Origin of the sequence: Streptomyces sp. PA03-6a (assembly GCF_033792765.1) — a bacterium.
In the GTDB taxonomy this organism is placed as follows: Bacteria; Actinomycetota; Actinomycetes; order Streptomycetales; family Streptomycetaceae; genus Actinacidiphila.
In genome coordinates this window covers 1-55,501 of the sequence record NZ_JARAVK010000027.1, presented here as the reverse complement: position 1 = coordinate 55,501, position 55,501 = coordinate 1, and the positions used below count along the sequence as shown (strand labels likewise).

Sequence of the window (55,501 nt, the reverse complement as noted above, 5' to 3'; positions counted from 1 at the left end):
GTGGGCACGCAAGGAACGGGCGGGGAGGTCAGCGACAGCGACCTCCTCGCCCGTCATGTCGCGGGGGACCCGAACGCCTTCGGGGAACTCGTCCGCCGGCACCGCGACCGGCTGTGGGCGGTGGCGCTGCGGACCCTGGGGGACCGCGAGGAAGCCGCGGACGCCGTGCAGGACGCGCTCGTCTCGGCCTTCCGCTCCGCCCACACCTTCCGCGGGCAGTCGGCCGTCACGACCTGGCTGCACCGCATCACCGTGAACGCGTGCCTGGACCGGGCGCGCAAGGCCGCCTCACGCCGCACCGCTCCGGTCACGGACGAGAAGCAGTTCGAGGAACTGCTCGAACCCCATGAGTCCGCCGCGGCCCCCGCCGAGCGTGGCGAGCTCCACCGGGAACTGCTGCGCGCGCTCGGGACGCTCCCCGTGGAGCAGCGGGCCGCCCTGGTCCTGGTCGACATGCAGGGCTACCCCGTGGCCGAGGCCGCCGCCGTCCTGGACGTGCCGACGGGGACGGTCAAGAGCAGATGCGCCCGCGGCAGGGCACGACTGCTGCCGCTCCTCTCCCATCTGCGGGAGGCCTCGGGGAGTAGCGGCGATCACCCAGGGGGAAGGAACCGGACGGAGAACGCATCCGTCCCAGAGACGGAGGCCCGGCCGGGCCACGGCTTCACGAAGGGCGGAGGTGGACACCCATGACGTCGACGACGGGTACGGACGAGCACCCCGAGGTCGCCGAGATCTCCGCGCTCAGCGAGGGCATCCTCCCGCCCGAGCGCTCGGCCGACGTCCGCGGGCACATCGACGGCTGTGCGCTCTGCGCCGACGTCCGCGCCTCGCTGGACGAGATCCGCGGACTGCTGGGCACCCTCCCCGGCCCGCCCCGGATGCCGGCCGACATCGCGGGCCGGATCGACGCCGCACTCGCCGCCGAGGCGCTGCTCGCCGCGAGCGGTGCCGATGTTTCACGTGAAACAGAGACCACCGAGCCGCCCCGTGTTTCACGTGAAACATCAGCCGCGGCCGACGGAAGGCCCACCGGTCGCGGCACCGGTCCCAGCGGCCCCGGCCGCCCGGGGACCCGGTCCCGTCGCCGCTGGGGGAAGGGGATCCTCATCACCGCCTCCATGGCCGCCGTGCTCGGTCTCGGGACCGTCCTCGCCCAGTCCGGCTGGAACGCCGGGGGGAGCTCCGACAGCCAGTCGTCGTCGGCCTCCGACGCGGGCGCCAAGGCTGACACCGACATGCTCGGCGTGCAGGTACACGATCTGCTGACAGACCGCACGGGCAAGGGCCCGGAGAGCAAGCCCGATGGGCAGTCCGAGGGGCAGTCCCCCATGGTCGGCATGGACAGCGCCGCGCCGTCCTGCGTCCTGGGAGCCGTCGACCGCCGGGAGGCCCCGATCGCCTTCCAGCGGGGCCGGTACGAGGGCATGGACTCCTACCTGGTCGTGATGCCGCACGAGGGCGACCCCGCGCTGGTCGACGCCTACGTCGTGGACGCCTCGTGCGCCACCGCGCAGCCCCCCGTCACGGGCACCCTCCTCCGTGAGGAGACATACCCTCGCTAGCGCCGCGCCGATGGGAATGCCCGGACCGTAGGATCCGTTAGGCGGGATGACAATGGTCCCGTCGCCGAGGCACCCGGCGAGTCGGCACAGCAGAGACGAGGAAGCACCCGTGAGCGACGTCCGAAACGTGATCATCATCGGTTCCGGTCCGGCGGGATACACAGCCGCGCTCTACACCGCCCGCGCCTCCCTCAAGCCCCTGGTCTTCGAAGGGGCGGTCACGGCCGGCGGTGCTCTGATGACCACGACCGATGTGGAGAACTTCCCCGGCTTCCGCGACGGCATCATGGGCCCCGACCTCATGGAGAACATGCGGGCCCAGGCCGAGCGGTTCGGTGCCGAGCTGATCCCGGACGACATCGTCGAGGTCGACCTCGAGGGCGACATCAAGACCGTCACCGACTCCGCGGGCACCGTCCACCGGGCGAAGGCCGTCATCATCGCCACCGGCTCCCAGCACCGCAAGCTGGGCCTGCCCAACGAGGACCAGCTCTCCGGTCGCGGCGTCTCGTGGTGCGCCACCTGTGACGGCTTCTTCTTCAAGGACCACGAGATCGCCGTCATCGGCGGTGGCGACACCGCCCTGGAGGAGGCGACCTTCCTGTCGCGCTTCGCCAAGAGCGTGAAGGTCGTCCACCGCCGGGACACCCTCCGCGCCTCCAAGGCCATGCAGGAGCGTGCCTTCGCCGACCCGAAGATCTCGTTCGTCTGGGACAACGAGGTCGCCGAGATCAACGGCGACGGCAAGCTCTCCGGCCTGGTCCTGCGGAACACCAAGTCCGGCGAGACCTCGGCGCTGCCGGTCACCGGACTCTTCATCGCGATCGGCCACGACCCGCGGACCGAGCTGTTCAAGGGCATCCTCGACCTGGACGAGGAGGGCTACCTCAAGGTCGAGTCCCCCAGCACCCGCACGAAGATCCCCGGTGTCTTCGCCGCCGGCGACGTCGTGGACCACACCTACCGCCAGGCGATCACCGCCGCGGGCACCGGTTGCTCCGCCGCCCTGGACGCCGAGCGCTACCTCGCCGCGCTGAGCGACGCGGGCAGCGAGCACACCCGCGAGCCCGAGCAGACCGCCGCCGCGGTCGTCTGACCGCACCGCACGAACAAGTACCCGTCCTACACACCGAGGAGACAGCCGTGGCCGGCAACACCAAGACCGTGACCGATGCGACCTTCGACGAGGAGGTCCTGTCCAGCGACAAGCCCGTGCTCGTCGACTTCTGGGCCGAGTGGTGCGGTCCGTGCCGCCAGATCGCCCCTTCCCTGGAGGCGATCGCCGCGGAGCACGGCGACCAGATCACCATCGTCAAGCTGAACATCGACGAGAACCCGGTCACCGCCGCCAAGTACGGCGTCATGTCGATCCCGACCCTCAACGTCTACAAGGGCGGTGAGGTCGTGAAGACCATCGTCGGCGCCAAGCCGAAGGCCGCCATCGAGCGCGACCTGTCCGACTTCATCGGCTGAGCACCGCAGACGGACACGAAAGGGCCCGCCCCCGTGAGGGGCGGGCCCTTCGTCCGTCACAGGGGCCGCAGCGCCGGTTCCTTCTGCACGGCGCCGAGCAGCCGGTCGATCGCCATCTCGACGTCCTCCTTCCAGGAGATCGTCGTCCGCAGTTCCAGCCTCAGCCGGGGGAACCGCGGGTGCGGCCGCACCGTCTTGAACCCGACCGCCAGCAGGTGCTCGGCGGGGAGCACGCACGCCGGCTCCTCCCAGCGCGCGTCACCGAAGGCCTCGATCGCCCGGAAGCCCCGCCGCACCAGGTCCTTGGCCACCGACTGCACCAGGACCCGGCCCAGTCCCTGTCCCTGGAAGCCCGGGAGGATGCGGGCGGTCATCAGCTGGACCGCGTCGGGGGAGACGGGACTCGTGGGGAAGGCCGTCGAGCGCGGCACGTAGGCCGGCGGGGCGTAGAGCACGAAGCCGGCCGGCACCTCGTCCACGTAGACGACACGGCCGCAGGAGCCCCATTCCAGGAGCACCGCGGAGATCCAGGCCTCCTTCTCCAGCTCGGGCTTGCCGGCCTGGACGGCGGCCTCACCGCTTACCGGATCGAGTTCCCAGAAGACGCACGCGCGGCAGCGGTTGGGGAGATCCGGGAGGTTGTCCAGCGTGAGCGGAACGAGCCGACGCCCCATGAGGTCTGACCCTCGTTTCTGTCGTGGACCCAACTGCCGACGAAGCCACCCACGGCGCCCAGCCCAAGCCCCGCTGCGAGGAGAGCGGCTTTCTGCCAATCGTGCTCCACTCCGACGCGCCGCACCGATCGCATGAGCCCCTCCTCGGAGGTAGTGCTCCATCCCGTACGCATCGTATCCGTGAGCGGACAAGTCCGACACCGGAGCAACGCGAACGGCCCAGCAAAAAGCGGGTCACATCCCTCTCGGGATGCGACCCGCCCGGAAGTTGCGGACCGTCACATGACGGGGAGGGGATCACTCCTCCTCGTCGGTCTCCTCCGTGAGCGACCGCTCGAGGACCTCGCCCTCACCCGGGGCCATCGAGCCGAGGATGCGCTCCAGGTCCTCTATCGAGGCGAACTCCACGACGATCTTCCCGCGCTTCTGCCCCAAGTCCACCTTCACCCGGGTCTCGAAGCGGTCCGAGAGCCGCAGCGCCAGATCGGTCAGCGCGGGGGACATCCGCTTGCCGGCCCGGGGGGACGGGGCCTTCCTCGTCGGCTGGGACTCGGAGTTCATCACATGCACGATCTCCTCGACCGCGCGCACCGAGAGCCCCTCGGCCACGATCCGGCTGGCGAGCCGGTCCTGGTCCTCCACGTCCTCCAGGGCGAGCAGGGACCGTGCGTGCCCGGCGGAGAGCACACCGGCCGCCACACGGCGCTGTACGGGCGCGGAGAGCTTCAGCAGGCGCAGGGTGTTGGAGACCTGGGAACGGGAGCGGCCGATGCGGTCGGCGAGCTGCTCGTGCGTGCAGGCGAAGTCCTTGAGGAGCTGGTCGTAGGCGGCCGCCTCCTCCAGCGGGTTCAGCTGGGCACGGTGCAGGTTCTCCAGCAGAGCGTCCAGGAGGAGCTTCTCGTCCTCGGTGGCCCGCACGATCGCCGGGATGGCTTCCAGGCCCGCCTCCCGGCTGGCCCGCCAACGGCGCTCGCCCATGATGAGCTCGTAGCGCTCCGGTCCGACCTGACGGACGACGACCGGCTGCAGGAGGCCGACCTCCTTGATGGAGGTGACCAGCTCGGCCAGCGCGTCCTCGTCGAAGACCTCACGCGGCTGACGCGGGTTGGGGATGATCGCGTCCAGCGGCAGCTCGGCGAAGTACGCCCCCGCCACCATCGGCGGCTCCTGGGCCGCGATGGCCTCAGAGGTTTCACGTGAAACCGGGATCGCAGCGGTGCCCTCGCGGCCCTGCTGTTCCACCAGGGCCGCCACCTTGGCGACGGCGACCCCTCGTTCCGGCGCCAGGACCGGTGCGGCGTTCGCCGCCGTCGCCACCGCGGTCGCGGCCGCCGCGTCCGCACCGTTCGGTGCGGCGGGAATCAGCGCGCCGAGACCACGGCCGAGTCCTCTGCGTCGCTCACTCACTGGATCCCCTCCGACGTGTTCTGCTCATTGACTTCTTGGGTGCGTCCCAGCCCGCGCAGGGCCATCTCGCGTGCCGCCTCGAGGTACGACAGCGCTCCGCTCGAACCCGGATCGTAGGTCAGCACCGTCTGGCCGTAGCTGGGGGCCTCCGAGATGCGTACCGAGCGCGGGATGCTCGTGCTCAGCACCTCCTTGCCGAAGTGGGTGCGCACTTCTTCGGCGACCTGCGAGGCGAGCCGGGTCCGGCCGTCGTACATGGTCAACAGGATGGTGGAGACGTGGAGCTTCGGGTTGAGGTGGCCCCGGACCAGTTCCACGTTGCGGAGCAGTTGGCCCAGTCCTTCCAGGGCGTAGTACTCGCACTGGATGGGGATGAGGACCTCGGCACCGGCCACCATGGCGTTGACGGTCAGCAGACCGAGCGAGGGCGGGCAGTCGATGAGGATGTAGTCCAGCGGCTGCTCGTAGGACTCGATGGCCCGCTGCAGCCGGCTCTCCCGGGCCACCAGCGAGACCAGCTCGATCTCGGCACCGGCCAGGTCGATGGTGGCGGGGGCACAGAACAGGCCCTCCACGTCCGGCACCGGCTGGACGACGTCGGAGAGCGGCTTGCTCTCGACCAGGACGTCGTAGATGGAGGGGACTTCGGAGTGGTGGTCGATCCCGAGGGCGGTGGATGCGTTGCCCTGGGGGTCGAGGTCGACGACCAGCACCCGGGCCCCGTGCAGGGCCAGGGAGGCGGCCATGTTGACCGTGGTGGTGGTCTTGCCGACCCCGCCCTTCTGGTTGGCGACCACGACCACCCGGGTCTGGGGTGGGCGGGGGAGTCCTTCACCGGCCCGCCCCAGTGCCTCCACGGCCAGTTGGGCTGCACGGCCGATGGGGGTGTCGTCCATCGGGGGCGGTGTTTCACGTGAAACATCATCCCCGTACGACTCGGTGCGGGGACCGGGGACCGGATCGGCCATCGGTCCCGCGATGTTGGCGTCGGACCGCAAGGATTCACTCTCCTCGACTACAAGCTCGCAATGAACAGAGCCTGCCATGCTTTCGGGGTCACGAACCAGTGAGGGCCGTTCTCCTGTGGATGAATCCACCGGTTGGGTCGCTGAATGGGTCATCTCGACGGCCCGATGAGAGAGCGATTCGGCCGCGGCGCGGGCGCGGCCGAGGATTCCTGGAAGCAGAGAGCGCCGTTTCACGTGAAACACGATGCGCAGCGCGGCGACCGTTTCCTACACGACACTCCGGATCATGTACGTATGGCCGTTTTATGGAGCACACGGACCCGTCCGCGATCAGCGCTGCCGCCGCCGGCTCTCCCGGGCCGCCTTGGCCCTCCGGGTCGCCGCACGGACACCACCGGGGCTCTCCCCCGCGAGCACCCGCACCACGGTCGACAGCGGATCCACGATGCCCTCGCCGACCTGGACCACGGAGGTCTCCACGGCACCGAGACGGCTCAGCGCGGCACGCGCCGCCTTCAGCTCCTCCTCGGCCGTGTCGCCCTTGAGCACGGTCATCTCCCCGTGCGGACGGAGCAGGGGAAGTCCCCAGCCGGCGAGCCGGTCCAGCGGGGCCACGGCGCGCGCGGTCACCACGTCCACCGGAGGCACCTTGCCCACCATCTCCTCGGCCCGGCCACGCACCACCACGACGTTGGACAGCCCCAGCAGCCGCACGGCCTCCTCGAGGAAGGTGGTCCTGCGCAGCAGCGGCTCCAGCAGGGTGATGCTGAGGTCCGGCCGGGTCAGTGCCAGCGGAATGCCCGGCAGTCCCGCTCCCGAGCCCACGTCGCACACCGAGACGCCCTGGGGGATCACCTCGGCGAGCACCGCGCAGTTCAGCAGATGGCGTTCCCACAGCCGGGGCACCTCCCGCGGACCGATCAGCCCGCGACGCACGCCCGCGTCGGCCAGCAGTTCCGCGTACCGCACCGCGTCCGCGAAGCGCTCCCCGAACACCTCACGTGCCGCCTCCGGCGCCGGGGGAAGCTCCGCCGCTGCCTCCGTCACGAGAACCGTCCTTCCGTTGTTACGGGCCTTCTCCAGGCTGACAAGATTCGGCCCCGCCTGCGAACAGACGGGGCCGAGTGAGTACCGCTGAGACCGGGGGAGGTCAGGAGGCCGGAAGGACGACCACCCGGCGCTCGGGCTCCTCGCCCTCGGACTCGCTGCGCAGCCCCGCGGCGGCCACGGCGTCGTGCACGACCTTGCGCTCGAAGGGCGTCATCGGCTTCAGCTTGACCGGCTGGCCGGAGCCCTTGACCTCCTCGGCCGCCTTCTCGCCCAGCTCGGTCAGCTCGGCCCGCTTCTGCGCCCGGAAGCCGGCGATGTCCAGCATCAGCCGGCTGCGGTCGCCGGTCTCCCGGTGGACCGCGAGCCGGGTCAGCTCCTGGAGCGCCTCCAGCACCTCGCCGTCCCGGCCGACGAGCTTGTTGAGGTCACGGCTCGACGGGTCGCCGACGATGGAGACCGAGGCGCGGTCCCCTTCGACGTCCATGTCGATGTCACCGTCGAGGTCGGCGATGTCCAGCAGCCCCTCGAGGTAGTCGGCCGCGATCTCGCCCTCCTGCTCGAGGCGGGTGAGCGCGTCGGTGGTGTTGCCGTCCGTCACGGCAGGACTCCTCTACTACTTCTTCTTCGACAGGTTCGGCTTGTCCGCGCCGCTGCTCGGCTTGGGCTTGGTGCCCGCGGTCGTTCCGCCGCCCGGCTTGGGCTTCGGCTTGGTGCCGCCGGCAGCAGCACCCGGCTGCGCGGGACCGCCCGTCTGGCGCTGGGACTTGGTCTGGCGCTTGGGCTGGCTGCGCTTCACCGGCGCTGCGTCCTGCAGCTCCTTGTCGGCGGCGGGCTCGTCCTTGAGCTTGCCCTTGGCCTTCAGGCGCTCCTGGCGCTGCTGGAAGGCGAGGCTGCCGGGGGTCGGGTTCCGGCGGATGACGAACATCTGCTGCCCCATGGTCCACACGTTGGTGGTCAGCCAGTAGATGAGGACACCGACGGGGAAGTTGATGCCGAAGACGGCGAACATGATCGGGAAGACGTACATCAGCATCTTCTGCTGCTGCATGAACGGCGTCTTCACCGTCATGTCGACGTTCTTCGTCATCAGCTGGCGCTGCGTGTAGAACTGCGAGGCCGACATCAGGATGATCATGATGACGGTGACCACGCGGACGTCGGTGACCGAGGCGCCCAGCGAGGCGAGCTTGTCAGCGCTGTCGGTGAACTTCGCGGCGAGCGGGGCGCCGAAGATGTGGGCCTTCTGGGCGCTGTTGACCAGGTCCTGGCTCATCACGCCGACCTGCTTGCCCTGCGCGATGTAGCTCAGCACGTGGTAGAGCGAGAAGAAGAAGGGGGACTGCGCCAGGATCGGAAGGCACGAGGAGAGCGGGTTGGTGCCCGTCTCCTTGTACAGCTTCATCATCTCTTCGGACTGACGCTGCTTGTCGTTCTTGTAGCGCTCCTGGATCGCCTTCATCTTGGGCTGGAGCGCCTGCATGTTCCGGGTCGACTTGATCTGCTTCACGAAGAGCGGGATCAGGCAGATCCGGATCAGGACCACCAGAGAGACGATCGACAGACCCCAGGCCAGGCCGCCGTCCTTGTCAAAGACAAGGCCGTACAGCGAGTGGAACTGGACAATGATCCACGAAACGGCGGCGTAGAGGGGGTTCAAGATCCCCACGGTCAGGCTCCTTGGGCATGAGGCGTCTCGACGGGCTCGGGAGTAACGGACCCGCCCGGTGCGTCACCCCGGAGGGCTTCGCGCAGGCGAGCGTGCCACGGCGGTCGCTTGCGCGGGGGGACATGGTCCACACCGCCGAGCGACCACGGGTTGCAACGCAGGATCCGCCACGCGGTCAGGGCAGTGCCCTTGATCGCGCCGTGCCGATCGATCGCCGTATACCCGTAGTGGGAGCACGAGGGGTAGTACTTGCAGACCGGACCGAGCAACGGGCTGATGGTCCACTGGTAAATCTTGATCAAGGCCAGCAACGGGTACTTCATAGCGCCACCCCCAGGAGCCTCCCGAGGGCGGCATCCAGGTCTCGGGCCAGCTGTGAATGGTCTGCGTCACCCGCACCGGGCAGCGCTCGTACGACTACCAGGCTACCGGGGGGCAGCACGGACAGACGTTCGCGGACGAGGTGACGAAGCCGACGCTTGACCAGGTTCCGGGTCACGGCGTCACCGACGGCCTTGCTCACGACGAAACCCGCACGCGCCGGGGAAGCACACCCCCCCGCCGCGTGCGGGTCCCTTGTGTCACTGTCGGTGCGCAGGTGGACGACCAAGAGCGGCCGTCCGGCCCGGCGTCCTCGACGTACCGCCGTCGCGAAGTCCTGGCGCCGCCTCAGCCGATTACCGCTGGGCAGCACGACTCACACCTCGCGCTTCGGTGCGATCAGGCGGACAGACGGGCGCGGCCCTTGCTGCGGCGGGTCGCGAGGATGGCGCGGCCGGCACGCGTACGCATACGCAGCCGGAAGCCGTGGGTCTTGGCGCGACGACGGTTGTTCGGCTGGAAGGTGCGCTTGCTCACTCGGGGGCTCCAGGATGAATCGGGTGGTGGCGGGGCGTCGCCTGGCTGTCACCGTGCGCCCACGAGAAACTCGCGGAACATTCAGGTGTGCACCGCTTGACGATCACCTTGGTGATCCTCGCCCATCGGTAGGCAGGCGGCAGCAGCCATCGACAACTCGACCTGGTTACGGTACGCGGGGCCGCGGCGTCAGGTCAAACCCGCCGGGGCGCGGGCCGTCGGCACCGCCATCCGGACGTGGTTTTGCACACCCTGTGGACAACGACTTGAACCAGGTAGCCCGCGCTGACTACCGTGGCCAAACCCCGAAACATTCCCGTCCGTCCCAAGAACCACACCTTCGTGGGACCCATCGGCACCAACCAGCGACCGACGAGAGAGCGTGCACTGTGGCTGACGTAACTGCCGATCTTGCCTCAGTGTGGCCCAGGGTCCTGCAGAAATTGCTCGCCGAAAGCGACGACCTCAAGCCGAAGGACGCGGAGTGGCTGCAGCGGACGCAGCCGCTGGCGCTCGTCGCGGGCACGGCGGTGCTGTCCGCCCCCAACGAGTTCGCCAAGAGCGTGCTGGAGGGACGACTCCTCCCGCTGATCACCGATGTACTCAGCCGTGAGTTCGGGCACCCCGTGGGCATCGCCATCGCCGTGGCCTCGGGCGGCGAGCAGGAGGCGGCCCCCGCGCCGCCGGCCCCGGTCGCCCCCGAGCCGCAGTCGCAGGCCCAGCAGCAGCCCCCCGTGTACGGGGCGGAGCCCGCCCGGTACGGCGAGCAGCCGCACGGCTACGGCGAGGTCCCGCGGATGCGCCCGGCCTACCCCGACCACGCGGTCGGGCCCACCGGCGGTGCCGGCGGCTGGCCGCCCCACGAGCCCGTGGACCGCTGGCAGCAGCAGCACTTCGGCGACTACCAGGAGCGCGAGCCGTACCGGCCGCCCGCCTCCCGCTACGAGATCCCCCCGCCCCACCAGCCTCAGGGGCGTCCGGAGCCGGTGCCGCCGCAGCGGCCGGCCATGCCCACCATGCCGACGCCGCGCACCGGTGGCGGCGGTGGGGCCGGTTCCCCCACGGGCGCCGGGACGGGGGCGAGCGGTTCGGGTGGTTCCGTGGGCCCGGCCGAGCCCACGGCGCGGCTGAACCCCAAGTACCTCTTCGACACCTTCGTCATCGGCGCCTCCAACCGCTTCGCGCACGCCGCGGCGGTCGCCGTCGCGGAGGCACCGGCCAAGGCGTACAACCCGCTGTTCATCTACGGGGAGTCCGGCCTCGGCAAGACGCACCTGCTGCACGCGATCGGGCACTACGCCCGCAGCCTCTACCCGGGTACGCGGGTGCGCTACGTGAGCTCCGAGGAGTTCACCAACGAGTTCATCAACTCCATCCGCGACGGCAAGGCGGACGCGTTCCGCAAGCGCTACCGCGACATGGACATCCTGCTCGTCGACGACATCCAGTTCCTGGCGAGCAAGGAGTCGACGCAGGAGGAGTTCTTCCACACCTTCAACACCCTGCACAACGCCAACAAGCAGATCGTGCTCTCCTCGGACCGGCCGCCCAAGCAGCTGGTGACCCTGGAGGACCGGCTGCGCAACCGCTTCGAGTGGGGCCTGATCACCGACGTCCAGCCGCCCGAGCTGGAGACCCGGATCGCGATCCTCCGCAAGAAGGCCGTGCAGGAGCAGCTCAACGCCCCGCCGGAGGTGCTGGAGTTCATCGCCTCCCGGATCTCGCGGAACATCCGCGAGCTGGAGGGCGCGCTGATCCGCGTGACGGCCTTCGCCAGCCTCAACCGGCAGCCGGTGGACCTCCAGCTCACCGAGATCGTGCTGAAGGACCTGATCCCGGGCGGGGAGGACTCCGTCCCCGAGATCAGCGGGCAGGCGATCATGGCGGAGACGGCCTCGTACTTCGGTCTGGACGTGGAGGACCTCTCGGGCTCCTCCCGCAGCCGGGTGCTCGTCACGGCCCGGCAGATCGCCATGTACCTGTGCCGTGAGCTCACGGACCTGTCGCTGCCCAAGATCGGCGCCCTGTTCGGCGGCCGCGACCACACGACCGTCATGCACGCAGACCGCAAGATCCGCTCCCTGATGGCCGAGCGGCGGTCGATCTACAACCAGGTCACCGAGCTCACCAACCGCATCAAGAGCTGAGCGCAGCGCCCTCGGCGTCCACCGAGACCTCCACAGCGCCCCGGGCCAACTCCCGGGGCGCTTCTCGTTGTTCGATTGCGCCGGCCGCGTCTTGGGGACAGGAACGTCTCTCCACAGGCGGGGGCGGTTTTCCCCCGTCCACAGCCTGGGGATGCCCGGGTTGTCCCGAACGTGTCCACAGGCACGACTGCGGGATACTCATTCGGGCTGCTGGAGGCCGTGTGGATTTGTGGGCAACCCTGATCCACAGACTGTGGACGCTCCGGCCGCCCACAAGGCCACCCTCCCGGTTGTCCACCGGCCGCCCACAGGCAGGGGCCCGTTGTCCCCAGTCAGGGACCACTTCTCCACAGTCCTGTCCACTGTTCGGCAACGGAACACACCCGCTCACCGATCGGAGTGAACCGCATCACACCAACGTGGTGGGTTGGGCTGGGGAGAACCTGGGTATTCCTGGGGACAGCGCTGGGGAGAACCGGAGCCTCCCTGTGAATCGCGTGTGCACAACTTCCGGGCGTCCACAGATCGCCCGGGTTGTCCACGGGCCCCACCCACAGGCGCGGTGGATAAAAAACAGGGCCTGACCTGCACCGGAACCACTTATCCACGGTATCCACACCCCCTATTACTACGACCAGGGATAGTTACCGGGGAACCTGCTTCGAAGTGGGGCCTGTGCACAACCGAGCCGCGGGCCGTCCGCCTCCCCGCCCTCCGGCTTGACCGCAACCCGCACCGCATGTCCGTGGCGGCTGTCAGACTGTTCTCCGGCAAGAGGGCCAGCAGGGCCAAGAGACAGTCGGCCACAGACAGCCAGCAACAGCAGGAGGCGGTTCCGGTGAAGATCCGGGTGGAGCGCGATGTACTCGCGGAGGCAGTGGCCTGGGCGGCCCGCAGTCTCCCGGCCCGTCCCCCGGTGCCGGTCCTGGCGGGCCTGCTGCTGAAGGCCGAGGAAGGCCAGCTGAGCCTGTCCGGCTTCGACTACGAGGTCTCGGCCCGCGTCTCCGTGGAGGCGGACGTCGAGGAGGACGGCACCGTCCTGGTCTCCGGCCGGCTGCTCGCCGACATCTCGCGGGCGCTCCCCAACAGGCCTGTGGAGATCGCCACCGACGGCGTGCGCGTGAGCGTCGTCTGCGGCAGCTCGCGATTCACACTCCACACCCTGCCTGTGGACGAGTACCCGGCGCTGCCCGCGATGCCGACCGCCTCCGGCACCGTCCCCGGCGAGGTCTTCGCCGCGGCCGCCGCCCAGGTCGCGATCGCCGCCGGCCGTGACGACACCCTGCCGGTGCTCACCGGTGTGCGGATCGAGATCGAGGGCGACACGGTCACGCTGGCCGCCACCGACCGCTACCGCTTCGCGGTCCGCGAGTTCCTGTGGAAGCCGGAGACCCCGGACATCTCCGCGGTCGCCCTGGTGCCCGCCAAGACGCTGCTGGACACCGCCAAGTCCCTCACCAACGGCGACTCGGTCGCCATCGCCCTGGCCGGCTCCGGCGCGGGCGAGGGCCTGATCGGCTTCGAGGGTGCGGGCCGCCGCACCACCACCCGCCTGCTCGAGGGCGACCTGCCGAAGTACCGGACGCTCTTCCCGACCGAGTTCAACTCCGTCGCGGTGATCGAGACCGCTCCGTTCGTCGAGGCCGTCAAGCGCGTGGCCCTGGTGGCCGAGCGCAACACGCCGGTCCGGCTGAGCTTCGAGCAGGGCGTGCTGACCCTGGAGGCCGGTTCCAGCGACGACGCACAGGCGGTGGAGCGTGTGGACGCCAAGCTGGAGGGCGACGACATCTCGATCGCCTTCAACCCGACCTTCCTGCTGGACGGCCTGAGCGCGATCGATTCGCCGGTGGCGCAGCTGTCGTTCACCACGTCGACCAAGCCCGCGCTGCTCAGCGGCCGTCCGGCGGTCGACGCCGAGGCCGACGACGCGTACAAGTACCTGATCATGCCGGTCCGGCTGTCCGGCTGACGCGAGGCCTGTCCGGTCGCGTCGCCCTGCAGGTACCGACGTAGGCTCGACGTAGGTCAGGCAGGCTTCGAACGAAGGATCAACGATGGAGCTCGGTCTCATCGGTCTCGGCAAGATGGGCGGGAACATGCGCACGCGCATCCGCCAGGCCGGTCACACTGTCGTCGGCTACGACCGCAACCCGGACCTCGCCGATGTCCACAGCCTGCAGGAACTTGTGGACAAGCTCGCGGCCCCGCGGGTGGTGTGGGTGATGGTGCCGGCCGGCGCCGCGACCCAGGCGACGATCGACGAGCTCGGTGAGCTGCTCTCCCCCGGTGACGTGGTCGTCGACGGCGGCAACTCCCGTTGGACGGACGACGAGAAGCACGCCGAGGAACTGGCCGCCAAGGGGATCGGTTTCGTCGACTGCGGTGTCTCCGGCGGCGTCTGGGGCCTGGAGAACGGCTACGCGCTGATGTACGGCGGCGAGCCCGAGCACGTCGAGAGGGTGCAGCCGGTCTTCAACGCCCTCAAGCCGGTGGGGAACTTCGGTTCCGTCCACGCGGGCAAGGTCGGCGCCGGCCACTTCGCCAAGATGGTCCACAACGGCATCGAGTACGCCATGATGCAGGCCTACGCCGAGGGCTGGGAGCTGCTGGAGAAGGTCCACTCGGTCACCGACGTGCGCGAGGTGTTCCGCTCCTGGCAGGAGGGCACCGTCATCCGCTCCTGGCTGCTGGACCTGGCCGTCAACGCCCTCGACGAGGACGAGCACCTCGACAAGCTCAAGGGCTACGCGGAGGACTCCGGCGAGGGCCGCTGGACCGTCGAGGCGGCCATCGACAACGCCGTGCCGCTGCCCGCGATCACCGCGTCGCTCTTCGCGCGCTTCGCGTCCCGCCAGGACGACTCCCCGCAGATGAAGATGATCGCCGCGCTCCGCAACCAGTTCGGCGGCCACGCCGTCGAGAAGCACTAGTCACACCCACGGGAAGGAGGCGGCGCGCAGCCATGCACGTCGCGCATCTGTCGCTCGCCGACTTCCGTTCCTACGCCCGGGTCGAGGTCCCGCTCGACCCGGGCGTCACCGCTTTCGTCGGCCCCAACGGCCAGGGCAAGACCAACCTGGTCGAGGCGGTCGGTTACCTGGCGACCTTCGGCAGCCACCGGGTCGCGAGCGACGCCCCGCTGGTGCGGATGGGCGCGGACCGGGCGATCGTGCGGGCGTCCGTGGTGCAGGGCGAGCGGCAACAGCTGATCGAGCTGGAGATCAATCCGGGCCGCTCCAACCGGGCCCGGCTCAACCGTTCCTCCCAGGTCCGCCCGCGCGACCTGCTGGGGATAGTCAGGACGGTGCTCTTCGCCCCCGAGGACCTGGCCCTGGTCAAGGGCGACCCCGGGGAGCGCCGGCGCTTCCTCGACGAGCTGCTCACCGCCCGGGCGCCCCGGCTGGCGGGCGTCCGCAGCGACTACGAGCGGGTCCTCAAGCAGCGCAACACCCTGCTGAAGTCGGCCGCCATGGCCCGCCGCCACGGCGGCCGCGGGGCCGACCTGTCCACGCTCGACATCTGGGACCAGCACCTGGCCAGGGCCGGCGCCGAGCTGCTGGCCCAGCGCCTGGACCTCACCCAGGCCCTGCAGCCGCTGGCGGACAAGGCGTACGAGCAGCTGGCACCGGGCGGTGGCCCCGTCGTCCTGGAGTACCGCAGTTCGATCGGCGAACGGATCGCCGGGGCGTCGGGCCGCGAGCAGCTGTACGGACTGCTGCTGGAGGCCCTGGGCGAGGCCCGCAAGCAGGAGATCGAGCGCGGGGTGACCCTGGTCGGTCCGCACCGGGACGACCTCTCCCTCAAGCTGGGACAGCTCCCCGCCAAGGGGTACGCGAGCCACGGCGAGTCCTGGTCGTACGCGCTGGCGCTGCGCCTGGCCTCGTACGACCTGCTGCGCGCCGACGGCGGCGAACCGGTGCTGGTGCTCGACGACGTCTTCGCCGAGCTCGACGCCCGGCGCCGCACCCGGCTGGCGGAGCTGGTGGCCCCGGGTGAGCAGGTGCTGGTGACGGCGGCGGTGGACGACGACGTACCGGACGTGCTGGTCGGCGCCCGGTACGCGGTGGAGGACGGCGGCGTGGAGCGGGCATGACGGACCAGCAGCCACCGCAGCCGGCGCAGGAGCCGGGCGTCCAGGACAAGCCGGTGTCCGGCGTCGACCTGGCCAGGGTCGCGTTGCGCGCCGCCAAGGAGCAGGCCCGCGCGAGGGGCGCGGCCGCCCAGCAGAAGAAGCAGGCCCGGCGCGGAGGCCTGCGCAGTGGTGCGCGGGCGGACGGGCGGGACCCGCTGCCCCTGGGCGCCGCGATCAGCCGGCTGATCACCGAGCGCGGCTGGGAGGCCCCCGCGGCGGTGGGCGGCGTGATGGGCCGCTGGCCGGAACTGGTGGGCGACGACGTGGCCCTGCACTGCCAGCCGCAGCGGTACGACGAGGAGGACCGGGTCCTCACGGTGCAGTGCGACTCCACGGCCTGGGCGACCCAGCTGCGGCTGCTCGCCCCGACGCTCGTGGCCAGGCTGAACGCCGATCTCGGGCACGGCACCGTGAAGTTGATCAAGGTCCTGGGGCCGGGAGGACCGGTGCGTTCGTACGGCCGTCTGCGTGCTCCCGGGAGCCGTGGGCCGGGCGATACGTACGGATAGGCCGGGAACCTGCTGTGCGTAATCGGGTCGAAGCCCTGTGCGCCCGCGTGAGCCGTTTTGGGACCCGGTCCGCGTGTGGGGAGTCGGCTGGAGGTACTTCCGTCGGGTACACGGGAACTCAGGTACCGCCAAAGCCCCATCTATGTCGGCGCTACCGGTAGACTGGTAGCAGTACCGCCCGCCCCTGGCCTCCGGCACCGGGGGACCCCAGCGGGACCAGTCGAACGATGTCGAGTGATGCAGCCGGTTCCGCGCCGCGGGACCCCGCTCATGCTGTGCCAGAAAGGGCGCTTCGTGGCCGATTCCGGCAACCCCAACGAGATCAATACGTCCGCAGCTGACGGCTCCGCCGCGCCCGCCACCGGCGGGGCGTACGACGCCAGCGCGATCACCGTCCTTGAGGGCCTGGACGCGGTTCGCAAGCGCCCGGGCATGTACATCGGCTCGACGGGCGAGCGCGGCCTGCACCACCTGGTGTACGAGGTCGTCGACAACTCCGTCGACGAGGCACTGGCCGGTCACGCGGACACCATCAACGTCACGATCCTCCCCGACGGCGGCGTGCGCGTGGTCGACAACGGCCGCGGCATCCCTGTGGACATCGTCCCGTCCGAGGGAAAGCCCGCCGTCGAGGTCGTGCTCACGGTGCTGCACGCGGGCGGCAAGTTCGGCGGCGGCGGCTACGCCGTCTCCGGCGGTCTGCACGGCGTCGGCGTCTCGGTCGTGAACGCGCTGTCGAACAAGGTCGCTGTCGAGGTCAAGCGTGAGGGCTTCCGCTGGACCCAGGACTACAAGCTCGGTGTGCCCACCGCCCCGCTGCAGAAGAACGAGCCGGTCGCGGAGACCGGCACCACCGTGACCTTCTGGGCCGACGGTGACATCTTCGAGACCACCGAGTACTCCTTCGAGACGCTGTCGCGGCGCTTCCAGGAGATGGCCTTCCTCAACAAGGGCCTGACCATCTCGCTGACCGACGAGCGTCCCGAGCACGCGGACGTGGAGAACGAGGGCCAGCCGCGTTCGGTCGCGTACCACTACGAGGGCGGCATCGTCGACTTCGTGAAGTACCTGAACTCGCGCAAGGGCGAGCCGGTCCACCCGTCGGTGATCGACATCGACGCGGAGGACAAGGAGCGGATGCTCTCCGTCGAGGTCGCGATGCAGTGGAACACCCAGTACAGCGAGGGTGTCTACAGCTTCGCCAACACCATCCACACCCACGAGGGCGGCACCCACGAGGAGGGCTTCCGCGCCGCGCTGACCACGCTGGTCAACAAGTACGCGCGCGAGAAGAAGCTGCTCCGCGAGAAGGACGACAACCTCACCGGTGAGGACATCCGCGAGGGTCTGACCGCGATCATCTCGGTCAAGCTGGGCGAGCCGCAGTTCGAGGGCCAGACGAAGACCAAGCTCGGCAACACCGAGGCGAAGACCTTCGTCCAGAAGGTCGTGCACGAGCACCTGACGGACTGGCTGGACCGCAACCCCAACGAGGCCTCGGACATCATCCGCAAGTCCATCCAGGCGGCCACCGCCCGCGTCGCGGCCCGCAAGGCGCGCGACCTGACGCGTCGCAAGGGCCTGCTGGAGACGGCGTCGCTGCCGGGCAAGCTGAGCGACTGCCAGTCCAACGACCCCGCCAAGTGCGAGATCTTCATCGTCGAGGGTGACTCCGCCGGCGGCTCGGCCAAGTCCGGCCGCAACCCGCAGTACCAGGCGATCCTCCCGATCCGCGGCAAGATCCTGAACGTGGAGAAGGCGCGGATCGACAAGATCCTGCAGAACACCGAGATCCAGGCGCTGATCTCGGCCTTCGGCACCGGTGTGCACGAGGACTTCGACATCTCGAAGCTGCGCTATCACAAGATCATCCTGATGGCGGACGCCGACGTGGACGGCCAGCACATCAACACCCTGCTGCTGACCTTCCTCTTCCGCTTCATGCGGCCGCTGGTCGAGGCGGGCCACGTGTACCTCTCCCGTCCCCCGCTCTACAAGATCAAGTGGGGCCGGGACGACTTCGAGTACGCGTACTCCGACTCCGAGCGCGACGCCCTGATCGAGCTGGGCCGCCAGAACGGCAAGCGCGTGCGCGAGGACTCGATTCAGCGCTTCAAGGGCCTCGGCGAGATGAACGCCGAGGAACTGCGGGTCACCACGATGGACGTCGACCACCGTGTGCTCGGCCAGGTCACCCTGGACGACGCGGCCCTCGCCGACGACCTGTTCTCGGTGCTGATGGGCGAGGACGTCGAGGCCCGGCGCTCCTTCATCCAGCGCAACGCCAAGGATGTCCGCTTCCTCGACATCTGAGTCGGCCCCCATCAGCCGCCGCCCGAAAGGACTTTGACCAGCAATGGCCGACGAGAACACCCCTGTCACGCCCGGCACCCCGCAGGACGCCGCGGGCGCCGCCGAGGCGGACACCACGACGCGGATCGAGGCCGTGGGCCTCGAGACGGAGATGCAGCGCAGTTACCTCGACTACGCGATGTCCGTCATCGTGTCGCGCGCGCTGCCCGACGTCCGGGACGGCCTCAAGCCCGTCCACCGCCGCGTGCTGTACGCGATGTACGACGGCGGCTACCGCCCGGAGCGCGGCTTCTACAAGTGCGCCCGTGTCGTCGGCGACGTCATGGGTACCTACCACCCGCACGGCGACTCCTCGATCTACGACGCGCTGGTGCGCCTGGCCCAGCCGTGGTCGATGCGCATGCCGCTGGTCGACAGCAACGGCAACTTCGGTTCCCCGGGCAACGACCCGGCCGCCGCCATGCGGTACACCGAGTGCAAGATGGCGCCGCTGTCCATGGAGATGGTCCGGGACATCGACGAGGACACCGTCGACTTCCAGGACAACTACGACGGCCGCAACCAGGAGCCGACGGTCCTGCCGTCGCGCTTCCCCAACCTGCTGATCAACGGCTCCGCCGGCATCGCGGTCGGCATGGCGACCAACATCCCGCCGCACAACCTGCGCGAGGTCGCCGAGGGCGCCCAGTGGTACCTGGCCAACCCGGAGGCGTCCAACGAGGAGCTGCTCGAAGCCCTCATCGAGCGCATCAAGGGTCCCGACTTCCCGACCGGCGCCCTGGTGGTGGGCCGCAAGGGCATCGAGGAGGCGTACCGCACCGGCCGCGGCTCCATCACGATGCGCGCGGTCGTCGAGGTCGAGGAGATCCAGGGCCGGCAGTGCCTGGTCGTCACCGAGCTGCCGTACCAGGTCAACCCGGACAACCTGGCGCAGAAGATCGCCGACCTGGTGAAGGACGGCCGGGTGGGCGGCATCGCCGACGTCCGCGACGAGACCTCCTCGCGCACCGGACAGCGCCTGGTGATCGTGCTCAAGCGCGACGCCGTCGCCAAGGTGGTGCTGAACAACCTCTACAAGCACACCGACCTGCAGACGAACTTCGGCGCCAACATGCTGGCGCTGGTGGACGGCGTGCCGCGCACGCTCTCGCTGGACCAGTTCATCAAGCAGTGGGTGACCCACCAGATCGAGGTCATCGTCCGCCGGACGCGGTTCCGGCTGCGCAAGGCCGAGGAGCGCGCCCACATCCTGCGCGGTCTGCTGAAGGCCCTGGACGCGATCGACGAGGTCATCGCCCTGATCCGGCGCAGCGCGACCGTGGACGTGGCGCGTGAAGGCCTGATGGGCCTGCTGGAGATCGACGAGATCCAGGCCAACGCGATCCTGGAGATGCAGCTGCGCCGCCTTGCGGCCCTGGAGCGGCAGAAGATCGTCCAGGAGCACGACGAGCTCCAGGCGAAGATCAACGAGTACAACCGCATCCTGGCCTCGCCCGAGCTGCAGCGCGGCATCATCAGCACGGAGCTGACGGCGATCGTCGAGAAGTTCGGCGACGACCGGCGCTCGGCCCTGGTGCCCTTCGACGGCGACATGTCCATCGAGGACCTGATCGCCGAGGAGGACATCGTCGTCACGATCACCCGCGGCGGCTACGTCAAGCGCACCAAGACCGACGACTACCGCTCGCAGAAGCGCGGCGGCAAGGGCGTGCGCGGCACGAAGCTGCGGGAAGACGACATCGTCGACCACTTCTTCGTCACCACCACCCACCACTGGCTGCTGTTCTTCACCAACAAGGGCCGGGTCTACCGCGCCAAGGCGTACGAGCTGCCGGACGCCGGCCGCGACGCCCGCGGGCAGCACGTGGCGAACCTGCTGGCCTTCCAGCCGGACGAGCAGATCGCCCAGGTGCTGGCCATCCGCGACTACAACGCGGCGCCCTACCTGGTGCTCGCCACCCGGTCGGGCCTGGTGAAGAAGACCTCGCTGAAGGACTACGACTCCCCCCGCTCGGGCGGTGTCATCGCGATCAACCTGCGGGAGACCGAGGACGGCAGCGAGGACCTGCTGATCGGTGCCGAGCTGGTCGGACCGGCCGATGACCTGCTGCTGGTCAGCCGCAAGGCGCAGTCCATCCGGTTCACCGCGACGGACGAGTCGCTGCGGCCGATGGGCCGTGCGACCTCGGGCGTGAAGGGCATGAGCTTCCGCGAAGGGGACGAACTGCTCTCGATGAATGTCGTGCGACCGGGTACGTTCGTCTTCACCGCCACCGATGGCGGGTACGCCAAGCGCACCAGTGTGGACGAGTACCGGGTCCAGGGGCGCGGCGGACTCGGCATCAAGGCGGCCAAGATCGTCGAGGACCGGGGTTCCCTGGTCGGGGCGCTGGTGGTGGAGGAGACCGACGAGATCCTCGCCATCACCCTCGGCGGCGGTGTGATCCGCACCCGTGTCAACGAGATCAGGGAAACCGGGCGTGACACCATGGGCGTCCAACTGATCAACCTCGGTAAAAAGGATGCAGTCGTGGGCGTCGCCCGCAATGCCGAGGCGGGGGCGGAGGCCGAAGAGGTCGTCGCCGCCGAAGAGGCCGAGGGCGAGCAGCCCCTGGCCGCCGAGTCGGAGGAGTAGAAAGCCGTGAGTGGAGCCGAGGGCGCCGCGGGTGGGACGGGCGCGGACGGAGGGCAGCCGATGCCGGCCGCCGTTCCGGACGCGATCGGCGGTGCCCCTGGCCCACGTACGGACAACGGCCCGCACCAGGGGGGAATCACCGTGACCGACACCCGTCCAGCGCAGCACCAGCACGCTGTGCACCAGCAGACCTACGGCGGTGTACCCGCCGGCCCGGTCGCCGAGCAGCCGCAGCAGGCGCCGCAGCTGCCCCAGGACCCGCACCAGCCGCCCCAGGCGTACGCGCCCCCGGCCGGGCCCCCCGCGACCGCGGGCGTCCGCCAGCCGCGTCCGGCGGCCCGTACCGTCCCGCGCACGCGCAAGGCGCGGCTGCGGGTGGCGAAGGCCGACCCGTGGTCGGTGATGAAGGTCAGCTTCCTGCTCTCCATCGCGCTGGGCATCTGCACGGTCATCGCGGTCGCGGTGCTGTGGATGGTGATGGACGCCATCGGCGTCTTCACCACGGTCGGCGGCACGCTCAGCGAGGCCACGTCGTCCGGCTCGGACGGCGGGTTCGACCTGGTGTCGTTCCTGTCGCTGTCGCGCGTGCTGACCTTCACGGCGGTCATCGCCGTTATCGACGTCGTGCTGGCCACGGCGCTGGCGACGCTGGGCGCCTTCATCTACAACATGTCGGCCGGCATGGTGGGCGGGATCGAGCTGACTCTGGCGGAGGACGAGTAACCGATTTTGGGCCACGGCCCCGGGTGCGCTAATCTTTCAACGCAGCGCGGGGCTATAGCTCAGACGGTTAGAGCGCTTCCCTGATAAGGAAGAGGCCACAGGTTCAAGTCCTGTTAGCCCCACCGCGTGAACGGCCCGTACGGATCATCCGTACGGGCCGTTTCCTTGTCCGCGGCCGCGCAGTTGGTTCCGGTGGCAGGTCACCGTTCGATATCGACCGGTGTGTATAGTCGGGCCCGTCGGAAGACCCCCAACGCAAGAAGGACGAGGTCGCGCGGTGAAGAAGTTTCTCCTGGTCGCACTGGCCGCCATCGGCGGTCTCCTCGTGTACCGCCAGATCCAGGCGGACCGCGCCGAGCAGGACCTGTGGACGGAGGCCACGGACTCCGTTCCGGCGGGTTCCGGCGCGAGCGTCTGAGACGGCACAGCCCGGACGAAGGATTCCCGAGGCCCCGATCACGATGTGGTCGGGGCCTCGTCATGTCCGCCCGCGGTCGCCCGGCCGTTGTTGTCCGGGCGTTGTTGCCCGACCGTGATGCGATCCGCTTGTATTTGCTGTCGCAAATCAATAGCTTCGCTGAGGCCGACGATGTGCGAGGGGGAACAGCACATGCGACGAGGGAAGGCGCTGCCGTGCGGGCCCGTGGAGCCGCTGTGGGCGGCTGCGTGCGGGCTGCTGGTACTGGCCGCCCTGCTGGGCCCGGCCGGGACGGCCCGGGCCCGGGCCGTGGACGACGGCGACGGGCTGGTCATGGTGCTGGACTCCTCCGGCTCCATGGCGGGCGCCCGCATGACGGCGGCCAGGAAGGCCGTCGGCGCCGTCGTGGACGCGCTGCCGGACGGCTACCCGACGGGACTGCGGGTCTACGGTGCGGGCAAGCAGCACGGCTGCGACGACACCCGTCTGCTGGAGCCCGTGCGGCCGCTGGACCGGGACGCCCTGAAGCAGGCCGTTGCCGGGGTGCGGCCCCAGGGGGACACCCCCATCGGGCTGTCGCTGCAGAAGGCGGCCGCCGACCTGCCCCAGGGCGGGCGGCGCACGATCGTGCTGGTCTCCGACGGCGAGGACACCTGCGGGGCGCCCGAGCCCTGCGAGGTGGCGGCACGGCTGGCCGGGCAGGGCGTGGACCTGCGGATCGACACCATCGGCTTCCAGGTGCGCGGCGGTGCCCGCGAGCAGCTGGAGTGCATCGCCGAGGCGGGTCACGGCAGCTACCGGGAGGCCCCCGACGCCGCCTCGCTCGTACGGCAGCTGACGCGGGCCTCCCGGCTGAGCGCGGACGCGTACCGCCTCCAGGGCCGACGGGTGGACGGCGGGACGAGCGCCACCGGTGCGCCCGGGCTGTCCCCCGGCCCGTACGTCGACGACATCGGGCCCGGCGAGACCCGCTGGTACGCGATGACGCTGGACGCGGCTTCCACAGCAGACCTGGCGGTGACCGCGGTGCCGCGGCCGGGGGTGAAGGCCGCGTACGGGGACGGCGTCGAGCTGCGGCTGGCGGCCACCGGCAGGTACCCCCTCACCTGCGGCTCGGACACCGCGCACTTCGGGCAGGACGAGGGCGCGATGGTGATCGGCGGCGCCGTCAGCCGGATTCCCAGTGACGACCACGACGGCGCCTGCGACGGGGCGGGGCGCTACGTGCTCTCCGTGCACCGCACCAGCGCCGCCGGCTCCGACCGCGCCCGCTGGCCCCTGGAGCTGCGGTACGGCTCCGAGCGGCCGTTCCCGGCGGGTGCCACCCCGGCACCGGCCGCGACCCGTTACGGGGACCCGCCGGCGGCTCTGACGGGCGCACCGCGGGACGTCGAGGGCGGCACGGGGTTCAACGACGCGCGCCGGCTCGGCAGGGGCATCTGGCGGGACACGCTGCTGCCCGGTCAGACGCGCTTCTACAAGGTGCGGGTCGGCTGGGGACAGCGGCTGACGTACACCGCCGACTTCGCCAACGAACCGCTGCTGAAGGGTGGTTCCACGGCCTCGTCCTTCGTGGCGACGGCCGCGTACGGGCCGGGACGGCAGCCGCTGGGCGACGCCTCCGGGGCCTCGCAACGCCGCGGCTACTACGGGCGCCCGCTGTCGGTGGGGCTCGGCACGGTACCCGTGACCTGGACCAACCGCTGGGTCGCCGGCGGAAGCGCCCGGGGCGCCCGCACGGCGGGCGAGCACTACGTCGCGGTCTCGCTCGGGCCGGGCGCGGCAGGGCTGGCGCGGAACGCGGCGGTGGGGGTCGTCCTGCGGGTGGACGTGACCGGGACGGAACTGGCCGGTCCGGAGTACGACGCGCCCGCGCGCGGCGGCGGTTCGGCCGCCGGCCGGGACGGCGGGGAACGGGCGGTGGCCGGGGACACCACGGCGGCCGCAGCCCCCGCGGACGGCGGGGGCCTCATGACGACGGGCGACGCGATGGCGGCGGCCGCGGGTGGCGCGGTGGCGCTCGCCGGGGTCGGGACGGTGGCCCTGCTGGGCCGCAGGCGGAAGGACGGGGCATGATCCGCAGGGCACTCACATCGGTGGCGGCGGCGCTCGCGCTGCTGGCGGGACCGGCGGGAGCGGCGTACGCCGACCCGGCCGTCCCCTCCTGGCAGCCGCAGGGCGAGGAGGTACGCGGCCGGGCGAGCACCGCGGACGCCCCGCAGCTCAAGCCCGGAGTCCTGTACCGGGACAGCCTGGCGGCGGAAGAGGGCGGCAAGAACTACGCCCTCGACCTGGACGCGGTGCGCTCGGCCTACCTCGCGGTCTTCGCGCTGCCCCGCCCGGGCACCGAGGTCGCGTACGGGGACGGCATCGAGCTGACGCTGACGAGCACCGACGGCACCCGCTGCGACAGCGACCGCCGGACGTTCTCCGCCGACGGGGCGGCACGGCCCATCGGCACCTGGGTCAAGCGGACCATCGGCGAGGACGGGCCGTGCCGGCAGGCGCACGCGTACGTCCTGGAGGTGACCCGCATCTCGCAGGGCACCTCGGACGCCGCGCCCTGGCCGCTGCAGATCCGGTTCACCAACGAGCCGGGGCTCACCGGCGGCGCCACGCCCGGCCCCGCCCTCAGCCCGGGCACGCAGACGCCGGTGCCCGCGAGCGGCACCGCCCGCGGGGCCACCGGCGGCGCGGACTTCGCCCATGCCGGGGCCCTCGGCGCCGGGGTCTGGAAGGACGAGGTGCTGCCCGGGCAGACGCGCTTCTACCGGGTGCCGGTCGGCTGGGGACAACAGGCCTGGGCCGCGGCGGACTTCGCCAACGCGGACGTGACGAAGCCGGGCGGCTACAGCGGCTCCGGTGTGCGCGTGGAGGTCTACAACCCGCGCTGGGCCTTCATCGGCGGCGACACGGCCTCCTACTCGGGGGAACAGACCTCCGTCACCGCCACGACCGGGAAGGTCGCCTACGCCAACCGCTACGAGAGCGGCGACGCGGTGTCGGCGGCCCGTTTCGACGGCTCCTACTACCTGGCGGTGTCGGTGCACCCGGAGGTCGCGGGCTTCGTCGACGGCGCCGTCCCGGTCACGCTGCGGATCAACGTCGAGGGCGCCGCGCAGGCGGGGCCGTCGTACGACGGTGACCCCGGCGAGGACCTGGGCCTCCCCGGGGAGCCCGGCTCCGGCAGCCCGCTGCTGCGCGCCCTGGGCTTCGCGGCCCTGGGCGCCGGCACCGTGCTGCTGCTCTCGCTCGCGGTCTGGACGGTGGCCGCGCGGCGCGCGCCGGCCGCGACCTCAGGAGGACGCTGACAGGGCCCAGAAGCCGAAGGCGAAGCAGAGGGCTGCGACGAGCAGCATCGGCACGACGACCTTGGCGGGAGGGCCGGGCCGGTGCGTCGGCGCCGGTGCGCCGGCCCGGACGGCGGGCACGGCCGGTGCGATCAGCGGCGGCAGAGGCTGGGCGACGGCGGCGCCAGCGACGGCCACCGGGGCACCGGCACCCGCCACGGTGGCCGTGTACGGACGCGTGGGCGCCGGGGTGACCGGCGCTTGCGTCGGCGGTGTGGGCGGCGTCGGAGCCGTCGCGGCGGGCCGCGGGGCCGATGCGGGCGGCGGCAGGCGGAAGCTCCCGGTCTCCTCCACGGACGGCGCCGGGTCCACCGGTCCGTCGGGGGAGAAGCCGGCGGGCAGCGGCCCGATCTGGTCGAAGACCTCGACGGCCTCCTCGTCCTGCTCGGGGTCCGGCAGCAGCTCCACCGCCGCCGCCAGGGCCTTGCGGGCGCCCGCGGCGGTGCGGAAGCGGGCCTCCGGGTCCGGCTGCAGCAGGGTGCCGATCACCTCCCACAGCGGGCCGGGGACGCCCTGCGGGGCCCGGGGCATGCCGTGGATGTACTGGGTGACGATCGCCTCCGCGTCGGGCTTGTTGCCGCCGAGCAGGTAGAGCGCGACCAGCCCGGTCGCGTACAGGTCGGCGGGGAAGTCGGGCTCGGCGCCGAGCAGCTGTTCCGGGGCGAAGTAACCAGGGGTGCCGACGACGTAGTTGGCCGCGGTGAGCCGGGGCTCCCCCTTGCGCATGGCGATGCCGAAGTCCGACAGCCGCAGGTGCGGGCGCCCGGTGCCGGTCGCCTCCATCAGGAGGTTCGCGGGCTTGATGTCCCGGTGCACCACGCCCTCGGCGTGCACGGCCGTCAGGCCGGAGAGCAACTGGTCGAGCAGGCCGCCGACGTAGCGCGCCGGCAGCGGGCCGTAGTCGCCGATGAGGTGCGACAGCGAGCCGCCGCGCACCAGGTCCATGGTGAACAGCACCTTGTCGTCGTCGGCCGCCCAGCTCGTGGGGGCCAGGACGTGCGGGTGGTCGATGCGCAGCGCCTGCTCCCGTACGAAGCGCAGCAGGGCGTGGGCGTCGCTCTGCAGCAGCACCTTGGCCGCCACGTAGCGACCGCGCCGCCGGTCCCAGGCGCGCCACACCGCGCCCACCCCGCCGCGCCCGACCGGATCGACCAGTTCGTACCGGCCCGCGAAGACCTCACCCATGGCGTGCGTCTGCCCCCTGCTTCCGCGCCTCGTAGTCCCGGACCGCCGCGTCGGACGGCCCGGCACCGTACACCCTGAGGAACTCTGCCAGTTGGGGGTGGCGGTGGGCGAGGGAATCGGCCGCTTCGGAGATCTCGGCGGGCGAGGCCACCCCGTGCAGCAGCGAGCGGATCTCGTGGACGACCCTGCGCGCGGGCGGCAGCGGCGTTCCGGTCGCGCTCTGGGTGGTGCCGAGCAGGGGCGAGCCCTCGGAACCGCGGATCTCCTCCATCCGCGGCACGGCGTCCGCCGCGGCCACCGCTCCGCCGGACACCTCCGCGGCGAGCTCCTGCAGCGCCTGGAGCCGCTGTACGACCGCGGGATTGCCGATCTTCGCGCGCTGCCCGCTCATCAACTGGGAGAGCATCGGCGCCGACAGCCCCAGCACCCCCGCCAGCCGCGCCTGGTTCAGCCCCAGGGTCTCCATGAGGCGGCGGAACAGCACGCCCAGCGGCTCGCCGTACCAGGTGCGCTGCATGTCCTGGACGCGGGTGGTGGCGTCCGGCTGCGAGGTGTCCATTGCGGGCTCCTGACGGGGGACCTTTGCGGCCGCGAACTTGCCCGTCATCCTACGGACCCCCGATACTCGGTCGGTGATCCTCTCCGCAGCCGGTACGCTGGTCTGCGGCACGGGGCCTTAGCTCAGTTGGTAGAGCGCCGTCTTTGCATGGCGGATGTCAGGGGTTCGACTCCCCTAGGCTCCACACCGTCCGACCGGGCCGGGAACCTCATGGAGGTCCCGGCCTGTCGTGTTCCCGGGACCCGGTGCCGGCCGCGGACCCGTGCGGCAGAATCGGCGGCGTGCGGTTCGGCATTCTGGGGGAGACGAGAGCGCTGCGGGACGACGGGGGCACCGCCGCCGTCGGAGGCCCGGGCCGGCGGGCGCTGCTGGCGATGCTGCTGCTGGAGGCGGGCCGGATCGTCAGCGCCGAGCGGCTGATCGACGGGCTGTACGGGGACGAGCCGCCGGCCGGGGTCGGCAACGCGCTGCAGTCCCAGGTCTCGCGGCTGCGCGCGGCCGTCGCCGTGCCCATCGAGCGCCATCCGGGCGGCTACCGGCTGGTGGTCACCCCTGACGAGGTGGACGTGCACCGCTTCGAGCGGCTCGCGGCCGAGGGGCGGGAGGCGCTGGCCGCGGGTGAGCCCGGGCGGGCCGCGGGCCTGCTGCGCGGTGCGCTGGAACTGTGGCGGGGCTCGGCCCTGGCGGACGTGGGCGACGCGCCCTTCGCGCGGGCGCAGGTGGCGCGGCTGGAGGAACTGCGGATCGCGGCGGTGGAGGACCGTATCGCGGCCGAGCTGACGCTGGACGCCCGGCACCACCAGGAACTCGTCGCCGAACTGCAGGAACTGGTCACCCGGTACCCGCTGCGGGAACGGCTGCGCGCCCAGTTGATGCGGGCGCTGTACGGCTGCGGCCGCCAGTCCGAGGCGCTGCGGGTGTACGAGGACGCACGGCGTGAACTCGCCGAGTCCCTCGGCGCCGACCCGGGCCCGGAACTGGCGGAGGCGCATCTGGCGGTGCTGCGCGGCGAGCCGGTGCCCGCCCGTACCGCGCCGGCCGCAGTCGCCGGGGGCAGCGAAGGCGTGCCGGATGCCCGGTCTTCGGGTGTTTCACGTGAAACATCGTCCGCCGGGAGTCCGTCCGCGCCGCTCCTCCGGCACGGGCTGCCCGCCCAGCTGACCAGCTTCATCGGCCGTGAGCAGGAGCTGGCACGGATCGGGGAGCGGCTCGGTGACGCCCGGCTGGTCACCCTGATCGGCCCGGGCGGTGCGGGCAAGACCCGTACCGCGGTGGAGGCGGCCGGGCGGCACACGGGGGAGGTTTGCTTCGTGGACCTCTCCGGGCTGACCCACGGCTCCGAGGTGCCGCAGGCGATCGCGGGGGCCCTGGGCCTGCGGGAGGCGGGTCTGCTCCCCGGGGCCGCCGGGCGTGAGACCGGGGGGCCGGAGGGCTCGCCGCTCGCCCGACTCATGGCCGCGCTGACCGACCGGGACGTGCTCCTCGTGCTGGACAACTGCGAGCACCTGATCGCCGACGTCGCCCGCATCACCGCGGAGCTGCTGGCCGCCTGCCCGCGGGTGCGGGTCCTGGCGACCACCCGGGAGGCGCTCGGGGTCAACGGCGAGACGCTCTGCCCGCTCGAACCGCTGCCGCTGCCGGCCCCCGGCGCGCCCGAGGAGGACGTGCTCGGCTCCCCCGCCGTCCGGTTGCTCCTCGAGCGGGCCGCCGCCGTGAGTCCGTCCGGCAGGCTGCCCGACGCCGAGGCCGCCGCCCGGATCTGCCGGGCCCTGGACGGCGTCCCGCTCGCCATCGAGCTGGCCGCCGCCCGGCTGCGGTCGTTGTCCGCCGCCGACGTCGCCGACCGGCTCGGTGACGTGCTCGCGGGGCCCGGTGACCGCTTCCGGTTGCTCTCCCGGGGCAGCCGCACCGCCCAGCCCCGTCAGCGAACCCTGCGCGGGGTCGTGGACTGGAGCTGGGAGCTGCTGCCCGAGGACGAGCGGACCGTGCTGCGCCGCGCCTCCGTCTTCGCCGGAGGCTGGACCCTCCCGGCCGCCGAGGCGATCTGCGCGGGACCCGCGGCCGGCCCGGCGGACGGCGACGCCATCGACGCCGAGGACGTGCTCGACCTGCTCGCCTCCCTCGCCGACAAGTCGCTGGTGGTGGTGGACCGTCCGGAGGGCGACGGCGGCGGTGTGCGCTACCGGCTGCTCCAGACCATCAGGGCGTACGCCGCCGAACGCCTTGCCGAGGCGGGCGAGTCGGAGGCGCTGCGCGGGGCGCACGCCGCGTACTTCCTCGACCTGGCGCTGACCGCCGACCCGCGGCTGCGCCGGGCCGAGCAGCTGGAGTGGCTGCGCCGGCTCGCGGCCGACCACGACAACCTGCACGCCGCGCTGGGCGGTTCGGTGGCCGCGGGCGACACCGCCGTGGCGCTGCGGCTGCTCGCGGCCCTGTGCACGTACTGGATGCTGCGCGGCATGCGCTACGAGGGCGCCCGGCCTGCTAGCGAGTTGCTGGCGGTGACCGGGCCCTGTGCGCCGCCCGGGCTGGCCGAGGAGTACGCGCTGTGCGTGATCACCGCCGCCTCCGTCACCGCGGACCAGGCCGAACTCGCCGTCCACCTGGCGGCCGCCACGGACGTCGTCGCCGGGCTCGGCGGCATGGCCCGCCGCTACCCCGTGCTCAACCTGCTCTGGGCGCCCTTCGCGGGAGTGCCCGACGACGAGACGTACGCCCGGTACGCGGACGGCGCGGCGAGCCTCGTCGAGCCCTGGCAGCGGGCCCTGGTCCACGTCGGCTCGGGGTTCCACGCGTGGATGGTCGGCGGTGACATCGCCGCGGCCGAGACGGAGTTCGACCGGGCCCTCGCCGGGTTCCGCGCCCTGGGCGACCGCTGGGGGGCCACCATGGCCCTCACGCAGCTGGCCTGGCTGTCCGGGGCCCGCGGTGACGTGGCGCGGGCCGTGGGGCTGATCGACGAGGCCCTCGGCCACGCCGCCGAGCTGGGCGCCACCGAGAGCGTCGCCGAGCTGCTCGGCGAACGCGGCAGGTGCGGCCTGCGGGCGGGACGGTACGAGCAGGCCCGGGCCGACTTCACGCGCGGGCTGGAGCTCGCCCGCGGCTGCGGCGCCCGGGAGATGTTCGCCGGGGCCCACCTGGGCCTCGGCGAGTGCGCCCGGCTGACCGGCGACCCCGCCGAGGCGCGGCGGCTGTCGGGGCTGGCCCTGTCCGAGTCCCTGGACGGCTGGTACACCGGCGAGAGCGCCCGTGCCGAGGCGCACATCGCCCTCGGCAGGATCGCCCAGGAGGAGGGCGACACCGCCCTCGCCCGCGGGCACTTGCGCGAGGCCGCGGGTGTGGAGCACGGGGCCCGCGACCTGCCGCTGGCGGCGAACCTCGCCGACGCCTTCGCCGGCCTCGCGCTTGCCGAGGGCGACCCCGCACGGGCCGCGGAACTGCTGGGCGTGGCAAGTGCGCTGCGCGGCACCGAGGTGCCGGCCGGTCCCGACGCCGCCCGCACCGAGGGCGCCGCACGGGCCGCCCTCGGCGATCCGGCCCACCAGGAGGCGTACGCGCGCGGTGCGGGCCTCCCCGCCGACCGGGCGCTGCGGGCACTGACCGGGCTGACCGCACGCTGACCGGGCCCGGGCGGCCGCCGGTCAGCGCACGGTGCGCGGCCGGTCAGCGCCCGCGCGCACCGTGTCGGTCATGACGAATCCCGCACGCAAACATGACGCCGCGGCCGTGACGCCCGCGGCCCCCACCCGCCACCGCTGGGCCGCACTAGCGGTCTGCTGCCTGGCCGCCATGCTCCTCGGGATCGACAACAGCGTGCTCAACTACGCGATCCCGTCGCTGCTGAAGGACATGGGCCCGTCCGGCACCGAGATCCTGTGGATCTCCGACGTCTACGGCTTCGCCATGGGCGGCCTGCTGGTCGTCATGGGCAACCTCGGCGACCGGCTCGGCCGCAAGCGGATGATGCTGCTGGGTGCCGCCGCCTTCGGCGTGGCCTCGCTGCTCACCGCCTACGCACCGACCCCCGGGGCGCTGATCGCCGGCCGCGCGCTGCTCGGCGTCGCCGGGGCGGCGATGGTGCCCTCGACGCTCTCCGTCGTACGCCACGCCTTCACCGACCCCAAGGAGCGCACCACGGCGATCGGGATCAGCAGCGGCATCGCCGCCGCGAGCTTCGCGCTCGGCCCTGTGGTGGGCGGTCTGCTGCTGGACCACTTCTGGTGGGGCTCGGTCTTCCTGATCAACGTCCCGCTCATGGCGGTCGTCCTCGTGGCCGGCGCCCTGGTCCTGCCGGAGTCCCGCAACCCGCGGCCGGGACGGCTGGACTGGATCGGCGTGCCGCTGTCGGTCGTCGGTGTCGTGGGCGCCATCTACGCCGTCAAGGAGGGCTTCCGGGACGGCGTGGACCATGCGCCGGTGTGGATCGCCGCGGCGATCGGGACGGCGGCCCTGGTCCTGTTCGCCCGCCGCCAGGTCCGGGTCGAGGAGCCCCTGATCGACCTGCGTCTGTTCCGCAACCCCGCCTTCAGCGGCGCCGTCGGCGCCAACCTGGTCATGATCTTCGCCTCGTCCACACTGTCGCTCGCCTTCTCCCTGTACTTCCAGGTCGTCCGCGGTTGGTCGCCCTTCACCGCGGGGCTGGCCCTGCTCCCCGGCCCGCTGGCCGCGGCCTTCGCCGCTCCGCCGGCCACCGCGCTGATCCCGCGGCTCGGCCGGGCGCGGGTGGTGGCCCTCGGCCTGGTGCTGCTGGCCGCGAGCACCGCGGTGCTCGGCCGGCTCTCCACGCCCGGGACGCCGTACTGGGAGCTGCTGGCGCCGCTGGTCGCCAACGGCGCGGGCATCATCCTGATCGTCTCGGTCACCAACGACACGATCCTCGCGAGTGCCCCCAAGGAGCGGACGGGCGCGGCCGCCGCCGTCTCGGAGACCGCCATGGAGATGGGCGGTTCGCTGGGCATCGCGGTCCTCGGCTCGCTGCTCGGCGCGGTCTACCGTGACGCCCTCGCCCTGCCCGCGGGACTGCCCGCGGGCGCCGCGGACGCCGCCCGCGAGTCGGTGGGCGGGGCCGCCGAGGCGGCCGCCCGGGTGCCGGGGGCGGACGGGGCCGCGCTGCTGGCGGCCGCGAAGGACGCCTTCTGCCACAGCGTCCAGGTCACCACCGTGGTGGGGGCGGCGCTGCTCGCCGTCGGCGCCGTCGTGGCGCTGTACGCCCTGCGCGGGGTGCCCGCGCAGATCGCCGACCCGGAGGCCGAGGAGGAGGTCCTGCCGCTGCCCGCGCCTTCCGGACGGTGACGGGTGCGTACGGCAGGAGGGCGGCGGGACCCGTCACGGGTCCGCCGCCCTCCTGCCGGTCGTGTCGCACCGCCTCCGGTGTCCGGGCCGTCACGTCACGGGCGGGAGTCCCCGCGGTCGCGGCGGTCGTCGGCGTCCGACTCCGCCTGCTTGGCCTGCACCTCCGGGTCGAGGGCGTCCACCGGCGAGCCGTCGACCTTGCCGAACGAGGCGTCGGCCCCGACGCCGCCGTTGAGGGAGGCGCGGTCGGCGACCTCGGTGGCGGGCGCGGGCTCCACCAGCCAGTCGGGGTTGGTCTGCTTGCTCCACCACTTCCACGCCGCGAAGCCGGCCCCGGCGACGAGACCCGCCAGCAGCAGGCCCTTGGCGAACCGCCCGTTGCGGGCCCGGCGCTCGCGGCGGCGCTCCAGCTTGCGGATGTCGTCCGCCGTGACGTGGCTGCGCAGCACGGCGACCGCGGCGGCGCTGCGGGCGGCCGCCTCCTCCGCGGCCGGGGCCGCGACGCTGCGCACGGTGGTCACCGCCTGGCCCATCCGCGGCGCCGTGAACTCCGCCGCCAGACGGGCGGTGTCACGGGTGCGCCGGGCCGCGGTCCCCACCTTCTGCTGGACGCCCGGCGGCACCGCCGCCAGGGCCTGGTCGAGACGCGCCGCCAGGTGCGCGTCGTACTGCGTCCGGGCCGCCGCGCGGGCCTGCCGCCCGGCCGCCGACACCCGCGGTGCCAGGTAGAGCCTGGCCTCGTCCGTGTAGTGTGCGGCGTTGAGCTTCGCTGTGTCGGCGTACGGCGCCACCACGTCCGCGGCGTGCCGCACGCTGACCCTCGTCCTCTCGGCTGCGTCGCGCACGCTGTCGATGCGGGTCACGAGAACCTCCTCCTCGGTGGCGTTCGGTTTTCGCCTTTCCACCCGGTTTGAAATCATGCCCGCCGCCGCGGGGTACGGCATGTGCGTACGGGCATCCGGGTCAAGGGGAGCCGTCACCGACGATGCCACCGGATGACCTGGGGCGCGACAGTTGCGTGCGGGAAGGCGTGACGTGCGAGGATTTGCCCCTGTCAGTGAGGACTATGGAAGGCAAGATCGTGGCCGAGCAGCTCTACGCCACCCTGAAGACCAACCACGGGGACATCACCGTCCGGCTGCTGCCGAACCACGCGCCCAAGACGGTCAAGAACTTCGTGGAGCTCGCGGAGGGGACCCGTGAGTGGACGGACCCGCACACCGGCCGGACCTCCCACGAGCACCTCTACGACGGCACGGTCTTCCACCGGGTCATCTCCGGCTTCATGATCCAGGGCGGCGACCCGCTGGGCAACGGCACCGGCGGCCCCGGCTACCAGTTCCCCGACGAGTTCCACCCGGACCTCGGTTTCACCAAGCCCTACCTCCTGGCCATGGCGAACGCCGGCCCGGGCACCAACGGCTCGCAGTTCTTCATCACGGTCGCCCCGACGGCGTGGCTCACCCGCAAGCACACCATCTTCGGCGAGGTCACCGACCCCGCCAGCCAGAAGGTCGTGGACTCCATCGCGACCGCCCCCACCAACCCGCGCACCGAGCGTCCGCTGGAGGACGTGGTGATCCAGAGCGTCGTGATCGAGCGTCGCTAGGGTCCCGGGAACCCGAACGCCCCGCCCGTGCGTATGACGGGCGGGGCGATTCCGCTGCGAAGGGCTGACACATGACCGACCAGGCCGTCCGCTGCTACCGGCACCCGGACCGGGAGACCGGCATCCGCTGCTCCCGCTGCGAGCGGCCGATCTGTCCGGAGTGCATGATCAACGCGTCCGTGGGCTTCCACTGCCCGGAGTGCGTGCGGGAGGGGCGTCGTGCGGCCCAGGCCGCCGAACCCCGCACGGTGGCGGGCGGTTCGGTCGCCGGGGACCCCCGGCTGGTCACCAAGATCCTGATCGGGCTGAACCTGCTGGTGTTCCTGCTCGCCAGGGTCGAGGGCAAGCAGTTCGTCACCGAGCTGGGGCTCTTCGTCCCGTGCTACGCCCCCGGCACCGCGTTGTGCGGCGTGGCGGGCGGACCCGGCGAGTGGTACCGGCTGGTGAGCTCGATGTTCCTCCACCAGGAGATCGCGCACATCGCCTTCAACATGCTCTCGCTGTGGTGGATCGGCGGTCCGCTGGAGACCCTGCTCGGCCGGGCCCGCTACACCGCGCTCTACCTGGTCGCGGGGCTGGGGGGCAGCGCGCTGGTGGTGCTGCTGGCCCCGGAGACCCTGACCCTGGGTGCCTCGGGCGCGATCTACGGACTCTTCGGCGCCACGGCCGTCTTCGTGAAGCGGCTGCGGATGGACATGCGGCCCGTCCTGATCCTGCTCGGGCTGAACCTGCTGTTCACCTTCACCTGGGGGAACATCAGCTGGGAGGCGCACATCGGCGGTCTCGTCACCGGGGCGATCATCGCCGTCGCGATGGCGTACGCGCCGCGCTCGCGCCGGGCGCTGGTCCAGTGGGGGACGTGCGTGGCGATGCTGGCCGCCGTGGCGGTCACGGTGTGGGCCGGGGTCGCGAATATCTCCGGCTAGGCCGTAACGCGCACCGTTGATCAGACGTTATCCACAGAGAGGCGGAGGCCTCCTGTGCATCCTGTGGGCAAGCCGTGCACGTGCCCCTACACACCGTGTCTGACCTGCAAGATCAACGAAAGACCGGTGGTCCGTACATCGGACCACCGGTCACACCGGTGTCAACCGGCTGGCGGTTATCCACAGATCATGCGACCTTTTCAACACTGTGGATGACGCCTGTGGATAACTGTGCGATCTGCTACTTCCACTGTGTGGACACGACGAACCCGCCCGCGATGAAGCCGAAGCCGACGGCGATGTTCCAGTTGCCCAGCTGCTCGATCGGGAAGCTGCCCTGCGTCACGTAGAAGACCACGATCCAGGCCAGGCCGACGAGGAACAGTGCCAGCATGAGCGGAGCCACCCAGCCGCGGCCGGACTTCAGCTTTATGGGGGTGGTCTTCTCCGGGGGCGGAGTGAAGTCGGCCTTCTTGCGGATCCGTGACTTCGGCACGAGGGACTCTCCTGTCGATGCGCTGCGTAACCGCGCGTGTGACGTCTTGTATGAGCGGCCCGACGGCAGGGGGGCCCACGCCTCCGGGCGTCCGTTAGCGTAGTGCTTCCGCGGGTTGGAAGGAGATAAGGCTACGGTGAGCAATCCGGTGGACGCCTCCCCGGGCCCCCGATCCGCCCGGTCTGTGGTGCTTCGCGTGCTCAGCGCCGGGGTCTTCGCGATGGCCGGTCTGCTGTTCTGGATGAGTTTCGACACCGCCAAGGGCCTGGACATCCGCACCGACGACCCGCTGCTGCGCCTGTCGGACCGTGTCCAGGAGAAGAGCCGGCAGAACGAGCAGCTGGAGAACGAGCTCGCCGGGGTGCGCGAGGACGTCGACGGACTCGCCCACACCGACAGCGGCGTCAGCGACGCCACCCGCAGGGAGCTGGCGCGGCTCGGCGCCGAGGCCGGCACCCTCAAGCTCACCGGTCCCGCCGTCTCCGTCACCCTGAACGACGCGCCGCCGGACGCGACGGCGCTCGTCCCGGGCGTGCCGAATCCGCAGCCGAACGACCTCGTCATCCACCAGCAGGACCTGCAGGCCGTGGTCAACGCCCTGTGGGCGGGCGGCGCGTCCGGCATCAAGGTGATGGACCAGCGGCTGATCTCCACCAGCGCGGTGCGCTGCGTCGGCAACACGCTCATCCTGCAGGGCCGCGTCTACTCCCCGCCGTACACCATCACGGCCGTCGGCGACCAGGAGAAGCTGCACAAGGCGCTCGACGCCAGCCCCGCGATCCAGAACTACCTGCAGTACGTCCAGGCCTACGGGCTCGGCTGGAAGGTCGAGGACGAACGACGGGTGACTCTTCCCGGCTACTCCGGCACAGTGGACCTGCAGTACGCCAAGCCTGTGGGGTGATCATGCGCCTGGTGGTGCGGACGCTGAGCGAAATGTGCATCACCGTGGGCGCGCTGATCGTGCTCTTCGTCTGCTACGTGCTGTTCTGGACCGGCGTACGGGCGGACCGCGCGATGGACGGGGAGATCGACCGGCTGCAGGACCGCTGGGCGACCGGGCCGGTCGCCGCGGCCGACCCGTCCCCCGGGGGCACGGGCGCTGCCACCCCCTCGGCGTCCCCTTCCCCGTCGGGGCCGGCCGCGGCGCCCTACCGGGACGGCACGGCCTTCGCGGTGATGTACGTCCCGCGGCTGGGCCGTTCCTGGCACAAGCCCGTGCTGGAGGGGACGGGCACCGGCACCCTGAAGAAGGGCCTCGGCCACTACGCGGACACCGCCCGCCTCGGCGCCGTGGGCAACTTCGCCGTCGCCGGCCACCGCCGCACCTACGGCGACCCGTTCAAGGACTTCCCCAGGCTGCGCAAGGGCGACGAGGTCGTCCTGACCGACGGGCGCACCTGGTACACCTACGAGATCGACCGCGCACCCTACCGCACGGTCCCCACCGACGTCGCTGTGATCGATCCCGTCCCGGAGAAGTCCGGGTACACCGTTCCCGGCCGCTACCTGACCCTGACCACCTGCGATCCCGAGTGGGGCCACAGCCACCGGCTCATCACCTGGGGGCACCTGGAATCCACACGGCCTGTGGAGGACGGTATGCCGGAGGGTTTGTCGGGCTAATCTTGGGCGAGGCACGGGCACGGAGGGCAGGAAGGCGGCGCATGTACGGCTGGATCTGGCGGCATCTGCCGGGCAACGTGTGGCTGAAGGCACTCATCTCGCTGGTGCTGGTCCTCGCCACCGTCTACGTGCTCTTCCAGTACGTCTTCCCCTGGGCGGAGCCGCTGCTGCCGTTCGGGGACGTGACCGTCGACGAGGGGATGGCAGCCGTCAGATGAGCGCACGCATCCTCGTCGTCGACAACTACGACAGCTTCGTCTTCAACCTGGTCCAGTACCTGTACCAATTGGGCGCCGAGTGCGAAGTGCTCCGCAACGACCAGGTGGAGCTCGCCCACGCCCAGGACGGCTTCGACGGCGTCCTGCTCTCCCCCGGGCCCGGCACCCCAGAGGAGGCCGGTGTCTGCGTCGACATGGTGCGCCACTGCGCCGCCACCGACGTCCCGGTCTTCGGGGTCTGCCTCGGACTGCAGTCCATGGCGGTGGCGTACGGCGGTGTGGTGGACCGGGCGCCGGAGCTGCTGCACGGCAAGACCTCCCTGGTGACCCACGAGGGCCGCGGGGTCTTCGCGGGGCTGCCGACGCCGTTCACCGCGACCCGCTACCACTCGCTGGCGGTGGAACGGGACACGGTGCCGGAGGAGTTGGAGATCACCTCCTGGACGGAGAACGGCATCATCATGGGACTGCGGCACCGCAGCGCCCGGGTGGAGGGCGTCCAGTTCCATCCCGAGTCGGTGCTCACCGAATGGGGGCACCGGATGCTCGCCAACTGGCTGGTGGAATGCGGCGACAAGGGCGCCGTCGAGCGTTCCGCGGGCCTCGCGCCTGTGGTCGGAACCAGGGCGTGACTGCGTGACCGCGCATCGGCACTTCGGTGACACCGCCGAATTCGCCGCCGTGGTGGAGCAGTTGGCCGACCCGCTCAACGACCCGCTGCCCAGCACCGGGCGCCGCGCGGCCCGCCCCGCCCAGGAGTCCGGCACGGACTCCGGCGCAGACTCTGGTGCGGAGCCCGCCGCGGCGCCGCCTGCGCCGCCCCCCACGACGCGGCCCGCGACCGCGCAGCCGGTCACCCCCCAGGCCACGGTGCCGGGTCAGCAGGTGTACGAGCAGGGGCAGGGACAAGGGCAGGAGCAGGGGTACTACGGGTCCACGAGGCCCGCCTACGAGCCGCAGCCGGCCGACCCGTGGCCGTCCCGGCCGTCGTCCGCGCCGGACCCCGAGGAGCCGCCCGAGCCGCGCCCCCGGCACGGAGGGCCGGCCGAGCAGCCGTACGCCGAGGGGTTCAGGGCCGTCCGGCGTCCGCTCACCGACGCGGAGCGTGCCGCCGCGCGGCGCCGGGTCGCGGGCGCGCCCGGCGACACCATGGCGATGCCCGTGGTGACCGGGGCCGAGCCGGAGCGCGAGCCGGAGCAGGACCGGGAGGAGATCCCGCAGCCGCCCTCCGGCGTCCCGGCGCCCGAGGGCGGTGGACGTGCGGCCCGCCGGAAAGCGGCCCAGGAGGCCGCACGACGCGGCGGCAGGGGACGGAGGCGTTCCGGTACCCCCGAGGCCCCCCAGGCCGCCACAGGGGCCGTCACGGCCCCCATGGCGTCGACGCCGGCCGCACCCAGGTCCCGCATGGAGGCCCGGCGCGCCGCGCGCGCGGCCAAGGAGAGCCCCGCGGTGATCGCCAGCCGGGTGGCCGGCGAGGTGTTCATCACCCTGGGCGTGCTGATGCTGCTCTTCGTCACCTACCAGTTGTGGTGGACCAACGTCCTCGCCCACCAGCAGGCCGGCGGCGCCGCCAACAACCTGCAGAAGCAGTGGCAAGGCGAGAAGGACCCGGCCCCCGACCCCGGCGCCTTCTCGCCCGGGCAGGGCTTCGCGATCATGTACATCCCGAAGCTGGACGTGAAGGCGCCCATCGCCGAGGGCGTCGACAAGCACAAGGTGCTCGACAAGGGCATGATCGGCCACTACTCCGGCGACCTGGAGACGGCCATGCCCTGGGACAAGCAGGGCAACTTCGCCCTCGCCGCCCATCGCAACAGCCACGGCGAACCGTTCCGCTACGTCAACAAACTGGTGGCGGGGGACAAGGTCGTGGTCGAGACGGAGAGCACGTACTACACGTACGAGATCACGAGCACGCTGCCCTCGACCCCGCCCTCCAACATCTCGGTGATCAAGCCGGTCCCCGACGGATCCGGCTTCACCAAGCCCGGCCGCTACATCACACTGACCACGTGCACACCGGAGTTCACCAGCAAGTTCCGGTTGATCGTCTGGGGCAAGATGGTCGAGGAATGGCCGCGCAGCAAGGGCAAGCCGCCCGCCTTGGTCGGCTGAGCCAGGTACGGACGTACAAAGATCGGGGCAAGTGGTGACGACCACCCAGCACGACCGCGCCCGGGAAGCCGTGCCCGACCGGCACCGGCTCTCGTGGTTCGCCGCCACCGTCAGCCTGATCGGTGAACTCCTCATCACCGCGGGCGTGATCCTCGGGCTCTTCGTCGTCTACTCCCTCTGGTGGACCAACGTCCTCGCCGACCGCGCCGCCAAGCACGAGGGCGACGCCATCAGGCGACAGTGGGCCGACAGCGCCCCGGGCAAGCTCGACACCAAGGGCGGCATCGGCTTCCTCCACGTCCCCGCCATGGGCAGGAACTACGAGGTCCTGGTGAAGAAGGGCACCTCCACGAAGGTGCTCAACGAGGGTGTCGCCGGCTACTACACCGAGCCCGTCGAGTCCGCCATGCCCGGGGACAAGCAGGGCAACTTCACGCTCGCCGCGCACCGGGACGGCCACGGCGCCAAGTTCCACAACATCGACAAGATCAAGAACGGCGACCCGGTCGTCTTCGAGAACCGCGACACCTGGTACGTCTACAAGGTCTACAAGGTGCTCCCCGAGACCTCGAAGTACAACGTCGAGGTCATCGACCAGATCCCGAAGGAGAGCGGCAAGAAGAAGGCCGGCCGCTACCTCACGCTCACCACCTGCACCCCGGTCTACACCTCGCGCGACCGCTACATCGTGTGGGCCGAACTCGTCCGCACCCAGAAGGTGGACGCGAAGCGGACGCCTCCGGCGGAGCTGGGCTGACGCGCAGGAGCCGCCAGCACGGGCAGGGGACGCAAACGGAAGGGGCCGCGGACGTGATGTCCGCGGCCCCTTCCGTTTCCGGTGCGTTCGGCGTCAGCCGCCGTTGCCTCCGTTGATGAAGCCTCCGCCGCCGTTCTGGTCCCGGGCGAAGATCGTCAGGGTGTCACCCGGCTTCATCTGGGTGCCCTGCTGCGGGACCTGGCCCTGAACGATGGCGTTCCCGTCCTGCGACGAGCCGGGCGCGAACGCCAGCGTCACGCCGAATTCCTGCGCGATGCCGCTGACCTGCGTGACCGTCATGTTCTGCAGGTTGGGGATCGCGTTGGTGGACGGCGGCTTGGCGACGAACAGGGTGACCGTCTCGCCCGCCTTGATCGTGCTTCCGGCCGTCGGGTCGGTCCGGATGACCGTGCCCTGGGCGTGGTCGGCGGACTCCTCCTGGGTGACGGTCACCTTCAGGCCGTCGGCTTGGAGGATCTGAGTGGCCTCCGCCTGGGTCTTGTTGCTCACGTCCTTGATCGTGACCTCTTCGGGCGCCACGGCCACGGTGAGCGTGATCGTCGAGCCCTTGTCCCGCTTCGAGCCGCTCTTGGGGTCCTGCTTGAGGACCGTGCCCTCTTCCTCGTTGGAGGTCTTGGACTGCTTGTCGACCTCGAAGCCCTTGTCCTTCAGCTCCGCCTCGGCGTCCTCGAAGGAGTCACCGGTGACGTCCGGGACCTCGACCTTCTCGGCGCCCTTGGAGAGCTGCAGGGTGACGCTCTGGTCCTTGGGGATCTTGCTGTCGACCTTGGCCGACTGCTGGCAGACGTGGTCCTTGGGCTGGTCGGCGCAGAACATCGCCTCACCGAAGGTGATGGTGATCCCGCCGTTCGAGGCCCGGTCCTGGGCCTCCGACTTGGTGTCGCCGACGAACTGCGGGACGGACACCGTGTCGTTGCCGCTGCCGTTCCCGGAGAACAGCGCCTTGCCCATGAAGATCGCGCCGATCAGGACCAGGACGGCGGCGACGACCAGCAGGATCGTGGACGTGTTGCTCTTCTTCGGCTTGCGCCGGCCGTTGCCCTGGGGCTGGTCGTAGCCGTAGCCGCCGTCGTCCTCGCGCATGGGCGGCAGCATCGAGGTGCCGGCGTCCTGCTGGGGCGGTAGGGCCGTGGTGGGGGCGTCGTTGCCGTAGCCGCCGTAACCGCCGCCGTTGTAGCCGACGGCGCCCAGGGCGACCGTGGCGGCGACGGGCTGGCCGTCGAGGCAGGCCTCGATGTCGGCGCGCATCTCGTCGGCGGACTGGTACCGGTAGTCCGGGTCCTTGGTCAGCGCCTTGAGCACGATGGCGTCCATCGAGGGCGTGACCTCGGGGTCGTAGACGCTCGGCGGCTGCGGCTCCTCGCGCACGTGCTGGTACGCCACCGCGACCGGGGAGTCGCCGACGAAGGGCGGCCGTACGGTGAGCAGCTCGTAGAGCAGGCAGCCGGCGGAGTACAGGTCGGAGCGCGCGTCGACGGTCTCGCCCTTGGCCTGCTCCGGGGAGAGGTACTGGGCGGTGCCGATCACGGCCGCGGTCTGCGTCATGGTCATGCCGGAGTCGCCCATGGCGCGGGCGATGCCGAAGTCCATGACCTTGACCTGGCCGTTCCGGGTCAGCATCACGTTCGCGGGCTTGATGTCGCGGTGCACGATGCCGGACCGGTGGCTGTACTCCAGGGCCTGGAGGATGCCGATGGTCATCTCCAGCGAACGCTCCGGCAGGAGCTTCCGCCCGGAGTGGAGCAGCTCACGCAGGGTGGAGCCGTCCACGTACTCCATGACGATGTACGGGATGGAGACCCCGTCGACGTAGTCCTCGCCGGTGTCGTAGACCGCGACGATCGACGGGTGGTTCAGCGAGGCGGCCGACTGGGCCTCACGGCGGAACCGGGCCTGGAAGGACGGATCGCGGGCGAGGTCCACCCGGAGCGTCTTCACGGCGACGGTGCGGCCGAGCCGGGTGTCATGGGCGATGTACACCTCGGCCATGCCACCGCGGCCGAGCACCGAGCCCAGCTCGTACCGGCCGCCGAGGCGACGCGGCTCTTCCATAGCGCTTGCCCTTCCTAAACCGTCCGTGTGGCTGCTCGGGCATACCGTACCCGCCGCCGCGTGCCGATCCCGGCCCTCGCCGGTAGCCGATACACGACCGGTATCGCGACGTGCGACATAGCGCACATCCATGGATACGGTGTGACCGGCATCACTTGTTCAGCACGGCCTCCATGACGCTCTTGGCGATCGGCGCGGCGAAGCCGCCACCGGAGATGTCGCCGCGGTTCGCGCTGGCGTCCTCGACCACGACGGCGACGGCCACCGGGGAGCCGCTGTCCGTCTTCGCGTATGAGATGAACCATGCGTAAGGCTTCTCACTGTTGTCGACGCCGTGCTGGGCGGTACCGGTCTTGCCACCGACCGTGACGCCCGGGATCTGGGCGTTGGTGCCGGTGCCCGACTGCACGACGGTCTCCATCATCTGCTGGAGCTTCTGCGCGTTCTCCGCGCTGAGCGGCTGCGAGAGCTCCTCGGGGCTGACGCTGTCCACGAGCTTGTTGTTCGAGCCGCGGAGCTCGCTCACCATGTACGGCTTCATCAGCTTGCCGTCGTTGGCGATCGCCGAGGCCACCATCGCCATCTGCAGCGGGGTGGCGGCGGTCTCGAACTGGCCGATGGACGACAGTGCCGTCTGCGGCCTGTCCATCTTGGTGGAGAAGTTGCTGGCCGCCACGCGGACCGGGACGAACTGCTCCTCGTTGAAGCCGAACTTCTCGGCCTCCTCGACCATCTTGTCGCGGCCGAGGGTCGCACCGAGCTTGCCGAAGACGGAGTTGCACGAGACCCGCAGCGCCTCCCTCAGGGAGACGTTCTTGCAGGCGATGCCGCCCTCGTTCTTCAGCTCCTGGTTGTTGGTGTCCGGGAGGATGTACGGCACCTCGGAGTCGGTCGGCTCGTCGATGTCGTCGTACAGCCCGTCCTGCAGCGCCGCGGCCGCCGTGACGACCTTGAACGTGGAGCCCGGCGGGTAGGTCTGCCGGAGCGCCCGGTTCAGCATCGGGTCGTCGGGGTTGTTCTTCTTCTGCAGGGCGTTCCAGGCCTCGCTGTCCTTCTGCGAGTTGCCGGCGAAGGAGGAGGGGTCGTACGAAGGCGTGCTCGCCAGGGCCAGGATGGCCCCGGTCTTCGGGTTGATGGCCGCGACCGCGCCCTTCTTGTTGCCCAGGCCCTCGAAGGCCGCCTTCTGGGCGGCGCCGTTGAGGGTCGTGACGACGTCCCCGCCCTGCTTCTGCCTGCCGGACAGCACGTCGACGGTGCGGGTGAAGAAGAGCCGGTCGTCGTCACCGGTGAGGATCTTGTCCTCGACGCCCTGGAGCAGGGTCGTCCCGAAGGCCTGCGAGGCGTAGCCGGTGACCGGCGCCCACATCTTCCCGTTCTTGAAGGTGGCCTTGTACCTGAAGTCGCTGCCCGTGGTCTCGGTGTGGCCGGTGATCGCCTTGCCGTCGACGAGTATGTCGCCGCGCGGCGTCGCGTACTGGTTGATCGTGACCCGTCGGTTGTTCGCGTCGTTCTTGAGCTCGTCGGCCTGCACGAACTGGATGTAGTTCACCCTGACGAGCAGGGCGAGCACGAGCAGTCCGCAGAAGATGGCGACTCGGCGCAGGGGCTTGTTCACTGGGTCCGCACCACCTGGGTCGGTTCGGCATCGGGGGACGAGGCGGGGGTCGGCGCCGGGCGGCGCGCGGTGTCGCTGATTCTCAGCAGGATGGCCACCAGGGCCCAGTTGGCGATCACCGAGGAACCGCCCTGTGCCAGGAACGGCATGGTCATGCCGGTCAGCGGGATGAGCCCGGTGACACCGCCGGCCACGACGAACACCTGGAGCGCGAAGGCCCCGGACAGGCCGATCGCCAGCAGCTTGCCGAAGGGGTCACGGGCGGCCAGCGCGGTGCGGGCGCCGCGCTCCACCAGGAGTGCGTAGAGCAGCAGGATGCCCATCAGGCCCGCCAGGCCCAGTTCCTCGCCGACGGTGGCCAGGATGTAGTCGCTCTTGGCCGCGAAGCCGATGAGCCGGGAGTAGCCCTGGCCGAGACCCGATCCGAACAGGCCGCCGGAGCCGAAGGCCCACATGGCCTGCGCGGGCTGGCTGGCGCCCTGGCCGGCCTCGACGGTGCGGAACGGGTTGAGCCAGTCCTCCACACGGCTGTGGACGTGCGACTCGAAGCTGCCGACGACCACCGCACCGCCCACGGACAGCAGCAGACCGAACACGATCCAGCTGGTGCGCTCGGTGGCGACGTACAGCATGATCACGAAGAGGCCGAAGAAGAGCAGCGAGGTGCCCAGGTCGGTCTCGAAGACCAGGATGAGGATGCTGAGGGCCCAGATCACCAGGATCGGGCCGAGGTCACGGCCGCGGGGCAGGTACATCCCCATGAACCGGCGGCTGGCGAGCGCGAGCGCGTCCCGCTTGACCATCAGGTAGCCCGCGAAGAACACCGCGATGATGATCTTCACGAACTCACCGGGCTGGATGGACATGCCGGCGATGGTGATCCAGATCCGCGCGCCGTAGACCGGCGGGAAGAACACCGGGAGGATCAGCAGGACCAGCGCCACGACCATCGAGATGTAGGTGTAGCGCTGCAGGATGCGGTGGTCCTTGAGGAAGACCAGGACGCCGAGGAAGAGCGCGACGCCCAGCGTCGACCACATCAGCTGCGTCGGCGCGGAGGAACCGCCGGGGAGCGTGGGCTCCTGGTCCAGCCGCCAGATGAACACCAGGCCCATGCCGTTCAGCAGGGTGGCGATCGGCAGCATCAGGGGGTCCGCGTAGGGGGCGAACTTGCGGACGACCAGGTGCGCGACGAGGGCGATGGCGCCGAGGCCGAGGCCGTACGCGAGCATGCCGGCGGGCAGGGTGCCCTTCTTCGCCAGCCCGACGTTCGCGTACGCGAAGACCGGGATCAGGACCGCGAAGACCAGGAGCGCGAGCTCCGTGTTGCGGCGGCTCGGTGCGCCGACGGATGTGATGGTCGTGGTGTTCGTGACAACGCTCATGCTGGACTGACGCCCCTCCTGCTCACTAGCTGCCGCTGGGGCACTGTTGGGCCAGCGACTGGTCCTCGTCGGAGAGGGTGGGGCTGGTCGACGGGCTGCTGGAGGGGGTCGTGTTGGGCTTGGGGGAGCCGGACGCGTCGGGGGACGGGCTGCCGGTGGTCTTGCCGGTGGCGGTGTCCGCGCCCTTCTGCGCGTCCTTCCTGGCCTTCTCGGCCGCGGCGGCCTTGGACTTGTCGATGGCTTCCTTGGTCTGGCAGACCTTCGCCTGGTGCTCGAGCTCGTCCGCGGTCCGGCGTGCGTCGCCGAGTCCGCTGGCGGCGATCGTGGCCGTGACGTACTTGCGCTGGTTCTGCGGTAGGTACTTGAGTTCGATACCGGGGCGGTCCTCGTGGACCTTCGACAGGTTGACCCAGGCCAGCTTCTGCTCGATGCCCTGGTAGATCGCCGCGTGGTCGCCCTTGACGCCGACGTAGTACTGCGTCTGGGTCCAGCGGTACGCGCCGTACAGGCCGCCGCCGATGACACCGAGGACGACCAGCAGGATCAGCGAGCGCTTGAGCCACCGGCCGCGCTTGCGGGGCTTGCTCAGCTCCTCGTCCTCGAACGCGCCGAAGCCGTCCACGGGGGCGCTGACCTGCGGGTTCCCGCTGCCGGGGGGACCGAAGGCGCCGTCGGGTGCCGGCGGACGGCCGAGCTCGGAGGCGCGGCCGGCCGGGGTCTGCAGATGCCGCGGGTCGGACAGCGGCGAGTGGTGCCGGCTGTCGGCGACGGCGCCCACGACGACGGGGGTGTCGTGCAGCTGCGCGGCCAGGGTGTCGCCGTCGTCGATGTCCAGGACGTCGGCGACGATGCAGGTGATGTTGTCGGGGCCGCCGCCGCGCAGGGCGAGCTGGATCAGCTCCTGCACGGTCTCGGCGGGCGCCTGGTACCCGGCGAGGGTGTCCTCGAGGGTCTGGTGGCTGACGACGCCGGACAGGCCGTCGGAGCAGATCAGGTAGCGGTCGCCGGCCCGGACCTCGCGGACCGACAGGTCGGGCTCGACCTGGCCGCGGCCGTCCAGGGCGCGCATCAGCAGCGAGCGCTGCGGGTGCGTGCCGGCCTCCTCCTCGGTGATCCGGCCCTCGTCGACGAGCCGCTGCACCCAGGTGTGGTCCTGGGTGATCTGGGTGAGCACACCGTCGCGCAGCAGGTACGCACGGGAGTCGCCGACGTGCACCAGGCCGAGCCGCTGGCCGGTCCAGAGCAGGGCGGTGAGCGTGGTGCCCATGCCCTCCAGCTGGGGGTCCTCCTCGACCATGACGCGCAGCTGGTCGTTGGCACGCTGCACGGCGACGGCGAGGGAGGTGAGGATGTCCGAGCCGGGGACGTCGTCGTCGAGCGGGACGAGGGTGGAGATGACCTCGGAGGAGGCGACCTCACCGGCGGCCTGGCCGCCCATGCCGTCGGCGATGGCGAGCAGCCGCGGGCCGGCGTAGCCGGAGTCCTCGTTGCCCTCCCGGATCATTCCCTTGTGAGAGCCGGCGGCGAAGCGCAGCGACAGAGTCATGCGCACCTCGCCCGTCGGCTCCGGGTACATCCGCACGCTGCCCACCCTCTCGCTCGCGCTCGCTGGCTGTGCTCGCCCATTGTGCGACTACTTCCGCAGCTCGATGACGGTCTTGCCGATGCGGATCGGGGCACCGAGCGGGATCGGGGTCGGCGTGGTGAGCCGGTTCCGGTCCATGAAGGTGCCGTTGGTGGATCCCAGGTCCTCGACGATCCAGTTGCCGTCGCGGTCCGGGTAGATCCTGGCATGGCGGCTGGACGCGTAGTCGTCGTCGAGCACGATCGTGGAATCGTGGGCCCGGCCCAGGGTGATCGTCTGTCCCTGGAGCGCGACCGTGGTGCCCGCGAGCGAGCCCTCGGAGACCACCAGCTTGGTGGGGGCGCCGCGCCGGGCCCGGTTGTTGTTGTTCTGCTGCTGGCGGCCCTGCGCGGGCTGCGCCTGCTGGCGCTGCTGCGGCGGACGCGACTGGGCCTCGCGGCGCCCGGCCGCGCGCTGGGTCACCCGCGTGCCGAACAGGTCGCTGCGGATGACCTGCACGGCCACGATGACGAACAGCCACAGTACGGCGAGGAAACCCAACCGCATGACCGTCAGGGTCAGCTCTGACATTGCCCCCGCTTCACCCTTCGGCTTGCCGGTACACGATGGTGGTACTGCCCACGACGATCCGTGAACCGTCGCGGAGCGTAGCGCGCTGGGTGTGCTGTCCGTCCACCACGATGCCGTTCGTCGACCCGAGGTCCACGACCGTCGAGGGCGATCCCGCCCTGATCTCGCAGTGGCGGCGGGACACACCGGGGTCGTCCACCCGGACGTCGGCCTCGGTGCTGCGGCCGAGCACGAGGGTCGGACGGGAGATCTGGTGGCGCGTGCCGTTGATCTCGATCCAGCGGCGTACGTTCATGCCGGCGCCACCGGGGGCCGTGGGGCCGCTCCCGGGGAGCCTGGTGACCGGCGCGGCGCCGGGCGGCGGACCGGCCGGCATCGGCGGCGGGCCCGCGGGGCGCTGCGGGGCCTGCGGCGGGTAGCCGTAGCCACCGCGGCCGGCGGGGGGCTGTTGTTGCTGCTGCTGCTGGTACTGCTGCTGTTGCGACTCGCTGGAGGCGAGGGTGCGGCTGCGCACCCGGTACAGGCCGGTGTCGAGGTCGTCGGCCTTCTCCAGGTTCACCTTGATGTTGCCCATGAAGGTGTAGCGCTGCTGCTTGGCGTAGTCGCGCACCATGCCGGCGAGCTCCTCGCCGAGCTGGACGGCGTACGGGCTCAGCCGCTCGTAGTCGGAGGTGCTGAGCTCGACGATGAAGTCGTTGGGGACCACGGTGCGGTCCCGGTTCCAGATCGTCGCGTTGTTGTCGCACTCGCGCTGCAGGGCACCCGCGATCTCCACGGGCTGTACCTCGGACTTGAACACCTTGGCGAAGGTGCCGTTCACGAAGCCCTCGAGACGCTGCTCGAACTTCTTGAGTACTCCCACGGTGCACCTCCCTCCTCGAGGTCCTGCGGTTGCGCACGGCGGTCCGCCGTGGTCTTCCGGTCCGATCCTTCCGGTACTGCTTACTGATCGTATCCACGCACTGGGAAAACCGCTGGTTCCCCGGTCGGTCCCACGGGACCGGTGTCAACAGTGCCATGGTCCGCGGCCGCTCCCCCACAGGGATGGTAGAGGCGGCTCATGCCAGTGTCCCGCAACAGAGGACGGTTCCCCTCGCTCGGGGGTGCCCCGAAACGGATGTGATTCCACCCTGAGCAGCGTGCTAATGTTCTCCGTGTCGGAAGGGGCTGACGCACCGGACGGGGAAGACCCCAAGGTGTGAACGGACCCGGAAGACAACACCCATGCGCGGGTGGCGGAATAGGCAGACGCGCTGGATTCAGGTTCCAGTGCCCGAAAGGGCGTGGGGGTTCAACTCCCCCCTCGCGCACACAGTGGAGACGGGTCTCCGACCGTGACGAAAGTCGCAGTCGGGGGCCCGTTTCTCGTGCTCCGCGTCCTGCGTCCGGGAGTGACGCAGGCCACGCGACGGCCACGCCTCCCGGCGTTGCGGGTCTAGTGCGGTCCGTTCGTGGAGAGTTCATCTCCCGCCCCTACCCTCTCAGGCGTCTCACTGTGCACACAGGAGGGGAATCAGGGAGGGGAAGACTCGAACGGGGCGCGTCACGACGGCAGTTGCCGTGGCGGCCGCCGCGGTGGCCGGGGGCAAGGACGGCGCGGGCGCGGTCGTCGTCCTCTACGGCTCCAAGAGCGGGGTGTCCACTACGCGCAAGGCCGTCATCACGCAGAACACCGCGGGCGTCCCGGACAGCGCGGAGACCGAGGACCTGTTCGGTGCCTCCACCGCCTACGCGGACCTGGACGAGGACGGCTACAGCGACCTGCTCGTCGGTACGCCCTGGGAGGACCTGGGCACGACGAAGAACGCGGGCACCGTCACCGTCCTGTGGGGCGGCAAGAAGGGGTTGGCCGCGGCGAGCGCCCTGCCGGTGCCCCGGGTCTCCGAGGGCCGGTACGGGATGGACGTGGCCGCGCTGCGTGACAGCCGCGGCGCACGGGTGCTGGCCGGCGGTTACGACGGCTCGGTGGAGTTCGGGGGCACCTTCAAGCGGAACGGCTCGGTCGGCGTGAAGTCGCTGAACGCGGACACGCCCTCGGTCGCGGGCGTCGAGCTCGCCGACCTGCAGCGCGACGGGTACGCCGACCGCATCGTGACGTCGGTCCGGGTCGGCGGCCAGAGCGGCGGCCTGGTCTACGTCAACCCGGAAGGGGGTCGCGGTCCGCTGGCCGGGGACGGCACGACCACCGCCGTCGGGGACGTCAACGGCGACGGTTACAACGACCTCGTCGTGGGCGACCCGGACGAGCCCGAGGCGGGGACCAGTGGTCACCTGGGCGGAGAGATCGCCCTCTGGTACGGCAGCAGGAACGGTTTTGCGGCCGCACCGGTACGGATGAGCCAGAACACCCCCGGCGTCGCGGGCGCCTCGGCGAAGGACAACGAGTTCGGCAGCTCCGTGGCCGTCGCCGACCTCAACAAGGACGGTCTCGGTGACATCGTGATCGGCGTGCCGGGCCAGAAGCAGAACAACAAGGCCGTGCCGGGGTCGTCGTGGTGATCCCTGGCAAGAAGACGGGCGCGCTCGGCTCCGGCTCGTACGCGTTGTCCCAGGAGACCCCGTCGGTGCCCGGCACGTCGGAGCCCGCTGACGGGTTCGGCACCACACTGGCGCTCGGCGACCTCAACAAGGACGGTCACCCCGATGTGATCGTCGGCGGCGAGGGCGAGGACCGCTTCCGCGGCGCGGTGTGGGTCCTGCCCGGCACGTCCACCAGGCCCACCGGCAAGGGCAGCGTGGAGCTGACCGCCGCGAAGCTCGCGGTGGCCGGGGATCTCCCGCAGGTCGGCGGCTTCCAGCCGTCCTGACCGCCGCACACCGGCGGGAGGGTCACCAGCCGGCGTGATGTGCGTCGCGCTCGCCGACGGGGGGCTCGCCGCCGGCCTCGGCGAAGGCCTGGAGGGCCTGGACGAGGTGGCGTCGTTGTCCTGCGGGCATCGCGTCGACGATGCGGGCGATCTCGGCCCGGCGGCGCTCCGTGACGTCGTTCACGGTGCGCCGCCCGGTCGCGGTCAGCGAGATGACGGTCGTGCGCCGGTCGGTGGGGGAGGCGTCGCGCGTGACCATGTCGATGGCCACGAGGCGGTCCAGCATCCGCAGCGCCGTGGAGGGCTGGACGCCCAGTTCGGCGGCGAGCTGTGAGAGGTTCAGCGCCCCGTGCGTCTCGAGGACGACCAGCATGCGCAGTTGCGGCAGGGTCAGTGCCTCCTCCACCGCGGCGAGCGAGCGGGCGGAGACCGCGACGAGGAGCCGGGACGCCGTCAGCAGGGCACCGACCATCTCCTCGGCGGTGCTCCCGGGGTCGTCGGCGCCGGAGGGGGAGTCGGACGGAGCGCGGGAGCCGGTGGCCATGGGTCCTTTCTACCGTTCCCACGCCCGCCGTACGGGCGTGTACGGCACTCAGGTGAACGGGTGCGGCGCCGGGAACCCGCGGCCCCGGAGAGCCGTTGAGCGATTGGGCAAAGGAATCGTCAAGGGGCGCGGCCCGCGCCGGAATGAGCAGGGAGATCCCATGGGTGTCAGCCTTTCCAAGGGCGGCAATGTCTCGCTGACGAAGGAGGCCCCGGGACTGACCGCGGTCACCGTCGGTCTGGGCTGGGACGTCCGTACGACCACCGGCACCGACTTCGACCTCGACGCGAGCGCGCTCCTGGTCAACGCCGAGAGCAAGGTGGTCTCGGACAAGCACTTCGTGTTCTTCAACAACCTGAAGAGCCCGGAGGGCTCGGTGGAGCACACCGGCGACAACCTCACCGGCGAGGGTGAGGGTGACGACGAGCAGGTGAAGGTGAACCTGGCCACCGTGCCGGCCGAGGTCGAGAAGATCGTCTTCCCGGTGTCGATCTACGACGCCGAGAGCCGCCAGCAGTCGTTCGGCCAGGTCCGCAACGCCTTCATCCGTGTGGTGAACCAGGCCGACAACAACGAGCTCGCCCGCTACGACCTCTCCGAGGACGCCTCCACCGAGACGGCGATGGTCTTCGGCGAGCTGTACCGCAACGGCGCCGAGTGGAAGTTCCGCGCCGTCGGCCAGGGCTACGCCTCGGGCCTGCGCGGCATCGCGCAGGACTTCGGCGTCAACCTGTGAGCGTGGGGTAGCCGTACGCCTGGGCGGCCGGGCACGTACGACGACGCAGGGGCCGCGTGGCGCACGCCACGCGGCCCCTGCGTGCGCCCGGGCGGCCGGGACGGGGGTCAGGCGACGCGCGCCGCGAGTTCCTTGGCCTTGGCGGTGGCCTGCTCGTGCGCCTTGGTGCGGGAGGCGTCGGAGGCCTCGACGAGGCCGGACATGGCCGGGACGACGCGGGCCAGGGTCAGCTCGGGGACGATGAACTCGACGTCGGTGATGCCGAGGCAGCCCTGCAGGACCTTCTCCAGGTAGTTGGTCACGAACTCGAAGTCCTCACGCGGGGTGCCGGGGCCGTAGCCGCCGCCGCGGCTGGCCACCACGACGACCGGGGTGTCCGCGGCGGAGGGCTGCTCGCCCGCGGTGCGGCCCAGGATGATCACCTGGTCGAGCCAGGCCTTGAGGGTGCTGGGGATCGAGAAGTTGTACATCGGCGCGCTGATCAGGAGGGCGTCGGCCCGTTCGAGTTCGTCGGCCAGCTCGTTGCGCAGCGGGTGCTCGGCACCGCCCACGTAGTGGGTCGCGTCGAGGTGCGGCACGGGCTCGGCGTTCAGGTCGCGGTAGATCACGACGCCGCCCGGGTGCTGGGCCTCCCATTCCTTGCGGAAGGAGTTCGCCACGTCACGGGACGCGGAGGTCTCGGAGGGCCAGATGGACGAGTCGAGGTGCAGCAGCGTGGGCATGGGGGTGCCTCCACTTCCGTAAAGTTCGGAGTGAAAAATTCGTGCGTTGCTATTGCTACCACAGGACCTTACTTTTCTGCAGCACGTAACGGCAAGCCGGGTACCCTTGTGGCCATGGGACAGGGGACTGAGCCGGCCGCGCACGACGCGGAGCCGTGCGCCAAGGTCGACGTCGGGCTGACCCGCGTCTTCGGGATCCTCGGCAAGCGCTGGAGCGGCCTGATCGTGGCCGTCCTCACGCAGCGGCCGGCGTACTTCGTCGAACTGCGCCGGGCCATCCCCAAGATCAGCGAACGGATGCTCTCCGACCGGCTCACGGAGCTGGCCGAGGCGGGCATCGTCGTCCGCGAGGTGGACCCCGGCCCGCCGCTGAGGGTGAGCTACCGCCTCACCGAAGCCGGTGAGGCGCTCGGTCCGGCCCTGGGGGAGCTGGGGGCGTGGGCGGAGAAGTACCTCCCCGACGGCGCCGCCGCCTGTACGGAGGGCGCGGAGGCCTGCGGCTCAGGGGCGGGGGCGACCGGCTGACGCCGGGTCAGGCCTGCTGCTCCGCGGCGTCGTTGTAGCGGGTCAGGTAGGCGGCGAAGCGTTCCAGGTCGGTGTCGTCCCAGTCCGCGAGCCTCCCGCACACGATGCGCCGTGCGGCGCGGTTCGCCTCTGCGAGCAGGGCCGCGCCCGCCGCGGTCGGCAGCAGCACCTGGACGCGGTGGTCGGCGGGCTCGGGGCGCCGCTCGACGAGGCCCAGCCGCTCCAGGGTGGCGACCTGGCGGCTGACCGTCGACTTGTCCAGCAGGAACGCCTGCGCGAGGTCCGTGGCCCGGCAGTCCCGGTGCTCGCTCATGTGGGCCAGCAGCGTGTACGCCACCAGGGACAGCTGTGGGTGCATACGGGCCACCGCGGTGCGTGCGCGGCGGGCGAACGCGGTCATCTCGCGGTGGATCGTCTCGACGGACGCGCCTTTGCCGGCCTGCATGCTTGTAGGTTACATCTGACCGGATCGGGGTGGTCCGATCCGGTTCGTCCCCGGGTCAGGCGGGCAGCGGCAGCTCGAACCAGACGACCTTGCCGACCGCCTTGCGGCTGGTGCCCCAGCGCCGGGAGAGGTTGCTGACCAGGGCCAGGCCGCGGCCTTCCTCGTCGTCGGCGTCCGCGCGGCGCAGCTGCGGCAGGTTGTGGTCGTCGTCGCTGACCTCGACCAGCAGCTTGCCGACCCGCATCAGCCGCAGCGACACCTCGTGCGAGGCGACCCGCAGCGCGTTGGTCACCAGCTCGCTGACCAGCAGCTCGGTCAGGTCGCTGACCCCCTCCAGCCCCCACCGCGCCAGCTGCTCACGGGTGAGCGCCCGTGCCCGCCGGACGTCGGAGAGGTCCATCGACAGCCGCCACTCGGCGACGTCCTCGGGCGGGATGCCCTGGAAGTTGGCGACCAGCAGCGCCACGTCGTCGCGACGGTCGTCGGAGTGGACACGGCTGAGGATCTGCTCGCAGACGTCCTCGGGGGTCTGCTGGGGCTCGATGACGTTGGAGCACAGCGCCGCCAGGCCCGCGTCTATCCCCTGACCGCGCACCTCCACCAGGCCGTCGGTGCACAGCACCAGCCAACTGCCGTCCGGTACCGGGATCTCGACCGTCTCGAAGGGCACGCCGCCGACGCCGATCGGGGCGCCCTTGGGGATCTGCAGCAGTTCGCTGCGGCCGTCGTGCCGGGCCAGCACCGGCGGGATGTGGCCGGCGTTGGCCAGGGTCAGGGTCCGGTGGATCGGGTCGTAGACCGCGTACACGCACGTCGCCAGGTGCTCGGCGCCGAGGCGGTGGGCGAGGTTGTCCAGGTGCCGCAGCAACTGCGCGGGCGGCAGGTCGAGCGCGGCCATCGTGATCACGGAGGTGCGGAACTGGCCCATCACGGCCGCCGACAGCAGACCGTGGCCCATCACGTCGCCGACGATCAGCGCCACGCGCCCGCCGGGCAGCTGGATGGCGTCGAACCAGTCGCCGCCGACCTGGGCCTGACGGTCACCGGGCATGTACCGGTGGGCGATCCGCACCCCGGGGATGCGGGGCGGGCGGGTCGGCATCATGCTGCGCTGCAGGGTCGCGGCGGCGCGCGACTCCAGGCGGTGCAGCCGGGCGTTGTCCAGGTGCACGGCGCCGCGGGCGGCGACCTCGGCGGCGGTCGCGGCGTCCTTGGCGTCGAAGGGGCGGCGGCCGGGGTGGCGCAGGAAGCACATTCGTCCCAGCACCGTGCCCCGTGCGGTGAGCGGTACGACGACCATCGACCGCTCGGGCAGTAACGGGCCGAGGCCGGGGACGCCCAGGTCGAGCGCGATGTCCCGGGCCAGTGCCGGGTCTATCACCGGCACGAGCAGCGGCTCGCCCAGCCGCGGGGTGGAGTCGGCGGGCAGCGGGATCAGTTCGCCCTCCGGCAGGGCGGCCGCCCACGGGCCGGGAGTGGTGTCGGTGTGGGCGACGGCGACCCGGCGCGCGATGATCGTGTCCCCGGTCAGGTCGTCCTTCGGCGGCTCGGCGTCGGAGAACAGCTGGTCGACGACGAGGACGGCGGCGAAGTCGGCGAAGCGCGGCACGGTGACGGCGCACAGCTCGCGGGCGGTCGTCGCCAGGTCGAGGGTCGTGCCGACCTTGGCCCCGGTCTCCCGGAGCAGGGCGAGTTGTTCGTCCAGCACGTGGCCCGGGGCGAGCGAGACGCTGGGTGCGGCCACCGGGACCAGTACCGGCGCCGCGACGTCGCCGCGGGGGCCGGGCAGCAGCTCCGGGTGCGCGGGCCGGGTGCGCCGGTAC

At 71.1% G+C, this 55,501-nt stretch carries 51 protein-coding genes, 3 tRNA genes and 1 pseudogene; 32 read left to right on the top strand and 23 right to left on the bottom strand.

From position 1 onward, the window contains the following. The 4 genes from sigM to trxA all read left to right on the top strand — a co-directional run bounded on the left by sigM (position 1) and on the right by trxA (position 3,038). Positions 1 to 693, top strand: coding sequence for an RNA polymerase sigma factor SigM (sigM, locus tag PV350_RS09695; protein ID WP_500333377.1), 693 nt, complete (start codon positions 1 to 3; stop codon positions 691 to 693). Next, positions 690 to 1,565, top strand: a complete 876-nt coding sequence (locus PV350_RS09690) for an RsmA family anti-sigma factor (RefSeq protein WP_500333376.1) — start codon at positions 690 to 692, stop codon at positions 1,563 to 1,565. Before sigM ends, PV350_RS09690 begins: the two co-directional genes overlap by 4 nt. A 109-nt stretch (positions 1,566 to 1,674) precedes the next feature. Further along, complete coding sequence (trxB, locus tag PV350_RS09685; RefSeq protein WP_499512895.1) at positions 1,675 to 2,661, top strand: thioredoxin-disulfide reductase; 987 nt, start codon at positions 1,675 to 1,677, stop codon at positions 2,659 to 2,661. A 47-nt stretch (positions 2,662 to 2,708) separates the two neighbouring features. After that, the gene (gene trxA, locus PV350_RS09680) at positions 2,709 to 3,038 is read left to right on the top strand and encodes a thioredoxin (protein ID WP_431958961.1); all 330 of its coding nucleotides are present in this window, start codon (positions 2,709 to 2,711) and stop codon (positions 3,036 to 3,038) included. 56 nt (positions 3,039 to 3,094) lie between these two features. Here the strand turns inward: trxA and PV350_RS09675 are convergent, their stop codons facing one another. From PV350_RS09675 to rpmH, 9 genes are all read right to left on the bottom strand, one after another. Next, positions 3,095 to 3,712, bottom strand: coding sequence for a GNAT family N-acetyltransferase (locus PV350_RS09675; RefSeq protein WP_499512894.1), 618 nt, complete (start codon positions 3,710 to 3,712; stop codon positions 3,095 to 3,097). A 297-nt stretch (positions 3,713 to 4,009) separates the two neighbouring features. Next, complete coding sequence (locus PV350_RS09670) at positions 4,010 to 5,119, bottom strand: ParB/RepB/Spo0J family partition protein (protein ID WP_500333375.1); 1,110 nt, start codon at positions 5,117 to 5,119, stop codon at positions 4,010 to 4,012. Then, positions 5,116 to 6,165 carry a ParA family protein gene (locus tag PV350_RS09665; protein WP_499512892.1) on the bottom strand — a complete coding sequence of 350 codons (1,050 nt, stop codon included), beginning with the start codon at positions 6,163 to 6,165 and terminating at the stop codon, positions 5,116 to 5,118. Before PV350_RS09665 ends, PV350_RS09670 begins: the two co-directional genes overlap by 4 nt. A 252-nt stretch (positions 6,166 to 6,417) precedes the next feature. Beyond that, positions 6,418 to 7,134 carry a 16S rRNA (guanine(527)-N(7))-methyltransferase RsmG gene (gene rsmG / locus PV350_RS09660; RefSeq protein WP_499512891.1) on the bottom strand — a complete coding sequence of 239 codons (717 nt, stop codon included), beginning with the start codon at positions 7,132 to 7,134 and terminating at the stop codon, positions 6,418 to 6,420. Positions 7,135 to 7,237: 103 nt separating this feature from the next. Continuing rightward, positions 7,238 to 7,735, bottom strand: coding sequence for a Jag family protein (locus PV350_RS09655; RefSeq protein WP_499512890.1), 498 nt, complete (start codon positions 7,733 to 7,735; stop codon positions 7,238 to 7,240). A 15-nt stretch (positions 7,736 to 7,750) separates the two neighbouring features. Continuing rightward, entirely contained in the window at positions 7,751 to 8,803 is a 1,053-nt protein-coding gene (gene yidC / locus PV350_RS09650) for a membrane protein insertase YidC (protein WP_500333374.1), read from the bottom strand. Between the two features lie 2 nt (positions 8,804 to 8,805). Continuing rightward, the gene (yidD, locus tag PV350_RS09645; RefSeq protein ID WP_037731476.1) at positions 8,806 to 9,126 is read right to left on the bottom strand and encodes a membrane protein insertion efficiency factor YidD; all 321 of its coding nucleotides are present in this window, start codon (positions 9,124 to 9,126) and stop codon (positions 8,806 to 8,808) included. Then, complete coding sequence (rnpA, locus tag PV350_RS09640; RefSeq protein WP_500333373.1) at positions 9,123 to 9,497, bottom strand: ribonuclease P protein component; 375 nt, start codon at positions 9,495 to 9,497, stop codon at positions 9,123 to 9,125. The genes yidD and rnpA overlap by 4 nt, the downstream gene beginning before the upstream one ends. Before the next feature lie 26 nt (positions 9,498 to 9,523). Further along, on the bottom strand, positions 9,524 to 9,661 hold the full coding sequence (gene rpmH / locus PV350_RS09635; RefSeq protein ID WP_003975051.1) for a 50S ribosomal protein L34: 138 nt from the start codon (positions 9,659 to 9,661) through the stop codon (positions 9,524 to 9,526). A gap of 389 nt (positions 9,662 to 10,050) precedes the next feature. Between rpmH and dnaA the strand changes: the two genes are divergently transcribed. The 12 genes and pseudogenes from dnaA (at position 10,051) to PV350_RS09575 (ending at position 25,849) form a co-directional block, all read left to right on the top strand. Next, on the top strand, positions 10,051 to 11,808 hold the full coding sequence (dnaA, locus tag PV350_RS09630) for a chromosomal replication initiator protein DnaA (RefSeq protein ID WP_499512887.1): 1,758 nt from the start codon (positions 10,051 to 10,053) through the stop codon (positions 11,806 to 11,808). Positions 11,809 to 12,646: 838 nt separating this feature from the next. Beyond that, complete coding sequence (gene dnaN, locus PV350_RS09625; protein ID WP_499512886.1) at positions 12,647 to 13,777, top strand: DNA polymerase III subunit beta; 1,131 nt, start codon at positions 12,647 to 12,649, stop codon at positions 13,775 to 13,777. A gap of 79 nt (positions 13,778 to 13,856) precedes the next feature. Then, positions 13,857 to 14,738 (top strand): annotated as a pseudogene (gnd, locus tag PV350_RS09620) (phosphogluconate dehydrogenase (NAD(+)-dependent, decarboxylating)); the annotation flags it as partial. 32 nt (positions 14,739 to 14,770) lie between these two features. Continuing rightward, the gene (gene recF / locus PV350_RS09615; protein WP_499512885.1) at positions 14,771 to 15,901 is read left to right on the top strand and encodes a DNA replication/repair protein RecF; all 1,131 of its coding nucleotides are present in this window, start codon (positions 14,771 to 14,773) and stop codon (positions 15,899 to 15,901) included. Then, the gene (locus PV350_RS09610; protein ID WP_500333372.1) at positions 15,898 to 16,449 is read left to right on the top strand and encodes a DciA family protein; all 552 of its coding nucleotides are present in this window, start codon (positions 15,898 to 15,900) and stop codon (positions 16,447 to 16,449) included. Before recF ends, PV350_RS09610 begins: the two co-directional genes overlap by 4 nt. 270 nt (positions 16,450 to 16,719) lie before the next feature. Further along, entirely contained in the window at positions 16,720 to 18,762 is a 2,043-nt protein-coding gene (gene gyrB / locus PV350_RS09605) for a DNA topoisomerase (ATP-hydrolyzing) subunit B (RefSeq protein ID WP_499512884.1), read from the top strand. Positions 18,763 to 18,805: 43 nt separating this feature from the next. Beyond that, positions 18,806 to 21,397: a DNA gyrase subunit A gene (gyrA, locus tag PV350_RS09600; protein WP_499512883.1), complete on the top strand. Its 2,592-nt coding sequence runs from the start codon at positions 18,806 to 18,808 to the stop codon at positions 21,395 to 21,397. A gap of 60 nt (positions 21,398 to 21,457) precedes the next feature. Next, a complete protein-coding gene (locus PV350_RS09595; RefSeq protein WP_499516891.1) occupies positions 21,458 to 22,120 on the top strand; it encodes a DUF3566 domain-containing protein in 663 nt (220 codons plus the stop codon). A gap of 48 nt (positions 22,121 to 22,168) precedes the next feature. Then, positions 22,169 to 22,242: transfer RNA gene (locus PV350_RS09590), tRNA-Ile, on the top strand. Positions 22,243 to 22,397: 155 nt separating this feature from the next. Continuing rightward, complete coding sequence (locus PV350_RS09585; RefSeq protein ID WP_018559211.1) at positions 22,398 to 22,538, top strand: DLW-39 family protein; 141 nt, start codon at positions 22,398 to 22,400, stop codon at positions 22,536 to 22,538. A 192-nt stretch (positions 22,539 to 22,730) separates the two neighbouring features. After that, on the top strand, positions 22,731 to 24,614 hold the full coding sequence (locus PV350_RS09580) for a vWA domain-containing protein (RefSeq protein WP_500333371.1): 1,884 nt from the start codon (positions 22,731 to 22,733) through the stop codon (positions 24,612 to 24,614). Further along, a complete protein-coding gene (locus PV350_RS09575) occupies positions 24,611 to 25,849 on the top strand; it encodes a hypothetical protein (protein ID WP_500333370.1) in 1,239 nt (412 codons plus the stop codon). Before PV350_RS09580 ends, PV350_RS09575 begins: the two co-directional genes overlap by 4 nt. Here PV350_RS09575 and PV350_RS09570 read toward each other — a convergent pair. Then, positions 25,835 to 27,073 (bottom strand): serine/threonine-protein kinase, encoded by a 1,239-nt coding sequence (locus PV350_RS09570; protein WP_499512880.1) that lies wholly within the window; start codon positions 27,071 to 27,073, stop codon positions 25,835 to 25,837. The two genes, PV350_RS09575 and PV350_RS09570, sit on opposite strands and share 15 nt — an antisense overlap. Beyond that, positions 27,066 to 27,632 carry a helix-turn-helix domain-containing protein gene (locus tag PV350_RS09565; protein ID WP_499512879.1) on the bottom strand — a complete coding sequence of 189 codons (567 nt, stop codon included), beginning with the start codon at positions 27,630 to 27,632 and terminating at the stop codon, positions 27,066 to 27,068. Before PV350_RS09565 ends, PV350_RS09570 begins: the two co-directional genes overlap by 8 nt. 111 nt (positions 27,633 to 27,743) lie before the next feature. Between PV350_RS09565 and PV350_RS09560 the strand changes: the two genes are divergently transcribed. From PV350_RS09560 to PV350_RS09550, 3 genes are all read left to right on the top strand, one after another. Continuing rightward, a tRNA-Ala gene (locus tag PV350_RS09560) sits at positions 27,744 to 27,816 on the top strand. 97 nt (positions 27,817 to 27,913) lie between these two features. Next, complete coding sequence (locus PV350_RS09555) at positions 27,914 to 31,252, top strand: AfsR/SARP family transcriptional regulator (RefSeq protein ID WP_500333369.1); 3,339 nt, start codon at positions 27,914 to 27,916, stop codon at positions 31,250 to 31,252. Positions 31,253 to 31,322: 70 nt separating this feature from the next. Next, complete coding sequence (locus tag PV350_RS09550) at positions 31,323 to 32,924, top strand: MFS transporter (protein ID WP_499512877.1); 1,602 nt, start codon at positions 31,323 to 31,325, stop codon at positions 32,922 to 32,924. A 95-nt stretch (positions 32,925 to 33,019) separates the two neighbouring features. Here the strand turns inward: PV350_RS09550 and PV350_RS09545 are convergent, their stop codons facing one another. Next, positions 33,020 to 33,787 carry a DUF5324 family protein gene (locus PV350_RS09545; protein ID WP_499512876.1) on the bottom strand — a complete coding sequence of 256 codons (768 nt, stop codon included), beginning with the start codon at positions 33,785 to 33,787 and terminating at the stop codon, positions 33,020 to 33,022. A gap of 218 nt (positions 33,788 to 34,005) precedes the next feature. On the opposite strand from PV350_RS09545, the gene PV350_RS09540 reads away from it, so the two are divergent. Then, the gene (locus PV350_RS09540; protein ID WP_499516890.1) at positions 34,006 to 34,533 is read left to right on the top strand and encodes a peptidylprolyl isomerase; all 528 of its coding nucleotides are present in this window, start codon (positions 34,006 to 34,008) and stop codon (positions 34,531 to 34,533) included. Positions 34,534 to 34,604: 71 nt separating this feature from the next. Continuing rightward, entirely contained in the window at positions 34,605 to 35,459 is an 855-nt protein-coding gene (locus PV350_RS09535; protein ID WP_499512875.1) for a rhomboid family intramembrane serine protease, read from the top strand. 241 nt (positions 35,460 to 35,700) lie between these two features. Here PV350_RS09535 and crgA read toward each other — a convergent pair whose 3' ends face one another. Continuing rightward, the gene (gene crgA / locus PV350_RS09530) at positions 35,701 to 35,955 is read right to left on the bottom strand and encodes a cell division protein CrgA (RefSeq protein WP_089229113.1); all 255 of its coding nucleotides are present in this window, start codon (positions 35,953 to 35,955) and stop codon (positions 35,701 to 35,703) included. 136 nt (positions 35,956 to 36,091) lie between these two features. Between crgA and PV350_RS09525 the strand changes: the two genes are divergently transcribed. From PV350_RS09525 to PV350_RS09500, 6 genes are all read left to right on the top strand, one after another. Continuing rightward, on the top strand, positions 36,092 to 36,859 hold the full coding sequence (locus PV350_RS09525) for a DUF881 domain-containing protein (RefSeq protein WP_499512874.1): 768 nt from the start codon (positions 36,092 to 36,094) through the stop codon (positions 36,857 to 36,859). Positions 36,860 to 36,861: 2 nt separating this feature from the next. After that, positions 36,862 to 37,581, top strand: coding sequence for a class E sortase (locus tag PV350_RS09520; protein WP_499512873.1), 720 nt, complete (start codon positions 36,862 to 36,864; stop codon positions 37,579 to 37,581). Between the two features lie 41 nt (positions 37,582 to 37,622). Continuing rightward, positions 37,623 to 37,799 carry a hypothetical protein gene (locus tag PV350_RS09515; RefSeq protein ID WP_499512872.1) on the top strand — a complete coding sequence of 59 codons (177 nt, stop codon included), beginning with the start codon at positions 37,623 to 37,625 and terminating at the stop codon, positions 37,797 to 37,799. Further along, on the top strand, positions 37,796 to 38,431 hold the full coding sequence (locus PV350_RS09510; RefSeq protein WP_354792929.1) for an aminodeoxychorismate/anthranilate synthase component II: 636 nt from the start codon (positions 37,796 to 37,798) through the stop codon (positions 38,429 to 38,431). Before PV350_RS09515 ends, PV350_RS09510 begins: the two co-directional genes overlap by 4 nt. Positions 38,432 to 38,435: 4 nt before the next feature. Beyond that, complete coding sequence (locus tag PV350_RS09505) at positions 38,436 to 39,914, top strand: class E sortase (RefSeq protein ID WP_499512871.1); 1,479 nt, start codon at positions 38,436 to 38,438, stop codon at positions 39,912 to 39,914. A 70-nt stretch (positions 39,915 to 39,984) separates the two neighbouring features. Further along, positions 39,985 to 40,671, top strand: a complete 687-nt coding sequence (locus PV350_RS09500) for a class E sortase (protein WP_499516889.1) — start codon at positions 39,985 to 39,987, stop codon at positions 40,669 to 40,671. A 93-nt stretch (positions 40,672 to 40,764) separates the two neighbouring features. Here PV350_RS09500 and pknB read toward each other — a convergent pair whose 3' ends face one another. The 6 genes from pknB to PV350_RS09470 all read right to left on the bottom strand — a co-directional run bounded on the left by pknB (position 40,765) and on the right by PV350_RS09470 (position 48,761). Continuing rightward, a complete protein-coding gene (gene pknB, locus PV350_RS09495) occupies positions 40,765 to 42,744 on the bottom strand; it encodes a Stk1 family PASTA domain-containing Ser/Thr kinase (RefSeq protein ID WP_500333368.1) in 1,980 nt (659 codons plus the stop codon). Between the two features lie 151 nt (positions 42,745 to 42,895). Continuing rightward, positions 42,896 to 44,359, bottom strand: a complete 1,464-nt coding sequence (locus PV350_RS09490) for a peptidoglycan D,D-transpeptidase FtsI family protein (RefSeq protein ID WP_500333367.1) — start codon at positions 44,357 to 44,359, stop codon at positions 42,896 to 42,898. After that, positions 44,356 to 45,744, bottom strand: a complete 1,389-nt coding sequence (locus PV350_RS09485) for an FtsW/RodA/SpoVE family cell cycle protein (protein ID WP_499512868.1) — start codon at positions 45,742 to 45,744, stop codon at positions 44,356 to 44,358. Before PV350_RS09485 ends, PV350_RS09490 begins: the two co-directional genes overlap by 4 nt. A gap of 25 nt (positions 45,745 to 45,769) precedes the next feature. Beyond that, positions 45,770 to 47,320: a PP2C family protein-serine/threonine phosphatase gene (locus PV350_RS09480; protein ID WP_500333378.1), complete on the bottom strand. Its 1,551-nt coding sequence runs from the start codon at positions 47,318 to 47,320 to the stop codon at positions 45,770 to 45,772. A gap of 57 nt (positions 47,321 to 47,377) precedes the next feature. Beyond that, positions 47,378 to 47,899: an FHA domain-containing protein gene (locus tag PV350_RS09475; RefSeq protein ID WP_499512867.1), complete on the bottom strand. Its 522-nt coding sequence runs from the start codon at positions 47,897 to 47,899 to the stop codon at positions 47,378 to 47,380. Positions 47,900 to 47,909: 10 nt separating this feature from the next. After that, the gene (locus tag PV350_RS09470) at positions 47,910 to 48,761 is read right to left on the bottom strand and encodes an FHA domain-containing protein (protein ID WP_500333366.1); all 852 of its coding nucleotides are present in this window, start codon (positions 48,759 to 48,761) and stop codon (positions 47,910 to 47,912) included. 364 nt (positions 48,762 to 49,125) lie between these two features. Between PV350_RS09470 and PV350_RS09465 the strand changes: the two genes are divergently transcribed. The 3 genes from PV350_RS09465 (at position 49,126) to PV350_RS09455 (ending at position 50,706) form a co-directional block, all read left to right on the top strand. Continuing rightward, positions 49,126 to 49,209: transfer RNA gene (locus PV350_RS09465), tRNA-Leu, on the top strand. 250 nt (positions 49,210 to 49,459) lie between these two features. Continuing rightward, positions 49,460 to 50,398 carry a hypothetical protein gene (locus tag PV350_RS09460; protein WP_500333365.1) on the top strand — a complete coding sequence of 313 codons (939 nt, stop codon included), beginning with the start codon at positions 49,460 to 49,462 and terminating at the stop codon, positions 50,396 to 50,398. Next, positions 50,395 to 50,706, top strand: coding sequence for an FG-GAP repeat protein (locus tag PV350_RS09455; protein WP_500333364.1), 312 nt, complete (start codon positions 50,395 to 50,397; stop codon positions 50,704 to 50,706). The genes PV350_RS09460 and PV350_RS09455 overlap by 4 nt, the downstream gene beginning before the upstream one ends. A 22-nt stretch (positions 50,707 to 50,728) precedes the next feature. On the opposite strand, the gene PV350_RS09450 is transcribed toward PV350_RS09455, so the two are convergent. Then, positions 50,729 to 51,250, bottom strand: coding sequence for a MarR family winged helix-turn-helix transcriptional regulator (locus PV350_RS09450; RefSeq protein ID WP_499512863.1), 522 nt, complete (start codon positions 51,248 to 51,250; stop codon positions 50,729 to 50,731). A 160-nt stretch (positions 51,251 to 51,410) separates the two neighbouring features. On the opposite strand from PV350_RS09450, the gene PV350_RS09445 reads away from it, so the two are divergent. Further along, complete coding sequence (locus tag PV350_RS09445; protein WP_431959002.1) at positions 51,411 to 51,986, top strand: TerD family protein; 576 nt, start codon at positions 51,411 to 51,413, stop codon at positions 51,984 to 51,986. Positions 51,987 to 52,093: 107 nt separating this feature from the next. Here the strand turns inward: PV350_RS09445 and PV350_RS09440 are convergent, their stop codons facing one another. Continuing rightward, positions 52,094 to 52,708, bottom strand: coding sequence for an FMN-dependent NADH-azoreductase (locus PV350_RS09440; RefSeq protein WP_500333363.1), 615 nt, complete (start codon positions 52,706 to 52,708; stop codon positions 52,094 to 52,096). Positions 52,709 to 52,822: 114 nt separating this feature from the next. Between PV350_RS09440 and PV350_RS09435 the strand changes: the two genes are divergently transcribed. Further along, on the top strand, positions 52,823 to 53,233 hold the full coding sequence (locus tag PV350_RS09435; protein ID WP_500333362.1) for a winged helix-turn-helix transcriptional regulator: 411 nt from the start codon (positions 52,823 to 52,825) through the stop codon (positions 53,231 to 53,233). A 7-nt stretch (positions 53,234 to 53,240) separates the two neighbouring features. Here PV350_RS09435 and PV350_RS09430 read toward each other — a convergent pair whose 3' ends face one another. Beyond that, the gene (locus tag PV350_RS09430; protein WP_500333361.1) at positions 53,241 to 53,678 is read right to left on the bottom strand and encodes a MarR family winged helix-turn-helix transcriptional regulator; all 438 of its coding nucleotides are present in this window, start codon (positions 53,676 to 53,678) and stop codon (positions 53,241 to 53,243) included. A gap of 55 nt (positions 53,679 to 53,733) precedes the next feature. After that, on the bottom strand, positions 53,734 to 55,501 hold a 1,768-nt coding region (locus PV350_RS09425; protein ID WP_500333360.1), incomplete at its 5' end, for an ATP-binding SpoIIE family protein phosphatase.

Bases quoted from the DNA above. Each gene is read 5' to 3' on its own strand.
- PV350_RS09690 (WP_500333376.1), top strand. From the start codon at position 690: ATGACGTCGACGACGGGTACGGACGAGCACCCCGAGGTCGCCGAGATC.
- PV350_RS09675 (WP_499512894.1), bottom strand. From the start codon at position 3,712: ATGGGGCGTCGGCTCGTTCCGCTCACGCTGGACAACCTCCCGGATCTC.
- PV350_RS09665 (WP_499512892.1), bottom strand. From the start codon at position 6,165: ATGGCAGGCTCTGTTCATTGCGAGCTTGTAGTCGAGGAGAGTGAATCC.
- yidD (WP_037731476.1), bottom strand. From the start codon at position 9,126: ATGAAGTACCCGTTGCTGGCCTTGATCAAGATTTACCAGTGGACCATC.
- recF (WP_499512885.1), top strand. From the start codon at position 14,771: ATGCACGTCGCGCATCTGTCGCTCGCCGACTTCCGTTCCTACGCCCGG.
- PV350_RS09610 (WP_500333372.1), top strand. From the start codon at position 15,898: ATGACGGACCAGCAGCCACCGCAGCCGGCGCAGGAGCCGGGCGTCCAG.
- gyrB (WP_499512884.1), top strand. From the start codon at position 16,720: ATGCTGTGCCAGAAAGGGCGCTTCGTGGCCGATTCCGGCAACCCCAAC.
- gyrA (WP_499512883.1), top strand. From the start codon at position 18,806: ATGGCCGACGAGAACACCCCTGTCACGCCCGGCACCCCGCAGGACGCC.
- PV350_RS09595 (WP_499516891.1), top strand. From the start codon at position 21,458: ATGCCGGCCGCCGTTCCGGACGCGATCGGCGGTGCCCCTGGCCCACGT.
- PV350_RS09580 (WP_500333371.1), top strand. From the start codon at position 22,731: ATGCGACGAGGGAAGGCGCTGCCGTGCGGGCCCGTGGAGCCGCTGTGG.
- PV350_RS09575 (WP_500333370.1), top strand. From the start codon at position 24,611: ATGATCCGCAGGGCACTCACATCGGTGGCGGCGGCGCTCGCGCTGCTG.
- PV350_RS09570 (WP_499512880.1), bottom strand. From the start codon at position 27,073: ATGGGTGAGGTCTTCGCGGGCCGGTACGAACTGGTCGATCCGGTCGGG.
- PV350_RS09565 (WP_499512879.1), bottom strand. From the start codon at position 27,632: ATGGACACCTCGCAGCCGGACGCCACCACCCGCGTCCAGGACATGCAG.
- PV350_RS09550 (WP_499512877.1), top strand. From the start codon at position 31,323: ATGACGAATCCCGCACGCAAACATGACGCCGCGGCCGTGACGCCCGCG.
- PV350_RS09535 (WP_499512875.1), top strand. From the start codon at position 34,605: ATGACCGACCAGGCCGTCCGCTGCTACCGGCACCCGGACCGGGAGACC.
- PV350_RS09520 (WP_499512873.1), top strand. From the start codon at position 36,862: ATGCGCCTGGTGGTGCGGACGCTGAGCGAAATGTGCATCACCGTGGGC.
- PV350_RS09515 (WP_499512872.1), top strand. From the start codon at position 37,623: ATGTACGGCTGGATCTGGCGGCATCTGCCGGGCAACGTGTGGCTGAAG.
- PV350_RS09510 (WP_354792929.1), top strand. From the start codon at position 37,796: ATGAGCGCACGCATCCTCGTCGTCGACAACTACGACAGCTTCGTCTTC.
- pknB (WP_500333368.1), bottom strand. From the start codon at position 42,744: ATGGAAGAGCCGCGTCGCCTCGGCGGCCGGTACGAGCTGGGCTCGGTG.
- PV350_RS09485 (WP_499512868.1), bottom strand. From the start codon at position 45,744: ATGAGCGTTGTCACGAACACCACGACCATCACATCCGTCGGCGCACCG.
- PV350_RS09480 (WP_500333378.1), bottom strand. From the start codon at position 47,320: ATGTACCCGGAGCCGACGGGCGAGGTGCGCATGACTCTGTCGCTGCGC.
- PV350_RS09475 (WP_499512867.1), bottom strand. From the start codon at position 47,899: ATGTCAGAGCTGACCCTGACGGTCATGCGGTTGGGTTTCCTCGCCGTA.
- PV350_RS09450 (WP_499512863.1), bottom strand. From the start codon at position 51,250: ATGGCCACCGGCTCCCGCGCTCCGTCCGACTCCCCCTCCGGCGCCGAC.
- PV350_RS09445 (WP_431959002.1), top strand. From the start codon at position 51,411: ATGGGTGTCAGCCTTTCCAAGGGCGGCAATGTCTCGCTGACGAAGGAG.
- PV350_RS09440 (WP_500333363.1), bottom strand. From the start codon at position 52,708: ATGCCCACGCTGCTGCACCTCGACTCGTCCATCTGGCCCTCCGAGACC.
- PV350_RS09435 (WP_500333362.1), top strand. From the start codon at position 52,823: ATGGGACAGGGGACTGAGCCGGCCGCGCACGACGCGGAGCCGTGCGCC.
- PV350_RS09430 (WP_500333361.1), bottom strand. From the start codon at position 53,678: ATGCAGGCCGGCAAAGGCGCGTCCGTCGAGACGATCCACCGCGAGATG.